The following is a 57,671-nucleotide window of genomic DNA, read 5'->3' on the forward strand; positions in this document are numbered from 1 at the left end:
AAATCCCTGACCAAAACTGAAAAGCGGCATTTCCGGCTGTTTGCCAAGCGGCAGGGCTCCACGGACGGCCTTAAGTTTCTGCAACTGTTTGATGCCATGGACGGCGAGGCGTTCTATGACGATGAGAAAGTGCTGGAGAACGCGCCCGCCGTGAAGAAGACGCAGCTCGCCAACATGAAGGCCAACCTGTACAAGCAACTGCTCTCCAGCCTGCGCCTGTACCACTCCGGGCAGAACCTGGACATCCAGCTGCACGAGCAGCTCGATTATGCCCGCGTGCTCTACAACAAGGGCTTTTACCAGCAGAGCCTGAAGATGCTGGAGAAAGTTAAGGTCAGCGCCCACCAGGGCGAATTGCCGCATATCGCCCTCATGGCCATTGATTTTGAGAAGCTGATCGAGTCGCAGTACATTACGCGCAGCCTCGAGGGAAGGGCAGAATCGCTGGCGACCGAGGCAATAGACACTGCCCGCCACGTCACGCAGATACACGCGCTCTCCAATGCCGCCCTCCGGTTATATGGCTTATATATAAAAGTCGGGCACTCGCGCAACGAGCAGGATTATATCCACACCACCGCCTTCTTTAAGGAAAACCTGCCGCAGGTAGACATGCAGCACGCCGGGTTCTATGAGAAGCTGTACTATTACCAGGCCCATGTCTGGTACCACTACATCAACCAGAACTTTAAGTCTTGTTACCGTTACGCGCAGAAGTGGGTGGACCTGTTTGAGCAGTACCCGGATATGAAGTACAAACAGGACACCTTATATATAAAGGGGCTGCATAACCTGCTGCTGGCGCTCTACAACATGCTCTATTACAGCAAGTTTATGGAGGTGCGGCATAAGCTGGAGCAGTTTGCCGTGGACGAGCACCGGCGCCCCACACCGAATTCAGAGGTGCTGCTGTTCCTGTTTATATATACCAACCGCATTAACAGCTACTTCCTGGAGGGCCGCTTTACAGAGGGGGTGGAGATCATTCCGGAGCTGCTGGAGAACCTGAACCGCTACCGGTCGCAACTAGACCCGCACCGCATGCTCACGTTCTACTACAAAATCGCCAGCCTTTACTTCGGCAGCGGGGACAATTATAAGGCCATCGAGTACCTGAACAAGATCATCCAGTACAAGGACATCAGCCTGCGGGAGGACCTGCAGTGCTTTGCCCGCATCCTGAACCTGATTGCCCACTACGAGGCCGGCGAAGACGAGGTGCTGGAGTACCAGATCCGGTCGGTGTACCGCTTTTTGGGCAAGATGAACGACCAGCAGCAAATGCAGGTAGAGATATTCCGTTTCCTGCGAAGCCTGGGAGATGTAGCGCCGCATGAGCTGAAAGACGCCTTCATCAGCCTGAAAGACAAATTACTGGCCATTTCCAGGGATCCGTACGAGAAGCGGCCTTTCCTGTACCTCGACATTATCTCCTGGCTTGAGAGCAAGATCGAAAACGTGCCGGTGCAGGAGATCGTAAGGCGCAAGCACAAGCACATGAAGTAAACCGGCTTTACAGCTTCCCAAGGTCCCGCTTGTTGAGGTACGCAAGCACCTCTTCCACAGAGGCCAGGTCACCGATGGCGTGGTAGTTCCGGATGCGTTCCATTTCCCCGGAAATGAGCCCGGCCCGCGCGTCCTGCACCTTTCCCTGCGAGTGCACCACCTCCTCTTTCCAAGGCAGAGCTTTCCCGGGGAGGCTGTAGACATACAGTTGGGGGTAGCTTTTCAATACTGCCGTTACGGCTGCCATATAGGCGCGGGGCTGCTGAAAAGGGCTTGCAGACACGATGATGCGCCTGTAATTTTGTTTTTTGGCAAAAGCCACCATGGACGTTGCCTCGATACCGGTGTGCAGGATGTCCGTATCAGCCGGCACGGGTGGCACCGGCTCCAGCATCCCCTCTCCCATTCCCGCGTTCACCAACGCATTCTTCCAGCTTTCGAAGCCGGGGTAGCCGCTGATGGCCCCCGTGCCCAGAAACAGTACCCTGCTGACGCGCTCTTGCTGCCATAACTGCCGGGCGACCGCAAACGCGGATTCCTGGTTATCCTCTGTCTGGCCAAACAGGAAAAGCGCGTCTGCAGGCGCTTCGGGTAAAGTATCGCACAAAGTACGGATGATCAGTTCTTCTATCATAGCCCCTCCTATACGGCGGATGGGTGTGGCGGGTGTATTGTGTTTGAGAAGGTAAGTAAGCTGTTGCTTTATCCTTGCCTGGGGTAAGACTTATATATGCCAACACTCACACGAAGTGTATGTTTCAAAAGTAAAAAAGACTATACAATGTGAAAAAGGCGTGAAGCGGGGTCTTTCTCTGTACTTCATTTACCTATTATACCTAATTCTCATTTTCCTGAATTAATTATAAACGGCCCTTCTATTAAGCTTTTAATATATTATATTAGCGGGATTAATATCAACCTTTACTTTTAGCTATCAGTAACGCCTATCTATTTTATATCAACTCACAAAAGCAAACTTAAATGAACTACAACATCATGAGCAAAATAAAGCTAATAACCATTTTCCTATTAGCGATTTGTTATACAGGGCGAAGTCAAGATACAACTTATTTTGATGTAGATTGGAACATCACACATGGCGGTGAATATTCATTCTACAGGGTCACATCCCCATATAAAACTATGTTTAATGTGACAGATTACTATGCATCTGGGAAAGTTAAAATGAAAGGATACTCCTTATCTAAGGATAGTCTAACAGAACAAGGCATTTTTACATATTATTTCGCTAATGGGCTTATTGAGAATAAAATTACATATAAGGATGATCAGAAGCATGGACCCTATAGTTTATATTATACAAGCGGTGCATTGAAAGAAACGGGAACACACAAAGAAGACAAAATATCAGGCAAAAATGTGCAATATTTTGAAAACGGCAACATAAAGAGGAAGGCGAAATTAAATAATGGGAAGTATAATGGGAAGATGGTCTACTACAACGAAAATGGTGTAATGATTGGCAAAGGTAGATGCAAGGATGACGTTTGGGATGGGAAATGGACTAAGTATGATAACAATGGGGAAAAAGTAACTGGCATTCACTATGGCACCTCCTTTAAACTTAAAGAATGTAGAATAAATATAAATCCTACTACTTATGTGTGGAGCCTTTTTGACAAGGAAGAGTATGTAGGCTATGATAGTTACTTAATAAGGTGCGTATCAAGCATTACAAATAAAAAGAATCCTATAATAAAAGCCCCCGAAATAAGGCTGCTCAGTATTAAAAACAAAGAGCTTTTTAATGATTTTTATAAAAATGAAGCTCTTAAAAAAAGTTATAATATCGAATTCAGCGACAAAGCTTTATCTCTCAAAGAATCTTTTGTTCTATAGGTTGAAAATGATATTATCAAAAAAGATAGTATGTTAATTTTGAAGTTATCAAATGGAGCAAAAAACTTTATTATAGAAACAACCATTGACACTGATAATGCCATTCGTAATGAGCAAATTCTTCAAGATTTAATAGGAAGTATATCAGGTTATTGATAAGGTGTTGTAGCTGATATTCACACAAAGTTTTTAAAGTTTATTGATACTATTTCTTACATATATAAAAGGGGTGTTTCAAATTTACAGAACCGCCCCTTTTATATATAAGTTGCTGCATGTTTTATATCAGTAGTCTTTTATATTATATGCCGGTGGTAAATGAGAAGGCGCTTTTAAAACTTCACAATATCCCTGACGCAGTTCCTAACATGTCTCCTATCAAAAAAGAACATCCAACAGAGAAATCCAACTTGCACCCCCGGAACAAACACCGGGCGCGCTATGATTTCAGACAGTTGACAGCGAGTTGCCCGGAGTTGGGTCCATATGTAAAGGTGAACAACTACCAGGATCAATCCATTGATTTTTTTGATCCGGCGGCGGTTAAAATGCTGAACAAGGCGCTGCTGAAGCATTACTACGGCATCGGTTTTTGGGATATACCTGCTGGCTATCTATGCCCGCCCATTCCGGGAAGAGCCGAATACATCCATCATATAGCCGATTTGCTGGGCAGCCAGTTTGCCGGCGTTCAGGGACAGGGAGTACCGCAGGGTGATAAAATAAAATGCTTGGACATTGGCGTGGGAGCCAATTGCGTGTATCCCATTATCGGGAACAGGGAATACGGCTGGAAATTCGTCGGCTCAGACATCGACCCCGTTTCCATTGAATCTGCCAATAGAATAATTGAAATGAACCCCGCGCTGCAAGGGCAGATAGCGTGCAGAAGGCAGCACACCCCAAAAGATTATTTCAGAGGGATTATCCATAAAGACGAATATTTTGATCTTTCGATCTGCAACCCTCCTTTTCATGCCTCTTCAGCAGAGGCCAGCGCCGGAACGGTCCGAAAACTAAAGAACTTAAAACACAAAAGGATCCCTGAGCCAGTCCTGAACTTTGGGGGCCAGAGCAATGAGTTGTGGTGCGAAGGCGGGGAAGAAAGATTCATTGTAGATATGATTGGCCAAAGCAGGGAGTTCTCAGCCTCCTGTTTCTGGTTTTCCACCCTTGTTTCGAAAGAATCCAGCTTAAAGAACGTCTACAAAGCATTAAAAGCGGCCGGCGCTTTCGACTCCAGGACGATCCCGATGCGTCATGGAAATAAAACAAGCCGAATCGTTGCCTGGACTTTTCTGACAAAGGAACAGCGGAACAACTGGATGCGCACAAGGTGGGTAAACTGAACCTGATGATACCCCCCCTTAGGCATACATTCAATTTCATAGCTACACACAGGTTCTTTTATAACCTACAAACAGTCAGGTTTATATATAGGTAGCCATATCAGGCAGGTATTGATTTCGGTGCCGCACCATCGACAGAGGACCAACCGCCACAGTTGTTGCCGCTTTTGCCTCCTGCTTTAGAACTTCACCAACGCAGTATAATATAGCTCGCCCGGAAAGGTGAATCCGGTGGGATCTTCTCAAAATCCCCCTGCGGCATGCACGGGCGCCCCTCCCACAACCCTGCCCGCCGCAAACGGTATATATATGGCAGTGCTCCAGTAACTCTGACATGTTCTTGAACTCTGACATAGAAGCATTGCGTATATAAACCGGAGTGCGATGCACTTACTTTGTTGTAAGTGATCCATCCCTACTTCTCCGGGTAGGGAAGTAAACTACTCTTGAAGAATATTCCCCTGTTGGATGGGGAAACTTCAGTCATCAAAAATCAAACAAGTAGCTATCACTACTTATTTTATATGTAAAAGATTTCTTGTAACTGGTATTTCCCGCTCTTGCACAGCCGAACGATGAAACTTTTGCTGAAAAATACGCTCTTTTAAATAAATGCTTACTTATATTGCAATAACTTTAATTAAAACTCCTTAAACTATATATCATTGCAAAAAAATACGCGATACATGGATGGTTCCGCCAACAGCACAATTCAGGTTTACAACAAGCAAGTAAGCCTCCGGTTTCAGTTGTACAACAGCCTTTTCACGGCGCTGCCCTTCCACAGGGTGGAGAAAACGGGTGTGCTCCTGACTATTTTCCTGCTGCATTGCGAAGAAGGCTTTGCCAAGAACCAAAGCCCGGTAGAGATAATCGACTCTTTTTTCAAACAGCATACCTCGTATCAGAACGACCAGGAAATGGTGGACCTGCTGTTCCGTTTTGTGCAGTACACGGAGCGCCAGGTAGTGCTGTTCGACGCGCTTGAGGACGCCGCCTACCGCGATATTCATGATATGAACGGCCCGGGCACGCTGAAGCAGCTGCAGACGGAAGTGCTGCAGACAAAGAAAAAAGCGCAGCTGGCCGAGAAGCTGAAAGACTTCTCGGTGCGGCTGGTGCTCACCGCCCACCCCACCCAGTTTTATCCGAGCGAGGTGCTGGGCATCATCAACGACCTGTCGAAGGCGATGATGAACGACAACACCGCCCAGATCAACAGCTACCTGCGGCAGTTGGGGAAAACGCCGTTTTTTAAAAATGAAAAACCCTCGCCTTATGACGAGGCCATGAACCTGATCTGGTACCTGGAGAATGTGTTTTACCATGCGGCCGGCAACATCCTGTCATTCCTTAAGAATAATTTCCCGCACGAGGTAAGCCCAGGCAACCCGATTGTCCGCTTCGGCTTCTGGCCCGGCGGCGACCGCGACGGCAATCCTTTCGTGAACGCGTCCATCACCCTGAAAGTGGCTGAGGCGCTGCGGGGCGGCGCCCTGAAGTCCTACTACCTGGATGTGCGCCGGCTGAAGCGGCGACTCACCTTCAAAGGTGTCTCGAACGTGGTGCTGGCGCTGGAGCAGAAACTTTACAACAACCTGTTTGTGCCGAACCACGAGCTGGACATTTCCAAAGAGGAGATCATCTCGGCGCTGCAGCAGATACACACCATTCTGATAGAAGAGCACAACAGCCTGTTCCTGAGCATGGTGGAGAACCTGCTTCGGAAAGTGGAGTTGTTTGGCCTTTTCTTCGCCTCCCTGGATATACGGCAGGACAGCTCGGTGCATACCGAGCTTTTAGAGGTGCTGGCAGAGACATCGTCTGCAGTGCCCGCGAATTATGCTGCCCTTTCGGACAAGGAAAAGATTGCTGTGATGCTGCAGGTAAAAGAGGCCGTTGACCCATCGGGGCTGGAGAGTGAGTTGCACCGCGACGTGCTGCAAAGCATGGCCGCTATCAAAACCATTCAGCAGACGAACGGGGAGCAAGGCTGCCACCGCTACATTATCAGCCATAGCACCAGCGCCCTTGACGTAATGCAGGTATATGGCCTGTTCCAACTGGCCGGCTGGAAAAAGGATTCCCTCCCCGTGGACATTGTGCCGCTCTTCGAAACGATCGACGACCTGCAGCATGCCGCCGGTGTGATGAAAGACTTATATGAAACGGAGGCGTACCGCCAGCACCTGCAAAAGCGCGGCAACATCCAGACCATCATGCTGGGCTTCTCGGACGGCACCAAAGACGGGGGCTACCTGATGGCCAACTGGGGTATATATAAGGCAAAGGAAGAGCTGAGCGCCATCTCCAAGCAGTATGACGTGGAAGTTGTGTTCTTCGATGGCAGGGGCGGCCCCCCGGCAAGAGGCGGCGGGCAAACGCACCAGTTCTATGCCTCTATGGGGCCGAACATCTCCAATAAGGAAATACAGCTCACCATCCAGGGCCAGACCATCAGCTCTAACTTCGGGATAGTGGACGCTGCCCAGTATAACATAGAGCAGCTGATGCACGCCGGCATCCGGAACACGCTTTTCGCGTCAGAAGACGCCACGCTCACTGATAGTGAGGAAGAGCTACTGCAGTACCTCTCGAGCGAGAGTTTCGAGAAGTACAGCGCACTGAAAAACCATCCGAACTTTTTGGAGTACCTGAACTCCGCCAGTCCGCTGCGCTACTACGCCGAGGCAAACATTGGCAGCCGCCCTTCTAAGCGCAAACCGGGCAAGCTGAACCTGAACGACTTGCGGGCCGTGCCATATGTGGGGTCATGGAGCCAGCTGAAGCAGAACCTGCCGGGTTATTACGGCGTAGGCACCGCCCTGCAACGGCTGGAGGAAGCCGGTAGATGGGAGGAGGTTCAGCAGCTGTATGAACGTTCGCTGTTCTTCAAAACGCTGATGGATAACTGTGAGATGGCGATGACCAAGTGTTTCTTCCCGCTGACAGCCTTCCTGGCTAAGCACCCGAAATATGGGGAGCTGTGGAATATGATCTTTGAGGAGTTCCAGCTCACAAAGAGCTATATCCTGCGGTTGACAGGGGCTTCAGCACTGATGGAGGACAAGCCGGTGAATTTACTGTCGATCCAGATGCGCCAGCGCATAGAGTTGCCGCTCCTGACCATCCAGCAGTACGCCCTCACCAAAATACGGGAGATGGAGGAGCAAGGCGTACAGAGCCCGAGCAAGGCGATCTACGAGAAAATGGTGATGCGCTGCTCCTTCGGGATCATCAATGCGGAGCGGAACTCTGCATAACCTAATCGCTCTATTTTATATGTCCCTGTTGCCACCTGAAGCATGTGGCGGCAGGGACATATCTTTTTATGGCATATCATATTACAGGCAAACTGCTTGCCGCCGTGACACTCTGCAATCAAAGCCTTCATTCTATATAACCCAGATAGTTAGCTGTTCTATCCCTCCGAGGAGGGAAATCTCCTCATAAAAGGGGTATTATTCTCTCTTGGGAGAGTCAGGGGTGGGTTTCTGAATACTATAATTCAGGCAAGTTTATATATCGCAACTTGAGTTATATAAGCGCCCCCCCTTATCGTGCTATTCTCTGTAAATATGTTTAAACAATTGTCATAATATTGTTTGATTTTCTCTTACCTTTCCCTTTTACTACACCCCTGCTTATCCAGCATAAGTTTGTAACCTGGCGCTTGAATCAATCTTTATCTTTATTCCCTTATTTAATGAAAAAACTTTTACTTTCCGCCGCAGCTTGTCTTCTTTTCCTTGGAGAGGCCTACTCCCAGGGATGTGTGGCCATCAGGAGCAACGGGATGATGTCCTGTTCCATGGAGCATCCCGGTGAGGAAGCGGCCGCTTCTGGCTGGCAGCTCAACGTATCGCACCGGTATTTCAAATCCTTCAGGCATTTTAAAGGGGATGAAGAACAGAAGGAGCGCCTGATCGAGAACACCGAAGTCGTTAACTGGCAGCACAGCATGGACATTTCGGTGCTCCGCAACTTCAACAACAGGTGGTCCGTGAGTGTCGGGATCCCGTTGTTGGCCAACAAGCGGTCCTCGCTTTACGAGCACGGAAGGAAAGAGCGGCACAATAGCAACTCTGCTGGTATCGGGGATGCCCGGATTGTGGGGTATAAGTGGCTGCTTGATCCTGAGAAAGCCACCAAAGGCAACCTGCAGCTGGGCCTGGGTGTGAAACTGCCGACCGGCAATTATAACTACAAAGACAATTTTTATAACGTAGGCCCGGACGGCGGGGACGAAGAACGCCCTGTCGACCAATCAATCCAGTTGGGAGACGGAGGTGTCGGCGCCATCACGGAGTTGAACGGGTATTTTTTGCTTGGCAGTCACTTCAGCGCCTACGGCAATGTGTATTACCTCTTCAACCCGCGAGGCACAAACGGCACCCGCACCTACCGCGAGACGCTTTCCCCGCTGCGCGCCAATGAGGCCATCATGAGCGTAGCGGATCAGTATATGGTGAGGCTTGGCGTGAGCCACAGTTTCTCGGGTAAGTTACAGGGGCTGGTTACATCGTTGGGGGCCAGAATGGAAGGCGTGCCCGTGGAAGATGCCTTCGGCAGCAGCGAAGGCTTCCGACGCCCGGGATATGTACAGTCGCTTGAGCCGGGGGTAAGCTACCAGCTCCCGAAAGTCACCTTCTTTGCATCAGTGCCTGTTGCCTTTAAACGTGACCGCCTGCAAAGCGTAACCGACAAGGAAGTCAGCGCACAGACCGGCAACTATGTGCACGGCGACGCAGCTTTCTCTGATTATGCGCTCAACATCGGGGCATCCATCAGGTTGTAACCACGCTTGCCACGTCTGTTAGCGCATGCCGGTATATCGGTGGAATAACCTCCGGCTGCCATTTATACAGTTTCCGGCTGCACTTCTGAGCGTACACGCTCAGAAGTGCAGCCGGAATTTTTGATGCCCCTCCCCTACATCATCCGGGGCACTGCAGGAACCTTCCACAGGACACCTGACAGGCATATAAGCCATTACGCTATATATGCGGAAGTAAGCAACCCCACACCTCTCGTTGGGAAGCAACTACTCCAACTGCGGCGCTGCAACCGAATTGCGGCCTGCCTCTCTAAGGATTCCACCAGGTGCAACTGCGCACATTCAACCAGTTCGGTCGTCTAATTTAACATTCGAAACACCCGGCCAGAGGTAACTATAAGATGTGTTAGCTTTCCGGCTAAACCATCCAGGCAGGAATCCGGAAACGAAACATAAGCCATTTCTATAAATTGAACATTCCCAAGAAAGTGCTTAATGGATGCAACGCCTTATGTGAGCACTCCCCTTCTTTACTGAACTTGGCAGAACCCATCGGATGTTGACCATCAGAACCAATGTATTTTACAGTTTCTAAAAAAACCTTCAATAATCTGTTTTTACCATGCAGGCTTTAGTTTTGCCGCATTCTGCCTGAATTTTTCATATTTGGTTAGATATAGCGCCTCCTTTTTGACGAATTACTATCTAAAAACCCTGTTCTCATACGATATCTATAAATACTGATTTGTTTTTTTATGATTCCTGTAGTAAATTATGAATTCGTTTACACAAATAAGCAAGTGTTTACCTCAGTTTACAATAGATGAATCAAGACAAAACTATAAATGCCGGGTTGTACAGACCCGAGTTTGAGCATGACGCATGCGGGGTGGGATGTGTCGTTAATCTGAACGGGAAAAGAGCACACAGCATTGTGAAGGACGCCCTTACGATGCTCACAAACATGGAGCACCGTGGTGCAACAGGGAGTGATGCAGAGACAGGTGACGGTGCCGGCATTTTAGTGCAGCTCCCGCACGATTTCTTCCGGAAACAATTGAGTGAGTTCGCCATCAAGCTGCCGCAGGAAGGCGGCTATGGCGTCGGGATGATCTTTTTCCCTTCTTTGTATGAAGTGAGGGATAAGTGCCGCCAGATCATGAACCAGTGTATCCGGCAACTGGGTTTCGACCTGTTGGGTTACCGTTTGGTGCCGGTGAACGGCCGCGTACCCGGACACGAGGCCAAGGCGGTTGAACCCTATATAGAGCAGGTGTTTGTGCAGCCGGCCAACCCGGATATGAAGGAAGACGAGCTGGAGCGCAAGCTGTTTGTGCTGCGGAGCCTGATCACGCATGAGATCAAAAAGACGGTGAGCGGCGAGAACGGCACCTTTTTTATTGCCAGCCTCTCCTCGCGCACTATTATATATAAAGGCCAGTTGAAAACGGACCAGGTAGAAAAGTATTACCACGACCTGCGCCACCCCGACTTCAAGTCGGCCCTTGCTGTGGTGCACTCCCGTTTCTCCACCAACACCTTCCCGAACTGGAAGCTGGCACAGCCGTTCCGTTTCATTGCCCACAACGGCGAGATCAACACCATCCGCGGTAACGTCAACAAGATGAAGTCGAAGGAGGCGCTGATGAACTCCCCGCTCTTTACGGAGGAGGAGATGAAGTGGCTGCTGCCGATCACCAACCCGGAGAACTCTGACTCGGCCAACCTTGACGCGATGGTGGAGTTGTTGACCCTGGCTGGCCGGCCGCTCCCGCACGTGATGATGATGCTGGTGCCGGAGGCGTGGCAGGACAACCCCTTCATGGACCCCTATAAGAAAGCGTTCTATAAATACCACGCGGCCCTGATGGAGCCATGGGACGGCCCCGCCGCCCTGTTCTTTACCGACGGTACCCAGATCGGCGCCACATTAGACCGCAATGGCCTGCGTCCGGTGCGCTTCTGCATCACGCAGCAGGGCCGCCTGATCATGGCTTCCGAGGCAGGCGCCCTGCCGGTGAACCCCAAAGACGTGGTGCGCCGCGGCAGACTGCAGCCTGGCAAGATGCTGCTCGCCAACCTGGCGGAGAACAGGATATACGAGGACGAGGAAATTAAGCGCATGGTGTGTGACGATAAGCCGTACTTCGACTGGATACAGCAGAACCGCATTAAACTGCACCAGCGCCCCGAGCCTGACTACTGCCTGAACGCGGTGCAGCCGGAGGAACTCCAGAAAAAGCAGAAAGCCTACGGTTACACCTACGAGGACCTGAAGATGATCATCAAGCCGATGGCTACCTCTGGCAAAGAGCCACTGGGCAGCATGGGCTCGGATGCGCCACTGGCGGTGTTGTCGCTGCAAAGCCAGCATGTGTCCAACTACTTCAAGCAGCACTTCGCGCAGGTGAGTAACCCGCCGATCGACCCGATCCGGGAGCGTTTGGTGATGTCGCTGTTCACGCGCCTCGGCGAATCGCTGAACGTGCTGGACGAGACGGCGGCCCATACGCGCCAGATCCATATATCGCACCCGGTGCTGAGCCACGGCGATTACAACAAGATCATCAACCTGAAGAGCGAAGGCTTTGACCATGTCGTGATCAACGCCACCTTCCCGACCACGGAGAAGGGGTCGCTGCAGAAGGCACTTGACAAGATATGTGCAGAGGCGGAGGCCGCTGTGCGCGGTGGAAAGAAAATCCTGATCATCTCGAACCGGGACATTGGCGCCACCTGCGCCGCCATCCCGTCGCTGCTGGCGGTTGGGGCCATTCACCACCACCTCGTGGACAAGCGCATCCGCACGAAGACCGGTTTGGTGGTAGAGGCCGGGGATGCCTGGGAAACGCACCACTTCGCGACCATTATTGGCTACGGAGCCAGCTGCGTGTACCCTTATATGGTATATGACACCATCCAGAACATGCTGGAGCAGGACAAGCTGGACACTTCGGTGCCGTTCGCACAGTACGCCGACAACTTTATATATGCCGTGGGCAACGGCTTGCTGAAGATCCTTTCTAAGATGGGCATCAGCACGCTCCAGTCTTATCAGAGCGCGCAGATATTTGAGTGCCTCGGCTTCGGCCAGGAGGTGATGCAGAAGTGCTTCAAAGGCACCATCAGCCGACTGGAGGGCCTTAATTTTGAGGACCTTGAGAAAGAGGCCCTGACAAAGCACCAGTCTGCTTTCCTCAACAAGGATGTATTGCTGGAGACGGGCGGCTTCTTCCAGTGGAGAAGACGCGGGGAAGAGCACCTGCTGCGCCCCGAGGTGATCCACCTGCTGCAGAAATCCACGCGCCTGAACGATTTCCGCCTGTACCAGGAGTACTCGGCGCTGGTGCGCAAGCACCAGGAGTCGACGATCACGCTGCGTAACCTGTTCGAGTTCCGGAAGCGGCAATCGGTGCCAGTGGAGGAAGTGGAGCCGGTGGAGACTATCCTGAAGCGATTTGCAACCGGGGCTATGTCCTTCGGCTCACTATCGCACGAGGCGCACAGCACGCTGGCCATTGCCATGAACCGCATCGGCGGCAAGAGCAACAGCGGCGAGGGCGGCGAAGACGAGGCACGCTACATCATCAAACCTAACGGCGACTCTGAGCGGTCGGCCATCAAGCAGGTAGCCTCCGGGCGCTTCGGCGTGACGAGCCATTACCTGGCCAATGCCGATGAGATCCAGATAAAGATCGCCCAGGGGGCCAAGCCCGGTGAGGGCGGCCAGTTGCCGGGCCACAAGGTAGACAAATGGATTGCACGGGTGCGTCACTCTACGCCGGGCGTGGGGCTTATCTCGCCGCCGCCGCACCACGACATCTACTCGATCGAGGACCTGAAGCAGCTGATATATGATTTGAAGAACGCCAACCCGAACGCCCGCATCAATGTGAAGCTGGTTTCGGAGGCAGGCGTGGGCACGATCGCTGCCGGAGTGGCCAAGGCCAAAGCCGATGCCATCATGATCTCCGGTGCCGACGGTGGAACGGGTGCAAGCCCGCTGAGCTCTATCCGCCATGCCGGACTCCCCTGGGAGATCGGGCTGGCAGAGGCGCACCAGACGCTGGTTAAGAACAACCTGCGCAGCCGCGTGGTGCTGCAAACCGACGGCAAGCTGATGACAGGCTATGACCTGGCAGTCGCGACGCTGCTGGGGGCTGAGGAATACGGGGTAGCCACCGCCGCCCTGATTGTGGAAGGCTGTATCATGATGCGCAAGTGCCACCTGAACACCTGCCCTGTCGGTATCGCCACCCAGAACCCAGAGTTGCGCCAGCTGTTCACCGGGGAACCGGAGTACGTAGTGAACCTGTTCCATTTCCTGGCTGAAGAGCTGCGCCACATCATGGCTTCCCTGGGCTTCCGCACCATCAACGAGATGGTGGGCCAGACCCAGGTGCTGAAAGTGCGCAACGACCTGAACCACTGGAAGCTCAAGAACCTGAACTTCGCCCCGATCCTGCACCAGGAGGTGGCCCCCGGCAACGTGGGCATCTATCACCAGGTGCACCAGGACCACGACATAGAGCAGGTGCTGGACAGGAAGCTGATCCGCGACTTCAAGAAAGGGAAAACGGAGGTGGAACACCGCATCATCAATGTGGACCGCTCTGTGGGCGCCATGCTGTCGTATGAGGTGTCAGTGAAACACGGCAAAGAGGGGTTACCGGAAGACAGCTTCAAGGCCACTTTCCAGGGTTCTGCCGGACAGACCTTCGGCGGCTTCCTGGCCCCGGGCCTCACGTTCCGGCTCATCGGGGAGGCCAATGACTACCTGGGCAAAGGCCTCTCGGGCGGAAAGCTGATTTTGCAGCCGTTCGAAGGCACCACCTATGTGGCGCACGAGCACATCATTACAGGCAATGTGGCCATGTATGGCGCCACCTCCGGCACCGCCTATATCAACGGCATGGCCGGTGAGCGCTTCTGCGTGCGCAATTCGGGCGCAGAGGCAGTAGTGGAAGGAATCGGTGACCACGGCTGCGAGTATATGACCGGCGGAAAGGTGCTGGTGTTGGGCAACGTGGGCAAAAACTTCGCGGCAGGCATGAGCGGCGGAACGGCCTTCATATATGACCCGACGAACAGCTTCCCTGAACAGTGTAACCTCTCGATGGTGGACCTGGAGGAGCCGGATGACGCCGACCTGGCCTGGATAGAGCAGAAGTTGCGGGAGCATGTGGCCTATACCGGAAGTGTGCTGGCCCAGCAGATGCTGAAAGCCTGGCACGCCGACCAGAAGTTCTTCCATAAAGTAATGCCGCACGACCTGAAAAAGGCGCTGCAGGTAAAAGAAACAGAAATGATTAAAATAGTAGCCTGATGGGAAAAATAGATGGATTTCTGACTTACGACCGCGAGCTGCCGAAAGCGCGCGACCCGAAGGAGAGAATAAACGATTCGAACGAGATATATACCGCCTTCCCTGAGGAGAAGACGAAGGAACAGGCCATGCGCTGCATGGACTGCGGCGTGCCCTTCTGCCACAGCGGCTGCCCGCTTGGCAACCTGATCCCCGACTTTAACGACGCCGTGACGGAAGGGGAATGGGAACGTGCCGCACAGATTCTGTACAGCACCAACAATTTCCCGGAGTTCACGGGCCGCATCTGCCCTGCCCCGTGTGAGTCTAGTTGTGTGCTGTCCATTAACAAGCCCGCCGTTACCATCGAGCATATCGAGAAGGCGATTGCGGAGAAGTCTTTTGAGCTGGGGCTGGTAAAGCCGCAGCCGCCGAAGCGCCGCACCGGCAAGCAGGTCGCCATCATCGGTTCCGGTCCGGCCGGACTTGCCGCCGCTGCCCAGCTGAACCAGGCCGGGCACGAGGTGCACGTGTATGACAAGGACGACAAGGCTGGTGGCCTGCTGCGCTACGGTATCCCTGACTTCAAGCTGGAGAAATGGACCATCGACCGCCGTTTGGCCGTGATGCAGGAAGAAGGTATACACTTCCATTTGGGAGTGGAAATCGGCAAGGAAACCTCGCTAAGAAAACTACACCGAAAATACGATGCCGTGCTGGTTGCCATCGGCTCCACCAAACCGCGTGTGCTTAACATTCCCGGTAACGACCTGGAAGGCATCCGTTTCGCAATGGACTACCTGACGCTGCAAAACCGCCGCGTGGCCGGTGAAACAATACCTGCGGAAGAAGACCTGCACGCCCGCGACAAGCACGTGCTGGTGATCGGCGGCGGCGACACCGGCTCCGACTGCGTGGGCACGGCCAACCGTCACTTTGCCCGCTCCATCAGCCAGTTGCAGTACCGCACCATGCCTTCCACAACGCGTGCACCGCACAACCCGTGGCCGGAGACGCCGATGACCTATACCTCGTCGAGCTCCCATGAAGAAGGGTGCGAGCGTAGCTGGGGTTGGCTGACAAAGGAATTCATCGGAGACGAGAATGGCCATGTTACGGGCCTGAAGGTGGTGGAACTGGAGTGGAAAAACGGCCGGGAGTATACCGAAAAGCCGGATAGCGCGCGGATTCTGCCCTGCGACCTCGCCCTGATCGCGATTGGGTATGACCGCCCGATGTACGATGCCTTCCAGGCCAGCTATGACTTTGAGTTTGACCAGCGCGGCAACTTTAAGCTAAAGGAATGGCAGACCAACGTGCCGGGAATTTTCGCTGCCGGGGATGCTTTCCGCGGTCAGTCGCTGGTGGTATGGGCCATTTCGGACGGCCGCGAGGCCGCGCGTGCCATTGATATATACCTGATGGGCGCCTCTGATCTGCCCTCAAAAGAGCTCTCCAAACTGATGCTGGGAAGCTAACATTTTGATAAATATATTACTGTTGGTGCGCGTACTGCGCCAACAGTTTAAAAAAAAGCCGCTGTGTCTCCGTACACGGCGGCTTTTCTTATTTCAGCCTGTCGTTACCCCCACTCCGATATCCTCCGCGACTGCATCTGCACTACAAAAAAGCCTGCGGCCAAAGCAGTACTTGCTGTAGCTGCCTTCCAAAACGGGCATTCCCCTTTGATACCCTATAGCGCTGCGTGCACTTATTTTGAGTGCGGAGTCACTTTTCACCCATCTGATTACTCCCAGCCAGGCCCAGTAACGTATAGCTAGTTTTAAGAATGGTGCAATTTCCTCCTTGGCATTCCATGGCATTGTCAACAAGGTTTCAGATGGCTGTTTAAGAAGTACTTCCAAATACATGTATGAAAATAGTAGAGCTTAAAATTATGCGTGGGCCAAACTACTGGTCCATCAAGCACCCCAAGATCATCGTCCTGAAACTAGACCTGGAGGATCTGCAGGATGTGTTGACGAATGAGGTGCCGCAACTGCCCCAGAAACTGCAGAAGCTTTTCCCGGGCATGGTGAAGCACCGCTCCTCCGTCGGCACCGAAGGCGGCTTTTTCCGGCTGGTGCGCGAGGGTACCAGTTTGAGCAAGGTGGTGCAGCACATCGCCCTGGAGTTGCAGACCATGGCGGGCATGGAGAGCGGGTATGGCCGGCGCTACGCGGCCAATGACCCGGGAATGGATTGGGTGGTGTTCTCTTACCAGCAGGAACGCGCCGGGGAGTATGCAGCCGAGGCGGCCGTGCGCATTGCGGAGGCGCTGGCGAAGGGGGAGCGCGTGAGTGTGATACAGGACATCGCGAAGCTACACCAGATCCGGGAGGACGAGTATTTCGGGCCCAGCACCGAGGCAATTATCCAGGAGGCGGTGTCGCGCAACATTCCCTATATCCAGAACAAGAAAAGTGGTTATATCCATTTAGGTTACGGCGTGAACCAGCAGCGCATGCAGGCTGCCATGACAAACAAGACGTCTTTTTTCGGGGTAGAGTGCGCCGGCGACAAGAACACAACCAAGCTCATACTGGATGAGGCTGGCATTCCGGTACCACAGGGCTCCATTGTATACAATGCCGCAGAGCTTGAAAAGGCCGTGGAGGAGCTTGGGTACCCGCTAGTGACGAAACCGCTCGACGGCAACCAGGGCAAGGGGGCCAGTATCTATATACAGCACTGGAAAGACGCGCTCAAAGGGCTTGCTGAAGCGCAGCGATTTTCTGAGGCCGTAATGGTAGAGCAGTTTATCGAAGGTGCCGACTACCGCCTGCTCGTGATAGACGGCAAGTTTATAGCGGGGGCCAAACGTACCCCCGCCATGGTGACGGGCGACGGGCAGTCAACCATCCGGCAACTGGTGAATGCCGTGAACAAAGATCCGCGAAGGGGCGTTGGCCATGAAAAGGCGCTGACCCATATCAAGATAGACAAGATAACAAGGGGCATCCTGCGGGAAAAGGGGCTCACGCTGCAGTCTGTGCTCCCGGAGGGCGAAACGCTGTACCTGAAGAACACCGCGAACCTGAGCACAGGCGGCACCGCCACCGACGTGACGGACATCGTGCACCCTTACAATGTGCTGATGGCGGAGCGGATCGCAGGCATCGTGGGGCTGGATATATGCGGCATCGACGTGATGACTTCCGACATCGCCATCCCGCTCCCGGAAACAAGGGGGGCCGTGATTGAAGTGAACGCAGCCCCCGGCCTGCGCATGCACATCTCCCCCACCGAAGGTTTGCCTCGTAATGTGGCGGACCCGATCATTAACATGATGTTCCCCTATGGCTGCCCTTCCCGTATCCCCATTATTGCGGTAACCGGCACCAACGGCAAAACCACTACCACGCGCCTGATCGCGCATATGCTGAAGTTCAAAGGCCACAAAGTAGGCTACACCACAACAGACGGCATCTATATACAGGACAGGAAAATCATCAAAGGCGACACCACCGGTTCGTTCAGCAGCGAGTTTGTGCTGAAAGACCCCACCGTGAACTATGCCGTACTGGAGTGCGCGCGGGGTGGCCTGCTTCGCTCGGGCCTCGCCTTTACGCAATGCGACATCGGGATCGTGACAAACGTTTCCGATGACCACCTCGGACTTAAAGACATAAACACCGTGGAGGAAATGGCAGAAGTGAAGGCCGTTATCCCCAAAACGGTTTGTGCAAGCGGTTACGCCATTCTCAACGCCGACGACGATCTGGTATATAACATGGCGAACGGGCTTCGCTGCAAAGTGGCATTATTCAGTATGGACGAGAACAATGCCCGCATTAGGGATCATATAGCGAAGGGCGGCCTGGCTGCGGTGTTTGAGGACGGGTATATTTCCATTTTCAAAAATACCTACAAGATACGGGTGGACCGGGTAGCCGATGTGCCGCTGACTTTCGGGGGCAGGGCTATTTTTAACATTCAGAATGTGCTGGCCGCCACACTGGCCGGCTATATATCCCACCTCGAGATCGGCGAGATCAAGACAGCCCTGCGCACCTTCATTCCCTCCGCCGAAATGACACCGGGCCGCATGAACCTGTTCCAGCTGCCAAAATATGATGTCCTGATCGACTATGCCCACAATACCGCCGGCATGCTGGCTATCAGCGACTTTATCAACAAGGTGCAGGCGCATCATAAGATCGGTATTGTGGCAGGCATCGGGGACAGGCGGGACGAGGACACGCGGGAAGTAGGCCGCATCGCCGCCGAAGTGTTTGACGAGATCATCATCCGGCAAGACACGGACCTACGGGGCAGCAGCGGAAAAAAAATAAATTCGCTGCTGAAAGAAGGTATTTTCTTAGTGAAACCAGAGTTAGAGCCGAAGGAGATAAACCAGGAAATGCGGGCACTCGCCTATGCGCTGGAATATGCACCGGAAGGTGCGTTTATCACGCTTTTTGCAGAGAACATTCCGGAGGCCGTAAAGCTGGTGGAGAGTTTCCGGATTATACAGCACCGCAAGCAGGCAACGGATCAGTTAAGTTAAGGGAAGCGGAAGCACAGCGGAAGCAGAGGAATCACACCCCATGCTTCCGCTGAGAGCTGATATGGATTCTGTAGGGCAATATATACCTATGGAGGCGTATATTAGTATATTTCTTTAGGAGTCTCATTAAAGTGCGACCCGAGTCATTTACTCGAATAGCTTAATACTTAATGTTTTTAGTTTTTTGTGTAAATGGACGTAACGGCTTTGCTATAAGATGGCGAAGCTAACTTATAGTTTTTGTTGTACGGAGCCTTCTATTATTATAGGCTCAAAATAAGTAGCTTTAATTTTTTCATCTTCTAAAACTTCCTTCAAGTCTTCACGCACCACTACTGTCAATGGCCTTGCAAACCGAACAACTCTGTTGTCAACTTTAACTTTATTCGATAGACCTACGCATTCCCAAGACTTCATTAAAAGCGAGTTTGATAGTTTGTTTATATCCTTGTATTCATACCTCAATACAACAGGTTCTATTATAGTTGGCGTTCCGGCTAATTTTCCTACTATAACGTCATTGAAGTAGCCATCCCGATGGCAAACAGGACATTGCCCTTCAGTGACATACCCTGTTGATGATTCCTTGAATTTTGGTAAAGTTTCATTTGCATACAAGTGATAAAAGCCCAGAGGATTGTTTTTTGTATCTACTACTTGTAATAATTCAAACTCAGGCAGCTTTTCTTTTACCCTCTTATAAAAATTTTTCGATAGTATTAAATCACCATCTTTAGTTTCAAAAAGGTCTTTTTTGGTTTTGGCTATGCCTCTCGCTTTTAAGTTATGTTTTATTTCTGCACCTGTTCCGCACGCACAACAGGCATGGTGAAAGCTGTATTCTGTCTCACACGGTTCGCCACTTTCTCCATGCTGGCCCCCTCCGTGAGATAAGATGTAATATTTCATTGATAAAGTGAGGTTGCGTACAACGGCCGGGTGCATGCGGAGCCTTTAGCGCTATCGAAGTTTGAGCATGCATTGGGTTGGCACATGTTTTTCTAATCTGGTCACCTTCTGATTTTTATTGGAGCTACTGAACTGTCGCTGCTCAAAATAATAAAGTAATTGTCAGTCATCAATAGTTTATCTGGCCAATTCTCAGGTTTATCAGAATAGGAAAGGAACACAGTATCCTTTTTTATTTCATAAATTCCTTCAGCACTTCCAAGGCCAAGCTCTAAATTAAATTCCCCATTATCATAAAGTACGACTTGCTGGGTTCCTACCATCAAATCATCTAAACCAGAGTATTTTACTTCTCTGTTCTCACAAGAAGTGAGAATAAAGATTAACCCTATTTGAATTAATAATTTCATACTTCCAAATATGTGCCAACGTTTTGTACATAAAACGAGCAAGGCGTAGCCGAAGCATGGTTTATGTGCCGTGTTAGGTGGTTTAATTTTAAGCTTAACAACATGGACAGGTGTTTTACAGTGACGAGATGTATCAGGCTTGTCTTTCACTAACTAAGCCTCTTCACGACTAATGACCTTAATTCTTTTCCACTGGTTTTTTAACACCTCCTTATAGATTTCTGCTGAAAAACCACCACACATTAAGCCACACATATACCCATGTTCAGTCAAAGCAAACCTTCCATCTCTGGAGAATATTGGCGGGTCAATAAAGTAGACCCACCCATCAAAGTGCCTGTTGTACTTTGTCCAACTGATACCGCCCCTTTCTGTAAGTACAAGAGCCAAAGAGTCATATGGTACGGGGATAGGCTTCCCCTTTTCCTTTATGTCAAGTTTGAAGCTATTCGCTGCCTCAATCTGGCCTATTATATACTCACGTTCGCCTTCCCCTACCAAATCTATAAATGCTTCTACCGCATAATTTGAATATCCTGATTCAAGCGGGCGGCTGTTGTGGATTTCAAACAAAAGGAAGTGCTCTGATTGTATACTATAGGTACTGTCAAATACTTCTGAGTTGGCTAAGAATGAAATAAATTCATTACCTTTAGCATATAACTCTTTAAGCTGGGCTTCATTGAAAATCACTTTTTTTGCTTGCTCATCGTGATTATGAACTTCATCAGTATGTTCTTCTTTGTTTATCCCACAGCTTAGTAACATTATAGATATAAAGGAGACAAGGACATTCAAGCACTTCATCGGAAGATTTAAAAATTTATTTTTTTATACCACCTAACGTGCGGATATAAGTGAACATAAGCTTATCTGCACTATGGATGGAGGTTTCTTGGTATGCTGCTGCCTCTGTTTTTCAAAGCCTTTCGGCTGTTGTCTAATGCTCTCATTACAGTATAAGCATACAACAATATAGGAAATTCTATAGAACCTACGGCTTCTTTTGTCCCTATTTAGGGGTATTGTGCTAAAGAATTTCAAATAGTGTAGTATTAGTATTGGCTTCGCTGGCTCGTACCGCTTGTTTGGCAGCCTTTCCGCTATGTTTAGCTAAGATGCCGGTCAGTAAAGGCGGTACGGTTGCAAAGTTTTCTCTTTGATAACCATTCAGCATATTGCTACTATCCGATTATAAACGGATAAAATCGCCTGATGTACTTTGCATACGGGAGCGTGCGGCAAAATTTTATGAGGGCATTTTCTTTAGGGCGCGACACGGGCAATACCGGTCCTGTTTTTATAAGAAATGAAACACATGGCAGGTAAACTTTCCCAGGATAGTGCATTGGAGCCTGAAGAGTTGCCCCGCTTAAATGGCTATGTAAACAGGTTCTCGCTTTTCGTACAGTGGGTGCTGCTGCTACACCACCGCCTTGTGCGATATAGTTTCCTCCACGGGGATATTCTCCTGCTTGTTGCCTACTATAAAACGGTTGCCGGTGTCATAGGTGAAATAGCTCCAGAGCCAGTTCATGGTCACCACCAGCTTGTTGCGGAAGCCGACCACTGAGATGAGGTGGATGAACATCCAGATGAGCCAGGCGGTGAAGCCCTGTGTTTTAATCTCTTTTTTAAACAGCTTCAGGTCCGCCACGGCGCGGTTTCGCCCAATGGTAGCCATCGCGCCTCTGTCGTTGTAATCAAACGCTTTCATAGGTTTACCGGCCAGCATATGGCAGATATTCTCCCCTAAGAGGCGGCCCTGCTGCATGGCCGGTTGCGCCAGCATGGGGTGTCCCTGCGGGTTCGCTTCCGTCACCATGGCGGCAATGTCGCCGATGGCGAAAATATCATCGTAACCAGCCACGCGGTTGTGCACGTCCACCAGGAGCCTGTTCCCTTTCAGGATGCTTTCTGGCTTGATACCGCTGACCGGGGCACCCGACACGCCAGCCGCCCAGATCACGGTGCGGCTGATCATGGTCTCCCCCGAATCAAGGTATACGGTATAGCCGTCATAGGATTTCACGCGGCGGTTGAGCCACACCTTCACCCCAAAGTCCTCTAAAAATTTCAACGCTTCGCGCGACGCCTCCTCCGACATGCCCTTCAGTAAAACAGGGCCGCTCTGCACCAGGTGGATGTCCATTTCGCAGAAGTCGAGTTCTTTATAGTCCTTCGGGAACACATGCTTCCGCAACTCGCTCAGCGCCCCGGCCAGTTCTACTCCTGTCGGGCCGCCCCCCACTATCACATAGTCCATCAGGCTGTTTATCTGCTCTTCGTCCGCTACCTGCAGCGCCTTCTCGAAGTTCTGCAGAATGGTGTTGCGGAGTGTCAGCGCATCTTCCAGGCTCTTCATCGAGATTGCCTTCGCCTCCATCTCCTTATCCCCGAAAAAGTTAGAAGTAGCGCCGGTTGCCAGCACCAGGTAGTCATATTCGATCAGCCCGATAGAGGTTTCCACCATACGTTTTTCCGTGTCTATCTGCTGCACATCCGCCAGGCGGAAGTAGAAGTTCTCCTGGTCGTTGAATATTTTGCGGAAGGGATGAATGATGGAATCCGCCTCTACCCCCGCCGTGGCCACCTGGTAAAGCAGCGGTTGAAAAGTGTGGAAATTCTCCCGGTCCACCAACACCACCTGCACATCGGCCCCGCGCAGGGACTTCGCCAACTCAATTCCCCCAAAGCCTCCCCCGATAATGAGCACGCGCGGCTTCCCGATATGTTCTATCCTCGTATGTTGTGTCATATATAAAATGATGTGCCAGACAGCTCGGCTCTCCTCATTGTCTCGCTGGTATATGCTTTGGAAATACTGCGGCCACTGGCTGCGATTCCCGCATATTACTACGCACGGAGGCTGTTGCTGTTATGATGGAAGAAGTAGTATGCAGGAAGGGAAATCAGAAAAGAGCGATGAAGGTCATGGCAATAGCATGCTGCTTGTGCGCCAGCAGCAGTAACTTGGGCCGAAAAGAAAGGAGGCTGGTTTAACACCAGCCTCCTTTCTTTTCTAAACTCTTGTGTCAAGGTTCTTCCCCAGGTCTGTCACCTGCTGCATGAATGCGTCGATTGTCTCATCCGCATATGGGCCGTAGGCGTCGGCGATAGTTCCTTTAAGGCCAGAGCTGGTTTCCAGCACATACAGGATAGACATATCATCGGGGTTACTCTCCCCTTCGAACCGGTAGAAATTTACGATCTGAACCTGGTCGTGCATAAACTGCTGTTTGTCATCCAAAGTGCTGAGCCTGCCATCATCCGTTACCTTGAAGTCCTGAATATATCCTTCTTTCTGCACCTGCGCCAGCACCGTGACAAGAGGCGTGAGTTCAACCTTATCCTGCATAGTTTTCTTTAATTAGTCTGAGGGAAATATAACCTATACGCAGAAACTGCAGGAACATAGAACTAGGCCACAGGAAAGAACTGAAATGCAGGGTACAATTCATATATAAACAGCCGCCCCAGTCACACAATTTCAGTCCAGCATACTGATTCCTATATAGCTGTAGGTGCTATATATAACGCCATGAAACCATAGCTGCTTAGCAGACAGACGATCAGTCTTTCAACAGTGCGGCCACTATCCTCTCGCAGATTTCATGCGTCAGCAGGGCGTCCTTTGCCGTGATTTTCGGGGCTGCACCGCTGTCCACTGCCGTGATAAAATCAGCCACTATCTGCTCAAAGCCCCGCTTGTGCAGGGTAGGCTCCCAGTCGCTGCTGCCCAGCCTGAGTTCATCTGTTCCTTTACGGACTATTATATCCGAAACCTGGCACGCGATCCGTTTCTCGGCAGAACTCATTACCTCTACCCGTTCCTCAGTAGTGCCGCTGTCGCGGTTCATGATGCCAATGGCCGTGGCACTTTCAGATATAAACTGCACCGTTACGTGGTGCAGCAGGCCATCCTCTACTCTGCCACTCACCCGCAGTTCCTCCACCGGGTAAGGGAAAAGGAAGCGCAGCGTATCCACCACATGAATGAAGTCGTCGAAGATAAAGGTACGCACATCGGCAGGCTGGGCCGCACGGTTTTTCTGCATCAGCACCATATTGGGCGCTTCGAGTTCTTTCAGCTTCCGGTAAGCCGGCGCATATCTCCTGTTGAAGCCAGCCATCAGGATCAGGTTCTTTTCTTCAGCCAGTTCCACGAGGTACTTTGTGGAGGCATACTCGTAGGTGATCGGTTTGTCGACGTACACGTGGATGTGGTGGCGCAGAAGCGTTTCGACCAGGCTGGCATGGGCATCTGTGGCCCCATGCACAAACGCCCCTTTGATACCGCTGTTCAGCAGCGCGTCCAGGCTTTGGTGCAGGTGACTGAACCTGTACTGCTGCCCGGTGCGGGCAAGCTTGTCCTGGTTACGGGTATACAGGTGCAGTTCCACCCCTTCCCGTCTTCCCACTACCGGCAGGTACGCCTTGCTGGCGATGTCCCCTATCCCGATGATCCCTAGTTTTAACATTTTTCTTGCTTCTATAGGCGCTGCCCCTGCTATACCCGCACGACATGGGTTAAATTGTTAGCAGGTTATATAGCCGGATTATAGTATATAGGTTAAACGCTGTGCCAACCAGCGATTCTTTCCCCCTAAGCTATGTGGATCTAAAAGAGGCTTCTCAGGCGCTCGGCACTGGTTTCCGGGGTAATATCGCGTTGCGGGTCGCCCATCATCTCGTAGCCCACCATAAACTTTTTGACGGTGGCGGAGCGGAGCAGCGGCGGGTAAAAGTGCATGTGCAGGTGCCAGCCGGGGTGCTCCTGCCCGTCGGTGGGGCTTTGGTGGATACCGGCAGAATAAGGAAACGACACATTAAACACCCTGTCATAGGCCATCGTCAGTTGTCTGATCGCCTCGGCGAACGCGTTTTTATCGGCATCGTCCATCTGCCCGATGTGCTGGAGATGGCGCCGCGGCAGGATCATTGTCTCAAAAGGCCAAACAGCCCAGAACGGCACCAGCACCACAAACAGGTGGTTCTCATATATAATCCTGGTTTTCTCCTCCAGTTCTATCTCCAGGTAATCCTGCAGCAGGCTGCGCTGGTTTTTTTTATAGTAGGCTGCCTGGTGCTGCGTCTCTTTGGCCGGGCCGGCGGGGATAGAGCTCTGCGCCCATATCTGGCCGTGCGGGTGCGGGTTGCTGGCGCCCATGACCTGCCCCTTGTTCTCAAAAATCTGCACATGGTTAACGAAGTCCAGCATGCCCAGCTCTTCGTACTCCTGCTGCCACAGGTCCACCACTTTCCGGATATCCTCCACGGCCATGTCCGACAGCGTGAGGTCGTGGCGCGGCGAGAAGCAGACCACCTTGCAGATGCCCCGCTCACTTTCAGCCCGCAGCAGGCTACCCCTTGTGAAAGCGCCGGCAGGCGTGCCTGGCTGAAGCGCCGCAAAGTCATTGTCGAAGGCATAGGTGGATTTGTAGTCCGGGTTGTGCTCGCCGTTGGCCCGCTCGTTGGTGGGGCACAGGTAGCAGGTGGGGTCATATTCCGGCCGGTTTTCCTTGGGCATCTCCTCCTCCTGCCCCTGCCAGGGCCGTTTTGCCCTGTGCGGCGAAACCAGTATCCACTCACCTGAGAGTGGGTTGTATCTGCGGTGCGGATGTTCCGCTAAATCAAAAGTTGTCATGGCACATTGTCGTTTTGATGGAAGGCCGCAGCGGGAGCCGTGGCACAGGTTTAAGTTTTACGCGGCGAAGCTGCTTCCGTCCACGATCTCGGCTATATATGTTTTAAGCGTAATGCCGAACCGCTGCCGGTAGGCCTGCTCCATCTGCTGGACAAACGCATCGATGGCATCCACCTGCACCAGGTTAATGGTACAGCCCCCAAAGCCGCCACCCATCATGCGCGCACCCAGCACCGCGTCCGATTCCCTTGTCTGGTCCACCAGGAAATCCAGTTCCGGGCAGCTCACCTCGTAATCATGCTGCAGCCCCTCGTGCGAGGCATACATCTTTTGCCCGAAGGCTTTCATATCGTCGTTCGCCAGATCGGCGCAGGCGGCCTCCACCCGGTTGTTCTCGCTCACCACGTAGGTGCAGCGCCTGTACACCACCGGGTCAAACTCCTGCTGGTGCTGCGCGAGCATGTCGAGCGTGGCGTCGCGCAGGCTTAGCACCTCGGGATGATGCCTGTGCAGGATGGCCACGCCCGCCTCGCACTCCTGGCGGCGCGTGTTGTATGCGGAGGAGGCCAGCGAGTGCTTTACCTGCGTGTCGCAAAGCACGATGCGGTAATGGGCCATGGCGAGGTGGTAGTACTCGTACTCGAGCGAGCGGCAGTCGAGTTTGATGGCGTGATCCTGCTTGCCGAACATACTGGCGAACTGGTCCATGATGCCGCACATCACCAGGGCGTACTCGTGCTCCGCCTTCTGGGCCATCTTCACCAGCGTCAGCTTTTCGATGCCGAAGCGGAAGATCTCGTTCAGGCCAAAGGCCATCCCGCACTCTACGGCAGCCGACGAGGAAAGCCCGGCGCCGATCGGAATGTTGCCGCCGAAAACCAGGTCGAAGCCCTCCACGTGGTGCTTCGCCCGCTGCAGTTGCGCTACCACCCCCAGCAGGTAGTTGGCCCAGGCAATCTCCGAGCGTTGCACATGGCCTAAATCAAACTCGGCGTGTTCCTCCAGGTTATAGGAGTAGGCACGGAGGCTGTTTGTGCCGTTTGGGGCGATGGCGAAAAAAATCTCCTTGTTAATGGCCGCAGGCAGCACAAAGCCTTCGTTGTAATCGGTGTGCTCGCCGATCAGGTTCACCCGGCCCGGTGAGCGCACCACCACCGGCTCCTGCTTATATAACTCCCTGAATTTTGCTGTAATCTCGTTTAACATAGTTATCGGGCTTTCGTGAGGCTGCCGCAGCAACCTGCCTGGTTCTTTTATATATACCGTTAAAGCTACTAAAATTATTCATATATGAGTGGCCGCGCCTATAGCAGCTCATGCAGAGTTAAAACAAGGTTAGAGGCTTGTCATCCCGTGCTGCTATTTTCGCACGTAATTAACTCACAAAACACACCCCTTGTGCCTTGCCAGCAGTTCCTTCACGCACCGCTCTGACTATTTTGAGAGGCCGGTCACCTTGCTTCACCCTTAACTTTTTTATTGCTCCCGGCTGTTTCTGTGTCTTGTTTCCTTGCGCTAAACGGCACAAAAGCAGCGCAAACCTTCCAGAAGTCGTCAAACGCGCGTGGTGAAGGTGGAACGTGGCGCCTTATGCTCCGTATATGTCTGAAGTTTTAAATAAAAACAGACCATGGATATAGAAATCATACATGATGAGGAAGATCTCCGCTTTTACGCCGTAATAGCCGGAGACGAGGCCGAGCTTACATACACTTACCCGGAAAGCGGTGTGATGGACTTCGACCACACCTTTGTGCCGGAGGACGCGCGCGGCAATGGACACGCTGACAAACTCGTTAAAACAGGGTTGGAATACGCCCGTTCCCAAAACTATCTGATCGTGCCTTCCTGCCCGGTGGTGGGGGCTTTCATCAAGCGCCACCCGCACTACGAGGACCTGGTGCAACCGGAGTGATTTTTCGCAAACGTTTTGATTTAACCGAAGCCGGGCCTAAACAGCCCGGCTTTTTAATTTACTCTCATTTCCATAGCCAATCCATCCGAAGAAGCTTTGCCAGGATTGCCATATATACACCTGTTCAACAACCAATGCTTCGGGAGAATTCAGTAATCGACACAGGAGCAACCTACTGCTTTTATTGTCCACGCTTTATATATAGCCTATTGTCCAGGTCTGACTTGTACTCCTGTTTGGCATAACCCTTGCAAAAGCATAATTTCGGGCCTGCATCGCTTCCCGCCACAGGAGCCTGCCTCTATTTAAATTTACCGACAGTGGCTGCACATCAAGCATCATGAAGAAGAAATTTTCTACAACTGCGCTCGTCCGCTTGCTTTTAGGGGCAGTTTTGAGTTTGGTTACAGCGCAGGCACACGCGCAGGCTCCTGCCTTCACCCGACAGGACACGCTGCGGGGCAGCATTACGCCGGAGCGCGCCTGGTGGGATCTCTCCTATTATCACCTTGACATTGCCGTGAATCCGGCTGACAGCACCATACGGGGAGTAAACACTATTCAGTACGAAGTGCTGGAGCCGCAGCAGCGGATGCAAATTGACCTGCAGGCCCCCATGCGGATGGAGAAAGTGGTGCAGAACGGAAAGGAACTGTCGGTGCAGCAGGACGGGAATGCTTATTTCGTACAACTCACGGAGCCGCAGCAGCCGGGCGCAGTGAACAAGGTGCAGGTGTACTATGGCGGCAAGCCGCAGGTGAGCGAGAACCCGCCGTGGAGCGGGGGCATCACCTGGCGCTATGACGCAAACGGGAAGCCGTTCGTGGCGAACTCGAACCAGGGTGACGGCGCCAGCCTGTGGTGGCCCTGCAAAGACCATATGTATGATGAGCCCGACAGCATGCTCATCAGCGTGCAGGTGCCCAAGGGGTTGATGGATGTGTCGAACGGGCGCCTGCGCCGCGTGGACCGGCACCCGGACGGCTCCAGCACCTACCACTGGTTTGTGAGCAACCCCATCAACAATTATGGCGTGAACGTGAGTGTGGCCGATTATACCCACTTCTCCGAAAAATACCCGGGCGAGAAAGGCCCCTTAGACTGCGACTACTATGTACTGCGCGGCAACCTCGACAAGGCAAAAAAGCAGTTTAAGGATGTGGGGCGTATGCTGCAGGCTTTTGAGCATTGGTTTGGCCCCTACCCCTTTTATGAGGATGGCTACAAACTGGTGGAGGTGCCGTACCTGGGTATGGAGCACCAGAGCGCTGTCACCTATGGCAACGGCTACCAGAACGGCTACCGGGGCCACGACCTGAGCGGGTCAGGCTGGGGCAGGAAATTCGACTATATCATCATCCATGAATCGGGGCACGAATGGTTTGCCAACAACATCACCTATAAAGACTATGCGGACATGTGGATACACGAAAGCTTCACCACCTACTCCGAGAACCTTTTCGTGGACTATCATTATGGCAAGGAGGCAGCGGCCGAATATGTGATCGGGCAGCGCGCCCACATCCAAAACGACCGCCCTATTATTGGTCCTTATAACGTGAACCATACCGGTTCCGGCGACATGTACTACAAGGGAGCGAACATGCTGCACACCCTGCGCCAGATCGTGAACGACGATGAGAAGTGGCGCGGCATCCTGCGCGGGCTCAACAAAGATTTCTACCACCAGACCGTCACCACCGCCGAGATAGAGGATTACCTGAGCGAGCACACCGGCCGGGATCTGAAGCCTTTCTTTGACCAGTACCTGCGCGACGTCAGAATTCCCAAACTGGAATACCACGCGGATGGGAAGAAGATCATGTACCGCTGGAGCAACAGCGTCGCCGATTTTGCAATGCCCGTGAAGGTGACGGTAGATGGCAAAGAGAAATGGCTGGAGCCCAGCACTAACTGGCAGGAAATGAAAGTCGCCTCCAGTAAAGCCAGGCTGGAAGTAGATCCCAATTTTTACGTAACCGCCGCAAAAGTAAACTCGATCTGATACCCATATCCGGTGGTTCATGCGCGTTCCGTATAACCTGTCGGCAGACTCCTCTCCCCGGAAGGGTGGGTTCTGTAGAACAATTGTGCGCGCAGGATGCAGGTGCGAGTGGTATGTGTAATTCATAACGCCCGCATGGAATCATGCATGTTTGGTTAAGAAATTGACCTTCAAATATATAATCACCTGTATCTCATTCTATGCCTCTTTAAGGATGTTGGTAATTTAAAGGGTATTGTGAGCCGTTCGTCCAGCTGCTAAGGAGGATGAACGGTTTTTCTTTTCCTTGCGCTCTTACGCCACTCCCACCTCCCTTTCCCCAGGAAGTGCTGTTCCGCAACAGGTGTTGTGAAGGTGTGCTATAGATCCAACCGGCAAGTCTCAACACGGCGGTCACATAGCCTCGCGTATATATACTTATTATCCAGCATTAAATGGTATTTGCGCTGAATAAGTAACCACTTTTGTCTAATATGACAGCAGTCTTCCGTATGGGCCGTACAAGCATATTGTACGTAGCAAGGTACCGTCGGAACGGTTTTTTAGGTTGGTTAAAACCTCTCTTCGGTATCGCTTCATGCACTTTGCAACTTACAAGCTCAGTACGTAGGGTGGGCCGCCGATGATGGGTGCTTGAGGTGGCCTCACCCTATCGTACATCCTTCAGCCCAACCTGCTCTCGCACCTTCTGTCGGCTTAACCATAACTCCAGACGATCAGAAACAACCTACAGACAACCTCTATATTCCTGAATTTTAGCTTTTTACAATATTATTCTTTATTATGGGTCTTTAAGCAGAGGCTAGACGATGGCTGTAACTGTGCAGGAGGTTCAGGATTGTTTTTTTATAACTGCGAACGGCTGTTTTGATGTGGAGGATTGTCGCCAGCTGAAGCAAGCTATTGCAGCAGCAAAGGCAGCCGGCATCAGCAACGTGCTGGTGGACTGCGAACGTTTAACGGCTGTCACAACGGGCGCTTTGCGTGAAGTGCTCTCCCAGACCAGCGCCGCCGAGGTGGCGGGCATCAACCTTCTATTTTACGGGGTACAGCCTAAAATCCAGGAAATTATCGACAAAACAGGTCTGAATAGCGTATTACGTATTGTTCAGGGCTTGCAAGAGGCTTACTTCTACTGCAGGAAACATTCATCATAGTTTATTCAATTTTGAAGCGTATGAATTCTTCCTTGAGACATTTTAGCACAGATATTCTGCCCATCGAGGGTGGCACCATTGTCAGCCTGAAAGGAGAACTGGACGCCCACTCCGCCGTAATGGCAAGCACTGTGCTGGAGAGCACTGTTGAATCCGGGGCTGAAAACCTGTTGATCGATTGCAGCCAGTTATCCTATATCTCCTCTGCCGGCATCGGGGTTCTCCTCTCCGTTTATCATCTCAGCATGCTGAACCAGACCTGTCTCACACTCTTCAGCATGCCCCCTAAAATCAAAAACGTATTCGAGGTTCTGGGCATGGACAAGGTCCTGAACGTGACAGTGACCAAAGAAGAAGCCATGGCCTTTGCGACCGCTTCCCGCCGCGTATAGCAGGCCATCTGTGCATTGAGCATCCTATCTATCATACCCTGAGCTGCATGGGTGCATCAAACCTGTCTTAAAGTAACCTTTTGCTGCATTATCGGCATAATTTGGTGGTTTCGGCAGATCTGACACCACCCTGAATTACATGCACCGCCTCAAACTGCTGTTTCTTCTTTTTAGCCTTTTCTCCAGCCACTTACTTTTCGCGCAAACCCCGGATTCCTACTACCTCCTGAAACCAGACCGTGTCTTTGACGGCGAGGAAATGCACACTGACTGGCAGGTGCTGATCAAAAACAACCGTATAGAGGCTGTAGGGCCCACCACAGATGCACCGCGATCTGCCGAGGTGGTCGAATTGCGCGGCCAGACCCTGCTGCCGGGCCTGATTGAAGGACACAGCCACCTGTTTCTGCACCCCTATAACGAGACGCCTTGGAACGACCAGGTGCTGAAAGAGTCGCGGGTGGAGCGCGTGGCCCGGGCAACGGTGCATGCACGCAACACGCTGCTGGCCGGCTTTACTACGGTGCGTGACCTCGGCACGGAGGGTGCAGGCTACGACGATGTCGGGTTAAGACAGGCTATTGCCAAGGGCGTAGTGCCGGGACCGCGCATGCTCATCGCCACCAGGGCCATTGTGGCCTCTGGAAGCTACGGGCCCAAGGAGTTGAGCTATGAGCTGGAGACGCCGATCGGGGCTGCGGTGGCGGATGGACTAGAAGGATTGACAAGGGAAGTGAGAACGCAGCTTGGCAAAGGAGCCGACCTGATTAAAGTATACGCTGATTACCGCTGGGGAGCAAATGGTGCGGCAGCCCCGACATTTACCATAGAAGAGCTAAGGAAAATTGTGGAAGTGGCAGGCGCCGCAGGTCGCCCGGTGGTCGCGCATGCTTCCACCCCGGAGGGCATGCGTCGTGCCATTGCAGCCGGCGTATCCACGATAGAGCAAGGCGACGGGGCGACTCCAGCTACATACCGTCTGATGAAAAAGCACAACATTGCCCTCTGCCCTACCCTTGCCGCAGGAGATGCTCTGGCGCAATACCGCGGGTGGCGGAAGGGAGTGCTGCCAGAGCCCGAACATCTGCAGGAAAAGCGTAAAAACTTCAAAGCAGCGCTAGATGCCGGCGTCACGATCCTGATGGATGGTGATGTGGGTGTTTTCCCGCACGGCGACAATGCCCGCGAAATGGAAATGATGGCAGCCTATGGGATGAAGCCGCTGCAGGTGCTGCAGGCAGCCACCTCCGTGAACGCAGATGCGTTCAAAATCGGTGATGCCGTGGGCCGCATTAAACCCGGCCTGCTGGCAGACATCATTGCTGTTGAAGGTGACCCCACCCAGGACATCGCCTCCGTAAGGAACGTTACGCTGGTGATGAGAGACGGGGAGATTTACAGGAGGTAGCTATTGTTGTTTCAATTCCATACACCACTATTAAACAACTGATTCCCTATGCTACATATCCCGTATTTCAGTATTCATTCATTTAAACATGACTCTATGTATCCGGAGCGGCAGTGTTGAAATAAGGATGACAGGGAGCTATATACCCACAGTTGTTCAAATATAATCCCCGCTTTAAAGGGGCGTGTTGGTATTTGTAGATTAAAGATTTTATCTTGAAGTCCGAAAAATTTATCTAACAGCCTTATGCGTCTGAGGAAGCTATCCTTTCGCCCCGCTTTCTGCACATACATCGTAGTCACTGCCATGTTTGTCAGCAGTTTAGCCGGCTGCGCCGGCCTTGAGGGTGAGCAGGAAGCGTCTGACCCTACTGCCACGGGTGCTGCCATGCAGCTGGACAAGGCACCCTTCGGCTCTACCCCGGATGGCCAGGAGGCCATGCTGTATACGCTCTCAAATAAAAACGGCGTTTCTGTTACAGTATCCAATTACGGGGCTATTGTCACGTCTATCGTGACGCCGGACAAAGACGGGGAGATGGGCGATGTGGTGCTGGGCTTTGACAGCTTAGGCGGCTATACACAGAAACAGCCCTATATAGGCGCGGCCATCGGGCGCTATGCCAACCGTATAGCCGGTGGCCGCTTTGCGCTGGCAGGCGAGACATATACACTGGCGACCAACGACGGGGCAAACCACCTGCACGGCGGCGACACCGGCTTCGACAAAAAGATATGGCATGTGGAAGAACTCCCCCAGCAAAATGCGCTCAAGCTTACCTATGTCAGCATCGACGGGGAAGAGGGTTACCCTGGCAACCTGACCACCACCATCACTTATACTCTGACTCCGGACAACGGCCTGAAAATAGACTATATGGCCACCACTGACAAGGCCACGCCGGTAAACCTGACCAACCACAGCTACTTTAACCTCTCTGCAGGAAAGGTGAAAGCCATATATGGCCACGTGGTGCAGCTAAACGCCAACAGATACACGCCAGTAAACGAACAGCTGATTCCTACAGGCGAGCTTGCCAGTGTAGAAGGCACTCCCTTTGACCTCACGGAGCCGACGCCGCTCGGTGAATACATCAACCAGATACCCGGAGGCGGCTATGACCACAACTACGTGCTGAATGGCGGAAGTGAGGGTATGACGCTGGCGGCAACCGTATATGAGCCCGGGTCGGGCAGGGTGCTGCAGGTATATACCACGCAGCCTGGCATCCAGCTCTACACCGGCAACTTCCTCGACGGCTCACTGACAGGCAGAAACGGTGAGCAGTATACCCGCCACTATGCACTTTGCCTCGAAACGCAGCACTTCCCCGACTCCCCTAACCAGGAAAGCTTTCCGACCACGGTATTGCAGCCGGGGGAAACGTACAAAGAGTCAACGCTGTATAAATTTTCAGTGCGGCAAAGCAACGAATAATACGCACGGGGTGCCTGGCAACCACCGCATCAAACTGCCTGCCGGGCCATATATGCCATATGCAGCAATAACAACCACATTACTTACGCATTCACATCTATCTTAATTTTTTATGGCCGGAATTTCTCAGCAAGCACAAAAGGAATACACAGCTGCGCCATCGCGCAACTACCGTGGCCCTTTGGTTACCGTGACCCTCCTCTTCTTTATGTGGGGCTTTATCACGTGTATGAACGACATCCTGATCCCAAAGCTACAGCAGGTGTTCACGCTGCAACTCTGGCAGGCGATGCTCATCCAGACCGCTTTTTTCGGGGCCTACTTCATTATCTCGCTCCTGTACTTTGTTTTTTCGATCACCAAAGGCGACCCGATCCAGAAGATCGGTTACAAGAACGGCATTATCGTGGGGTTGGTGGTTGCGGCCGTCGGCTGCGCCATGTTTTACCCGGCGGCCAGCCTGCTGAGCTATGCGTTCTTTTTGCTGGCGCTCTTTATCCTCGCTTCCGGCATCACCATCCTGCAGATCGCGGCGAATCCCTATGTGGCCATTCTCGGCCCGCCTGAGGGAGCCGCCAGCCGTTTGAACATGACACAGGCCCTCAACTCGCTGGGCACCACGGTGGCACCGATCATTGGCGGCTACCTGATTTTCGAGGGGGTTGACGCAGTGCAAACTGGCTCTGCGGACTCCGTGAAGCTGCCTTACCTGGGCCTCGCCGCCACGCTGCTGGCCATTGCCGTTCTCATTAAAGTATCAAATCTCCCGCGCATCCAGAGCGAGGAAGAGCAACTGGCACCGGATGCCGGGGCGCTGAAGTACCGCCACCTGGTGCTGGGCATTGTGTGCATCTTCATGTATGTGGGCGGCGAGGTGTCCATTGGCAGCGCGCTCATCAACTTTTTCAGGCTGCCGGAGATTGCAGGGCTGGAGGAGACAGAGGCGGGCCATTTCCTCGCTTTTTACTGGGGCGGGGCCATGGTGGGCAGGTTCTTCGGTGCGGTGGCATTGGCGCAGTTCCGCCATAACAGCAGAAAGTATGTGATCATCGGGGTGATTGCCGCCGTTGCCTTTGCGCTGCTCTACAGCATCTATGGCCTGGACGAGGCACTGATCGCGCTCGGCCTCATCGCCCTGAACTTCGTGGTGCTGCTGCTGGGCCGTTTCCTGCCAGGCAGGACACTGGGCTTCTTCGCTACTACTGTGCTCGTTCTCCTTCTTTTCACCACATTTGCCGAAGGTTCCGTGGCCATGTGGTCTGTTATCGCCATTGGCCTGTTCAACTCCATCATGTTCCCGACCATCTTCACGCTGGCGATTGAAGGGCTTGGGATCCATACCAGCCAGGCCTCGTCGCTGCTGGTGATGGCCATTGTGGGCGGCGCGATTATCCCTCCGCTGCAGGGCTGGGTGGCTGATGCCTCCGGCAGCCTCCAACTGTCTTTCCTGGTGCCGATGGTGTGCTATGCCTATATCGTCTACTATGGCTTTTTAGGATCACGAATAAAGCAGGTCTCCGCTTAGACTCTTACTCCACACCATAAAAACATATAAAAGAGGCCGCCCGGTTTGCTACGGGGCGGCCTCTTTCAATGAGGGGCAATGTAAAACTATTTGATACCGCTGGCTACTGCATACTGCGCACGAAGCTGCTCTACAGCAGCCACCCCTGCCCCAACCTGGAGGGGAAGATGTAGAGAGGTTATATGTAATACAAGTGAACCAGCTGATATGGAGAGTGATCTGCCGCTTGTACTTTCTTTGCTTCTACAGTTGAGTCGCCTTTAATCGGACTGCATACCAGTGAACGTCGCTTTGCTTTCATGGACTAGCCAAATGATTTATATATACATCCAGTTCGTGTTCTTTTTCTAAGGATCTTTAAAAACAGTATTATCCTTTGATATACAATGCTGTATGTTATAATCATCTGGTGTTATGAAATTATAAAGCAGTACAATTTTTCGGTGCTTTATATATAGAGTGTAGCAGGATTGTAGTGTCAAAAATAGAATGCTTTTTTTTCTACTTCCTTTCTAAAAGCGGTAAATCGTTCAAATTTAACCATCTTAAGAATTAACGTAAAAAAATGAACTTTATGCATGGTGTTTCCCATTTAGGAATCATTAACTTTAATGACGAAAAAAGTACAAGAGATGTTCTGTGCCACGGTTTTGCACTTTACACACTTGCTTCACCGAACTTACACCATATTTCTCATAATTTTCTCAATTAAACTTTCAGTTCGCTATGTTCACAACTTTTACCAAACGTTTTACTTATTCTGTTCTTGCCGCGGCACTGGCCTTTGGCTGTACCCCCGAAACAGAGCAGGCAACGCCTAACGAAAGCCTGCATGCGGGTGCTGCAACGAGCGCTGTCCTCGATGGCTCCGTGAACCCCTCCGTAAGGCTTAAGTCAGGCCATTACATCCTGCTTGCCTCTGGTGCCGCCCTTCCCGCTGACCTGGAAAGTCAGGTAAAAACATTGAAGGGCAACGTGACGGGTCTGCTGGCAGAAGCCGGTATTGCCACGGTTACTTCCTCAGATCCTGATTTTGCAGCCAGGGCCGGAAAGATACAAGGCGTGAGCGCTGTGATCCGAGACCTCGATGTGCAGTGGTTTAACCCCTCAGACGAGAAGATTGTGGCGTTTGATGCCGAGGCGTACGGAAACCCTCCTGCCAGCGGCGACGACGACAAATACTTTGACCTGCAGTGGGGCCATGACGCGGTGAACGCGCCGGAGGCCTGGAACGCGGGTGCCCGCGGCCAGGGAGTGCGCATCGCAGTTCTGGACAGCGGTTTCGACCTAGACCACCAGGACCTTGCCCCGAACATCGATCTTAAGTCGAGCAGAAGCTTTGTCCCTGACGAGGCGCTACAGTACGCCCTCCCTGGCGTGGGCAGCCACGGCACCCACACGGCAGGCACGATCGGCGCAGCTGACAACGGTGCCGGCATTATCGGCGTGGCCCCAGAGGCGGAGCTGATCCTGGTGAAGGTGCTGCGGGATTCCGGTTCCGGTTCTTTCTCCTGGATGCTGCAGGGCATCGTGCACGCTGTAAACGAGGGTGCCGATGTGATCAACATGAGCTTAGGCGCGGCGCTTCCCCGGAACGGCAAGTACCTGGATGACAACGGCACACCGGAGGATACCTCCGATGACTTTATTGTGAGCGACACGAAAGCCACGCAGGAACTGATCAACGCGATCAGCAAAGTAACGACCTATGCCACGCAGCAGGGCGTTACCGTTATCGCGTCGGCAGGTAACGATGCCAACAACGGCAACAAAGACCAGTCTTTGGCGCACATCCCTTCTGGCGCTCCCAATGTGATTTCGATCTCCGCAACCGCACCGCAGGGCTGGGCACTCAACCCAACGACTGCGAACCTCGACTTCATGGCATCTTACTCCAACTACGGTACGTCTGATGTGGATTTTGCCGCCCCAGGCGGTGACTACCAGTATGCAGGTGAAGAAATCGCCAGGATAGGCGGAATCACACAATACGTGTTTGTGTTTGACTATGTATTCAGTGCCGGAAACAACCCGAATCCGGCTAAGTCATCTTACTACTGGTCTGTTGGAACGAGCATGGCAGCACCGCACGCAACGGGTGTGGCGGCGCTGATCATCGGGCAGAATGGTGGCGAAATGGACCCAGCAAAAGTGAAAGCAGCACTGCGTGCCTCGGCTGATGATTTAGGCAAGCCTGGCCGCGACCCTTACTATGGCTACGGCCGCGTGAACGCCTTCAAAGCGATCACAGCAGTACAGTAAGCATTTCATACCCTATTCAAAAGCCCCGGCAGGATATCCTGCCGGGGCTTTTTATATATAGCTCATCCCTTAAAAGCTGATAAATCGGGATGCATCACCAAATCCATATGACTCTTACCAACAGGTTTCCTGCTGCGGCTCTACCTGTACTACCTATATAGGAGGGAAAAATAGCGTACCCCTGCTTTTCTGAATTCCTCCATAAGAGACAGAAAGCGAAGGAATCCGTTGCTTTCAGCTCCTACAAAGCTATATATAAAATCGGGCTTCAGCAGAATCAATGCCCTGTGGCGGCGGCGGCAAAGAGAGTTCAGAAGACCTGAACCAGTTCATTTAGATCGGTTTACATCAGCAGAAGAAACAATAGAGCGTAGAATTTTTTAAAATTTTATCACTCCAATCCTGAAATTAATAACAGTTTTTTAATAAATTTGAGCGATTTATATCATTAACACAACAAACTACGCCTTAAATTCACCATGTTCATATAATTTCTTATTACTGATGACAAGAGGATTATCAAAAATACCATTCTTACTGCTGTTGCTGGTGGTGGCCATCACGTTAGTCATGCCCTCTGTACCCACTGCAGCCAACGCTTCAGAAATTAACGGCGCGGACACGGCGTGGATGCTTACTGCCACGGCGCTGGTCCTGATTATGACGCCCGGCCTGGCCTTTTTCTATGGCGGCATGGTGCGCAGGAAGCATGTGCTCTCCACCATGCTTCAGAGCTTCATCTGCATGGCTTTTGTTACCGTGATCTGGGTTGTCTTTGGGTTCAGCCTGGCTTTCGGTGAGTCTTTTGGCGGCATCATAGGCAACCCTGCCACCTTCTTCATGATGCGGGGCGTGATAGATGGTGCCCCTTGGCCGGCGGCCCCTACCATACCGCTCCTGCTTTTCGCAATGTTCCAGTTAAAGTTTGCCATCATCACGCCGGCACTTATTACCGGGGCCTTTGCGGAGCGCATTCGCTTTACATCCTATACCGTGTTTATCGGGCTGTTTTTCGTCTTCATATATGCCCCGCTGGCGCACATGACCTGGCACCCTGACGGATTGCTTTTCAAATTTGGGGTGCTTGATTTTGCCGGGGGCACGGTGGTGCACATGTCGGCGGGATGGGCGGCGCTTGCTTCCGCCATCTTCTTAAAGCGGCGCCACGACACCAGCAACCATAAGCCCGCGCACATCCCTTACGTGATGCTGGGCACCGGCCTGCTGTGGTTCGGGTGGTTTGGCTTTAATGCCGGTTCGGCGATGGGGGCTAACCCGCTGGCGGTTGTGGCGCTGGCCACCACCATCACCGCCTCTGCCGCCGCGGCAGTTGCCTGGATCTTCTTTGACGCCGTGAAGGGACGAAAGCCATCCGTCATGGGCACCTGCATCGGGGCCGTGGTCGGGTTGGTGGCCGTAACCCCCGCCGCAGGCTTTGTTACAATACCCCATTCGCTGGTCATTGGCGTGATCGCCGCAGTGGTCAGCAACCTGGTCGTGGAATGGCGCACCCGCACCACCTTAGACGACACGCTTGACGTATTCCCTTGCCATGGCGTTGGCGGCATGGTGGGGATGCTGCTGACAGGCGTTTTCGCAAGCCAGGCCATTAATCCGGCAAACGAGACAGGCAACGGCCTGATCTTCGGGGAGACAACCCTGTTCTTCGTGCACCTGGCTGCCCTGGTAGGGGTGTCGGTCTTCGCATTTTGCGGTTCCTGGGTATTACTGAAAATAACAGATATGATCTCGCCGCTGCGCGTAACAAAGCAGGAGGAAATTATGGGTCTGGACTTAAGTCAGCATGACGAAAGCTTGGACGACTCTACAGCAGAAGTGGCCGAGAACCAGGAAACGCATCTGGCAGTATCCTGATTTCCAAACATATAAAGTCTATATATACCTAAAAGCAACCCACATCTGCGGCTTCATTGCCCGCGGGTGTGGGTTGCTTTATGATTGGCAAAAACCGCTTTTAAACTGAACACACCGCCCTCTCACCCTGCAAGCAGTGAAGTGTAATGGAGGATGCATGCTTTATCACCTTCTGCCATTACGCATTCTAAAACCAGACGCGGTCATGCAGCAGATCTCTTTCAACAGGTAGATATGGGGAAGGTTATTCCTGCACCTTATCGATGGTTTTGCGCTTTTCTGTTTTCAATTGCTTGAAGTGGCTTGGCGTGAGCCCGGTTACTTTCTTAAACTGGTTTGACAGGTGCGCCACGCTGCTGTAGCCCAGCATATAGGCAATCTCCTTCAGGCTGAGTTCGTTATATACCAGCAGTTCTTTTACCCGCTCGATGCGCTGCAGAATCAGGTATTTCTCGATGGTGATGCCCTCAAAAGAGGAAAAAAGGGTACTGAGGTAATGATAGTCCACTCCTACTTTTTCTGCTATATAGTCGGAGGTATTTATATGTAGCGCCGCTTCCTCCCCCTGGTGCACGAGTGCAATTATCGCCAGTTTCACCTGCTCTATCAGCTTCGTTTTGCGGTCGTCGAGCAGCTCAAACCCGTTGGCCTGCATTACCTCCCGTATCTGCTCCAGATCCACTTCGCCGCCTGGCGAGGCTATGTCCGCCTCACCGAGCCCAACCTGCAGTACCGTGTAGCCCAGTTTATCCAGTTCCTCTGCCACCACGCGTTTGCAGCGGTCGCAAACCATATTCTTTATATATAACCTCATATCAGACATGGTACAAAATTAAAGAATCCAGTGCAAGCTATACGTTAAATGATATCGCCCATCCCTTGTATACTACCATAAATTAATGGTTCTTACATAATCAATGATACTTACCGGAACAACTTTACACTTTTGTTCTGTTAAACTAACACACGCTGTCGAAAGTCCTGCAGATGAATCACAGCCCTGCGACTGGCGCTGCCTTCTTCCGCACATGGCGCAACAGAGTTATTCTGTTCAGGTGAAGCAAGCATTTATACCTATATTCGCTGCCAAAGATATCTATATTATGTCCTCCGAAACAAAGGAATACCTTTCCATGCACTACCAGGAGGAAGATCTGCTGCTCCAGGCGCAATGGTTACGGCACGTGAGCAGCGAGGAATACCGCACTGGTGTGGCGCTGATAAAAGAAGTGGTCTTAGAAAATAAGGCTTCTTATCTACTGATTGACTCCCGCCGGCTCAGCAACGTACCCTTTGCTGACCAGCAGTGGATAAAGCGGGAAATTGCCCCATACCTTGTTTCCTCGGGCCTGCAGAAACTGGCCGGGGTCCTGACGGAGGACATATTCAATTACATTTCCTTCGAGAACCTGCTGCAAAACATCACCGAGGATCAAAAGGCCCGCGTGGAGGTGGCCCAGTTCACTTCGGTGGAGGCTGCCCTGGCATGGCTTCAGATGGAATAACCGGGCACTCAATCCTCGATCAGCACGCCCATTTTGCCCTGCTGATAATCCCGCATCGCCTGTAGGATCTCGCTCTGCGTGTTCATGACAAACGGCCCATGAGACACAACCGTCTCCTGAAGCGGCTCGCCCGCAAGCAGTAACAGGCGTGACTGCGCTTTCGCTTCTATCGTACAGCCCTCACCGTCCTGTTTCAGCAGCACCAGGTGGTGCCCCTCCACTTCCCCGTAGCCCTCGAGGTGTATGGTGCCATCCAGCAAGTATATGAAAGCATTGTAGTGCTCCGGAATCGGGAAAGAGGAAGCAGCCCCGGCTTCCATCTCGATGCGCAGCGCCAGTATCGGGGTGAGCGTTTTGATTGGCCCCTGCACCTCTCCGAACGCGCCGGCCACCACTCTCACTTTTGTGCGCCCGCCCTCCAGCTCCAGCACAGGCGTGTCTTCAGCCTGTAAAGGTATGTATTCCGGCTGGTTCATTTTGTGCGCCTTTGGCAGGTTCACCCACAGTTGGATGATCTCCTGCACGCCGCCGTGCTCCTGTATATCGGCAGGGGGCCTTTCGCTGTGCACCACGCCCCTACCCGCATTCATCCATTGCGTGCCGCCCGCATATACAACGCTGTTGTTGCCGCGCGAATCACGGTGATGCACCCCGCCTTCGTACACGAACGTGACAGGTGAAAATCCCCGGTGCGGGTGTGGGCCTACGCCTGAGCGGTGCGGTAAGGCGCCCTCGGGTAAATGGCTTTTATGGTGATGCAGCAGCAGGAAGGGATCTATCTGCTCTACCTGTTGCGTCGGGAAAGGCTGCCGCACGGGCACCCCACCCATATCCATTATGTCGGCATATAACAGGCGACTCACGGTTCTGTTTTTCATCGTGTCAAGCGGTCTGGTATATGGATATTTACGCAAATGCCTGCTCTTTAGTAGCACATGAGGCCATTCCTTTGATCCCTTTCCACAAAGCTACTAGCAACAAGTCTGCATCTAAAAGTGATATATGCCGCAGCGGGTAGGGCCGTAAGTTTGAAAGCCTCTATATCACGAATACCGGTATGCCTCGATTCGGGTGAGGATTCGCCTGCCACGCGAAAAGCAGTTTACCTCCCTTATCAGGAAATGATGCCATTCAAAACGGCAAACTTGATCAGGGCGGCGGTGTTTTTTGTTTGCGTCTTCTCCAGCAGGTTCTGCCGATGCGTTTCGATGGTGCGCTTGCTGGTGAACAGCCTCTCGGAAATTTCCGCGTTGGTAAAGCCTTCGGATATCAGATTCAGGACTTCCATCTCGCGCTTGGAAAGTTCTTTGTGCGGCTTTTTGTTATTATCCTGGTCTAAGGTAAAAGCTGGCGCGGGGGCATTCGATTTGCGCAGGAAATCGATCGTCAGGTTTGGGCTGATGTACTGCATGCCCGAAGCCACCATATTGATCGCGGCGCGGAGCTCTTCTTTGCTGATGTTCTTCAGCAGGTACCCTGCAGCGCCAACCTCCAGCATCTGCTGCACATACCATTCATTGTCCAGCATCGACAACACCATTACCTTCACGGAAGGGTGCTGCTGCCGAAGCAGTTTTATCGTCTCCAGGCCATCCATTTCGGGCATGCTGATGTCCAGCAGCACCATGTCGGCAGGTACCGTGGCGAGCAGCGTCAGCAGCTCGTTTCCACTGCCCGCCTCCCCTGCAATCTCTATTGTCTCGTCTTCCGTCAGCAGGGCTTTTATGCCTTCTCTGAAAAGTTTGTGGTCATCTGTAAGAACCAGCTTTATCATATATGCTCAAAATTGATCGATCTCCACCCGAACTACGCAATGAAACCAATACATCTGTTCTATCATCATTGGCCCTTGTGCCTTAACAAACCAGGTTTTATTTGGTTTAGGGTTTGCACTAAACTACTGCGTATTGAGCTTTTAATGATTGCCAATTCGCCTTCTGAAACGGATCATATCAACACTCCATTTCTATATACCTAAAGGTAAAAAGAGATCGTGTTTCAAAGCCAATGCTTGACAGCACATTACGTAAAAACAACAATAATTTTACGTATTTATCTCCAAAGTATATTCACTTTCCGCTCCCTTTTTATTGTGTTGCGTTGCTGGATAAGCACATCCCCGCATTAGCAAAAGGGGAGAATTCAGACAACTCCTACCCTTTCAAATCCCATATATCCTGAAAGCGCCGGCTTCTCAAGAGAAGCCGGCGCTTTCAGGATATATGGGAATAATGCTCCTAATCGAAATCCCGGTTGGGATCGCTGTGTCTGTAACCGCCCCTGTCTGCGTTGGCGGCGTAGCGGCCGTAATTTAAGGTATCCGACGAGCCGTAGCCGCCAGAGCCATATGTGCCACCACCCATGGAACCGTAGCCGCCGTAGTTCCCGGACGAGCTGCCGAAGGTGTTGTTGCCGAACGAACCGCCCCTGTTTCCGCCGGAATAGCCTGTGCCGCCGCCATAGTTTTCGCCGCCATAGGCACTGCCTGTGCCGGCACCATAGTCATCGCCGAAGCTTCGGGTGCTGTAGTTCGGCACGCCTCTGTCTGAGTGCACCCCCGAATCGCGGAAGCCGCCACCATAGCCTGAGGAGGAAACGTAATTTTCCTGGTTGCCCCCGCTGCCGCTCATAGCCCCATAGTCGGCGGAGCCGCCGAAGTCGCCGGTAGCACTGTAATTAGAACCCCCGAAACGGGAACCGCTGTAGCCGCTCATCCTGCCTGTGCCGTACCCCTGCTCAAATTGCGCATTCCGCTCCCGCTGCATATCATTGGCCGTGTTATAGCGGTCGGAGGTTCCCCCAAAGCTTGAGATGCCATACCCCTGGCGTACATCGCTCAGCGTGCCGCGGTCGCCGCGGGTGTTTTCGTAGTAGTTCCGCTCCATGTCGTAATCCCGGCTTCGGTAGTTGCGGAAGCGGCTGTTATCGTCATCCCGCTCGTAACCGGAATCCCTGTAAAAGTTATCGCTGTCCCTGGCCTCCCGGTGGCTGTCCCTGTATTCCCTTTCGAACTGCTGTTTCAGGTCTCCGTACTCTCGGCCGCTGCGGTTGCTTGGATACCGGTTTTCGTGGCCGTAGCCGCCTTCATGATCGTGCTTTCTGTCGTTTCTTTCCATAGTGTTTGATAATTAGATATAAATGATCCACTGCCTTTTTAAACGCGCCAGGTTTTAATCGGTTTTTTATAACAGTTATAAGCATGAAAGGGCCGGCATCATGTGCCGGCCCTTTCATGCTTATAATTTAGTTTGTAAACTACCTGTCGCGGTCTGCGCGGTTCCTGTTGGGAGACCCATCCTGCTCCCGGCTACGGGAGTCGAAGTTGCGATCGCGGAAGGATCGATCGTTCCTGTCTGTATCACCGGAATTGCTGCGGCCATAGGCGCTGCGTTCCCGGTCCTCATCACGGTTGTTGTAGCCGGTGGCGCCATAGCCTGTGTTGCCATATTCCCGGAAACCCCTATCGTGGCCAGTGTCACCGCGGGGTGCATCGCCGTAGCCGGCGGAACTGGGTCCATAGTTGTAATGCATGAAATCGCTGTATTCACTACGGTTGCCGTAGTTGCGGCTGATGTAATCGCCGTAGCCGCGCCTTACCTGGTCCGAATGGTTCCTGTCGCCGGCTGTGTTGCGGGGACCGTACTCCTGATGGGGACCGTAGTTGGAATGCCCGTAGGCCGAGCCGCCGCCATAGGTGCTGCCTCCTTCACCATAGCGGGTGCCACCGCTATAATCGCCATAGGCCCTGGTGTAGTTCGAGCCGCTTTGGTTGCTGCTGTCTCGTCTGTTTTCCGGATTGCGGTCATAGGTGTCGACGCTACTGCCTCTGTCATCGCCCATGCGGTTAGTGCGCCGGTTTCCGTGCTCGTCGAAGTCGCCGTAATGGTTGCGATACGGGCGGCTGCTGTTCTTATTGTCTCTGTTCATAGCTTTTCATATTGATGAATAATCCTTTTTTTAACGCAGGTTCCGGAGGCATGTTCCGCTCAACGTTAATTGGAATGGCCTGCCGGAACCTTCCTGAACTTCCGAAGGCACGAACTCTGGCCCCTGAAAACAGGTATAGTTAACCTGTAAATCAAGCAAAAGCACATGGAGCATCAGATACACATCGGCACCTCAGGCTGGCATTACAAACACTGGATGGGAACCTTCTATCCGCCCGGGATCAAGCAGAAAGGCTTTACAGAATACTACACCCGCTTCTTCCGCACGGTAGAGATCAACAACTCATTTTACAAGCTGCCATCAGCCGAGACCTTCGCCAACTGGCGCGCCTCCGTACCAGATGATTTCCTGTTCGCCGTAAAAGCCAGCCGCTATATCACGCACATGAAGAAGCTGAAGGACCCGCAGGAGAGCATCGGCCGCTTCTTTGGAAACGCCAACGCCCTGCAGGAGAAACTGGGCCCGGTGTTGTTTCAGCTGCCGCCGGGCTGGCAGGTGAATACAGACAGGCTGCGTGAGTTCCTGCAGCTGCTACCCCCCTATTACCGCTACACGTTCGAGTTTAGGCACCACAGCTGGTATGCGCCGGAGGTGCTGGAACTGCTCCGAAACTTTAACGCTGCTTTTTGTATTTATGAATTGGAATGGCATATGTCGCCGATGGAGGTAACGGCCGATTTTGTGTACGTGCGGCTGCACGGTCCGGAGGGTAAATACCAGGGCAGCTACACCGACGACACGCTGCGCTGGTGGGCATCGAACTGTCTGGGATGGCGCAATCAGGGTTTGTCGGTGTATGTATACTTCGATAACGACCAGCAGGGGTATGCCGCTTTCAACGCCAGGCTGCTGCAGGAACTGGTGCAGGAACAGAGTTGAAGCAAACGCCGGAAATTGTATCTTCCCGGTCTGAAAACATAGTACAAATTCACTGGTTTCCTATGTAAGCTGGGCGTTGCGTCGTAAATTTGCCTCCAATATTTGTAGCAACAAAAATTATTAATAATGACCAATATAACAACAGATATATGCATTGTGGGCGCCGGCCCGGTCGGATTGTTTGCCGTGTTCGAGGCAGGCCTGCTGAAGATGCGCTGTCACGTGGTGGACGCGCTGCCGGCCGTAGGCGGGCAGCTTTCTGAGATATACCCCAAAAAACCCATCTATGATATTCCCGGCTACCCTGAGATACTGGCCGGTGACCTGGTGAAGAACCTGGAGCAGCAGATAGCCCCTTTCCACCCCACCTTTACGCTGGGGGAGCGGGTTGAGCATCTCGCGAAGCTGGACGATGGCTCCTTTACCGTAACGACGGTGGACGGCACAGAGATTGCCTGTAAGGTGGTGGTGATCGCCGGTGGGCTGGGCTCTTTCGAGCCGCGCAAGCCCGCCATCGAGAACCTGGAGAAGTTCGAGGGCCGTGGCGTTACCTACATGGTGCGCGAGCCCGAGCTGTTCCGCGACAAGCGCGTGGTGCTGGCTGGCGGAGGCGACTCCGCCCTCGACTGGGCGATCTACCTGGCGAGCCTCTGCAAGGAACTGACGCTGGTGCACCGCGGCACCACGTTCCGGGGTGCACCGGAGTCTGCGGCCAAAGTGACCAGCATGGCGGAAGAGGATCATATTAAGCTTATCCTGAAGTCGAACGTGACGGAGGTACAGGGAGATGACGAGCTGCGTTCTGTGACGGTGATGGTGGACAATACCACGCCCTATGAAATTGAGGCTGATTATTTCATCCCGCTGTTCGGCCTCGTGCCCAAGCTGGGCCCGCTTGAGAACTGGGGACTGGAGCTGGACAAGAACGCCATCGTGGTAAACACCGAGGATTACTCCACCAACATACCCGGCGTGTACGCCATCGGCGACATCAACACCTACCCGGGTAAGCTGAAGCTGATCCTGTGCGGTTTCCATGAGGCGGCCCTGATGGCGCAAAGCGCGTACAACATCCTCAACCCAGGCAAGAAATTCATTTTAAAATACACCACCGTAAACGGTATACAGGAGCTGCAATCGTTATGACAGACGCGATAACCATATATGTAGAGCAGGACGGCGAGCGCATCCCACTGGAGGCCCCCACCGATATGGGCCTTTCGGTGATGGAAGTACTGAAAGCTAACGAGTTTGACGTGCAGGCCCTTTGTGGCGGCATGGCCATCTGCGCCACCTGCCACGTGGAGGTGCTGGAAAGCGGCGGATTGCCTGAGATGAGCGACGACGAAGCCTATATGCTGGAATCGCTGCCGCACGCCACGGAGAGCAGCCGCCTGAGCTGCCAGCTGCGCGTAAAGCCGGAGCTGGACGGGCTGGTGGTACGCATCATGCCGGAGGCTTAATTTTAAAGGATAAAGAGGCTGCCCCTGCAGCACATCATCAGCATTGATATATGAAACAGGCACTGCAGTTGCAGTGCCTGTTTTTTTATTTAAGGCGCTGGTTTAACATATTTAAAGGGGGGAAAAGTAAGTATTATATATAAATCTCATTGTTTTCTTATATTGCATCCAGTATGATCTTCCACCTATTGAAAACAAACATGAAACACGTAGCCTTCACAGCGTTTTTGGCAATACTCGGTGGGGGTGCATTAGCGCAAACTGCCGCGGGCAATTTCACCTTAAACGGCTACCTTGGCGTCACAATCCAGGACACTGATAACCAGGCATCGAAAGGCAATGGTACCAGTTTAGTCTTTGCCCCAAGTGCCGGTTATTTTCTTAAAGATAGGTTGGAGGTAGGGATAGGCACACACCTTGAGTATGCCAAAAACAAGAGCGTTTCTGAAGACGGAACGGATGTAACCAAAAACGTAACGACCGGTATCAGCTCCTATATAAAACGGTATATCCCTATCACTGGAAAACTCCATTTCACTGCCTCAGGTAATGTGGGCATCTACTGGAGCAGAAACAAAATGATGTATGCCCCTGCCACTTCATTTCAGGAAAATTACAGAACCATTGGGTATAGAATAGTTGCAATACCAGGCTTAACGTATTTCGTCACTGAAAAAGTGGGATTTAGTTTGAGCGTTGGCGCCATAGAACTTGAGCGGAGAAAAACAACATACGAGTCCACTCGCGCGCCATCCACTGCTACAAATACGGCCACGAATTTCAATGCCACTATCTCCCCTGCCAATGGCGCGGTTGGCATGCACTATTACTTCGGCTGTAAAGCTGAGAAGCCATGAAGAAGCTCCTATCCCTATTCATTCTCGTAGCGATAGCCCAGGGGGTGCAGGCGCAGACTTCGAAAGGCGCATTTGTCGCCACCGGTTCGGTTGGCTATAGTTTCGGAAAAGACAAGACCCCAGGTACAGATTTGGAAGATATTAGCAGAAGCTACCACATCTCTCCTAAGGTAGGCTACCTGGTATCGGATAAGGTGGAAGTGGGTGTTTTTGCGACCATATCTGAAAATGCCCGCCATATAAGATATTATTATGCAAACAATGAAATCAAACAGCGCTTTAAAGCGAAGTCGACACAGAAAGCTGCTGGTGTTTACCTGAAAAGGTATATTTTTTTCACAGACAAGCTGGCCTTATCAGGAATGGGGGAATTCAGCTATAGCACGGAAGAGACGACACACTTTGAATCCTTACAATATGGTGCTGATCCGGCTTCGTTTTCTACATCACGGTCAGAAAAAGCTGCTTTTGTAGCCGCCGCCCGCCCGGGATTATCTTATTTCCTTTCCGAGAAAATCAGTTTGAACGGGACTTTCGGCGAATTACGTTTCCAGAAGGATATTTGTACTACAGAGGAAAAGGAGCAGAACAGCACTGGTGAAATAACCAGCAGCCTGGATGAGCAGAAGGTCCGAACTTTTGCGTTAGATGTGTCCTCCTCTACCTTTCTGCTGGGCGTGAGCTACTTCTTTTAAAGCTTCTATCTTATAGATGCCGCTACCAAGACCTAAGCAAAACACTGCTCAAGCCTTGGTAGTGGCATCTGTAATCAAGTTTACCACCCACTGGCCAGCACATCGGCAATGTGCATGGTTTTAATAGGCTTTTTCTGCTTCTGTATATAGGCTTCGAGGTGCATCAGGCAGCTGGTGTCTGTCGACACGATAAAATCAGCACCCGTGGCGAGGGCATTTTCAACTTTCTGCTCGGCCATGGCCGTGGAGATCGCCTCGAACTTGACGGCGAAGGTGCCGCCGAAGCCGCAGCAGGTCTCGTTGTCTTCCATTTCCACCAGTTCCAGCCCCTCTACATTACCCAGCAGGGCGCGTGGCCCTTCCTTGATGCCGCACTCGCGCAGGCCGCTGCAGGAGTCGTGGTAGGTGTAGCGGCCGTGCAGGGCGGCCCCGGGGATGTCTGTAACGCCCAGCACATCCGTCAGAAACTCCGTCAGTTCATATACCTTCTTCTGCATCGAGCGGTACTTCACCAGGCTCGACGACTTCACGAAAATATCCTGGTAAGCGTTCCGCACCATGCCCACGCAGGAGGCCGAGGGGGCCACAATATACTGGGAGGTCTCATTCGAAAAATCGTCCAGGAACTTACCGGCCACCTCGCGGGCCTCGTCAAAAAAGCCGGCGTTGAAAGCGGGCTGTCCGCAGCAGGTCTGGTTCGGGTTATAATGCACCTCGCAACCGACTTTCTCCAGCACTTTCACCATGTTCATGCCCGTCTCGGGGTACAGCTGGTCCACAAAACACGGTATAAATATATCAACAATTATTCTTCTTGCCATAATCAGGAAAACACAGCGGAGGACTGCGCCATGGCGGCTGCAAACGCTGCTTTGTTCAGGTTCAAATTTAAGCCAATATTTTCGAAGTAAGCGATCAAATTTTCTGTGGGCATGTTCCCGGTCAGTTCGTCTGTTGCCATCGGGCAGCCCCCGTAGCCCCGCAAGGCTCCGTCGAAGCGGCGGCAGCCTGCCTCATAGGCGGCGGCCACTTTCTCTTCCCAGGCAGCGGGCGTGGTGTGCAGGTGCGCGCCAAACTCAATACTGCCAAACGCCGGAATAAGATGCGTGAACAGGTACGAAATATCCTCCGGGCTCGATATGCCGACCGTGTCTGACAGCGAGATGATTTCTACCTGAAGCTGGTGCAATTCCGCCACAAAACGGAGAACGGTCGCTGCATCCCAGGGGTCGTTATAGGGGTTGCCAAATCCCATGGACAGATACGTGACGAGGGTTTTGCCGTGCTGGTGGCAGATATCCTGTATATGGGCCAGCTGCTGCATGGCCTCCGCGATGCTTTTGTTGGTGTTGCGTTGCTGAAACGTCTCCGACAACGACAGCGGGAAGCCAAGGTACCGGATCTGCTCATGCTGTGCGGCGTCTTCGGCCCCGCGCACGTTGGCCACGATGGCCAGCAGTTTGGATGTCGAGTTCCCGATGTCGAGGTTTGCCAGCACTTCCACGGTGTCGCTCATCTGCGGAACGGCTTTCGGCGAGACAAAGCTGCCGAAATCAATCGTGTCGAAGCCAACCTTCAGCAACTCGTTGATGTAGGCTATTTTTTGTTCGGTAGGGATAAAAGCCTTGATGCCTTGCATGGCATCGCGCGGGCATTCGATTATCTTCATGGTGTCTCATCTCACACTGTACCTGTCGGCATTAACCAAAGATACAAAATAACTCACGCGGACGCGTACATAATCTAAAGGCAGGGTAAACAGACACAGCTTAAAGGGGTTTCAAAACCATTCTATATCGTCGTATATATGGCCGGGGAGAAAACTATCTGCGGCCGTGCAGGTTAAATACAACAGAACTGAACCCGTTCCTGCGCCAGTCCTTTTTCCTTGATTGTAAAACAATCACGATAATTTCGTATCGCTGGTACACGCTTATATATAGCCAAAATTACTTCGCAGGGTACCTGGTTAGCGGAACGGCCATTTAGAACGAAACAAAGATTGATGCCATATACCCACACCACCCCCGCAACGGCACCCGCCCCTGACGACAGCCAGCAACGCATTCAGCAACTGGTGCGGCGGCAACGCGCGTTCTTCGCCACCGGCAAAACCCTGGACACAGGCTTCCGCATCTCCCAGCTTCGTGCGTTGCAGCAGGCCATCCGGAGGCACGAGCAGGCGCTGTTCGATGCCATGTACGCTGATTTCCGAAAGCCCGCGTTCGAGTCGTTTAGTACCGAGATAGGCTTTGTGGAGCTGGAGCTGAAACTAACGCTGAAGAAGCTGCAGGACTGGGTGAAGCCGAGGAAGGTGAAGGAAACGATCATCAATTTTCCGGCACGGAGCCGTATTCACGCTTCCCCCTACGGAATCGCGATGATCATCGGCCCCTGGAATTACCCGTTCAACCTGCTGATGGCGCCGCTCATCGGAGCCATGGCCGCCGGCAACTGCGTGCTTCTGAAGCCCTCTGAGATTGCCCCTCATACCTCTGCCGCCATCGCAAAGCTCATCAGCGAGACGTTTGACGAAGACTATATAGCCGTGGCGGAAGGCGGCGTGGACGTGACCCGGCAGCTGCTGGCGCAACGCTACGACTATATCTTCTTTACAGGCAGCACCCGGGTCGGGCAAATCGTGATGAAAGCTGCCGCAGAGCACCTGACACCGGTCACGCTGGAGTTGGGCGGGAAAAGCCCGGCCATCGTGGCCGAGGACGCTGACCTTGCGTTAGCGGCGCGGCGCATCGTGTGGGGCAAATTCATGAACGCCGGGCAAACCTGCGTAGCCCCGGACTATATACTCGTGCAGGAACAGGTGAAAGAAGAGCTTGTGCAGCAGATGGCAAAGTGCATCCGCCAGTTTTACGGCGATGCCCCGCAGGAAAGCCCCGACTACGCCCGCATCATCAACGACGGGCATTTTGACCGGCTGTCGGCTTACCTCCAACACGGTACCATCCGCACCGGCGGGCAAACCGACAGCGCCAGCCGTTACATCGCCCCCACCCTGCTGGACCAGGTGAACTGGGAGCACCCCGTGATGCAGGAAGAGATATTCGGCCCGATCCTGCCCATCCTGCCCATTACAACACTGCAGGAGGCCATCGGGGTGGTGAACGCGCACGAAAAGCCACTGGCCCTTTACTTCTTCTCCTCCAGCCATGAGAAGCAGGAAGCTGTGCTGCGCAGCACGCAGTTTGGCGGCGGCTGCATCAACGACACGATCTCGCACCTGGCCAACCCCAACCTGCCTTTCGGGGGTGTGGGCGCCAGCGGCATGGGCAGCTACCACGGCAAAAGCAGCTTCGATCTGTTCTCCCACCAAAAGAGCATCCTGCAGCGCGGCACCTGGCTCGACCTGCCCCTCCGCTACCCGCCTTACCGCAACCGGCTCCAGATGCTCCGCCGGTTCTTCCACTGGCTATGATCCGCTTCCCCTTTCGCTATATCCAAACCTGGGGGCGATAATCTGCGTTTTTAGAATTGATGCGTATATAGTTTACCGACAGCGTCTACCTCGCTGCAGCTATAACCCTTAATAGAGCACTATGGAAAATCTTGTTGAGTACCTGGACGAATCGCTGGTTCCGCTGGAGGAGAAGATCAGGGATTACCTCGACGTGGAGCGGACAATTCGCCTGCTGGAGGTGGAGGTGCTCTCCTTGCAGAGCATCAGGCCCGACTTCGACCCCGATAGCCACGACTTTGAACAAACCGGGGCGGCTGAGAGGCGCAGCGATCGCCTGAACGAAAAAGAACAGCGGCTCGCCTCGCTGCTGGATCGTTACAGAAACTTAAAGCAGGAGGTGGTGAACATGCTCCCGGAGCAGAATAAGTTCTTCGAGCTCAATTTAGGGTACGGCCCGAGCATGGTTGGCTATTTTACGATAGACCATGAAACACGGCAACCCCTTTCAGAACCGGTTCTTCGGGTGGTGCATTAACACTGCGCGCAAACGGATCGTGAGCGAAGTGTGTCACCTCCAGATCATATAGTACCTACACCTGGTAACCATCTACATGGGTTTACTCTTACTGTACTTAGTAATTGCCTTGTTCTTCTCGTTCATGTGCTCTGTGCTGGAGGCCGTCTTGCTGAGTATCACCCCCTCCTATATCAGTATTGCCACGCAACAGGACCCGAAGCTTGGGAGAGACCTCCAGAAATTTAAAGATAACATAGACCGGCCCCTCGCTGCTATCCTCACCCTCAACACCTTTGCGCATACCATCGGGGCTGCTGGCGTGGGTGCGCAGGCCCAACTTCTTTGGGGCGAGGCCTACCTTTCCCTTGCCTCCGGCATCCTTACACTTATTATTCTTATTTTCTCTGAGATCATCCCCAAAACACTTGGCGCCAATTATTGGAAGCAGCTGGCCCCTTTTACCATCCGTACCCTGAAGGTCCTGATTTACTCCCCGCTGTACCCCATAATTCTCCTATCGCAGTTCATCACGAGGCGTCTAAAGAAGGAAAAAGGGAGAAGTATCCTGAGCCGGGCCGATTTCACGGCCATGACGGAGATAGGCATCAAAGACGGGATATTCAAAAAAGGCGAATCGCAGATCATCCGCAACATCCTGCGTTTCAATAACATCATGGTGCGCCACATCATGACCCCCCGAACGGTGGTGGTGAGCGCGCAGGAGGATATGACCATCGTGGATTTTTTCAGGAGCTTCCCAGACCTGCGCTTTTCCCGCATCCCCATCTATAAAGAAAACCTGGATGATGTGACAGGATACGTGCTGAAGGACGAGGTGATGTATGAGATGATCCAAAACCAGGGAGACAAGCCTTTGAAGGCCATTGCCAGAAGAATACAGGTGGTGCCGGAGCATATGCCCATCCCGACGCTGTTTAACCGCCTGCTCGAGCGGAAAGACCAGGTAGCGCTTGTGGTGGATGAGTACGGCGGCACGGCCGGCCTCATCAGCATGGAGGACATCATTGAAACGCTGCTCGGCATGGAGATCATCGACGAACTGGACCAGGTGGCCGATCTTCAGAACTGGGCCCGCAGCAATTGGGAAAAACGCGCCAGGAGGCTGGGTTTTAAAATGGAGGACTAAAGATGGCAGCTCAGGCGCTGGATTGCAGACGCGTCACACCAACTGGAATACCCGAAGTAGCGGCCCTGCAGCAGCTATATGAGGAGGCTTTTCCGGTATATGAGCGACGGGATTATGCACAGCTGCTGCAACTCCTCGACCAGCCTGCCATGTTCTTTTACGCGGCAATGCAGGATAAACTTTTCGTGGGGTTTTATATATACTGGCAATTGCAGGGCTTCTGTTTCCTGGAGCATATCGCCATCCTGCCAGCGCTTCAGGGGCAGGGATATGGCCGGCAGCTTATGCAGCGCATAATGCTGGAAACCGGAGCAAAGCTCGTACTGGAAGTGGAGCGCCCCACCAACGAGTTAAGCAGAAGGCGCATCAGCTTTTACCAGAACCTGGGCTTTGCGCTGCACGCTGAACATGATTATTACCAGCCGCCTTACCAGCCGGGCCGGCAGCCTGTGCCGCTCTATCTCATGGCTGCACCGCCACTTGCAGACCCGGCAGAAATAGCACATGTTTCCAGCCATATCAGACAAGCGGTATATGAGCGTTTCTACGAATAGAAGCCACTGACACTCAATTTATATATACCTGCCTTTATATACCGGGAAGAAAAAAGCAGCCGCCCGCCTCTTTGCGCTCCGCGCACAAAAGCTTATCTTGTGGGGCACAATCAGTTGCTTTAACCCGCCTGGTTCACTGCACACACCCTACCAGCTACCATTGCCCATGGCACAGATTTTCATTCGGCAGACTTTTCATGCAGAGCTGCAGACGCCCCTTTCGCTTCACCAGCTGCACCAGCAGATCCGGGAAGAGCTGGAAGTGGCGTTTCCGGAAAGCTACTGGGTGGTGGCGGAGGTCGCGCAGGTGACGGCTGACCGACGCAAAGGCCACTGCTACCTGACACTGGTAGACAAAGGCGATGATGCGCGGCAGATTGTGGCACAGGCCCGCGCCACGATCTGGAGCTCGCGCTTCCAGATGCTGGGCCGTTACTTCGAGGAGAAAACCGGGCAGCCGCTAAAGGCCGGGCTTAAAATCCTGTTCCAGGCCTCATTACGCTTCCACGAGCTATATGGCCTCAGCCTCGACATCGTCAACATCGACCCGAACTACACCATCGGTGACCTGGCCCGGCAACGGCAGGAAACTTTGAAACGGCTGGAGGCGGAAGGGCTGATAGACGCGAATAAACTGCTGGAGCTGCCCCTGGTCCCACAGCGGCTGGCGATTATCTCCTCTGCCACGGCGGCAGGCTACCAGGACTTTGTACACCAGTTGCATCGCAACAGCTTCGGGTACACGTTCCAAACCACGCTTTTCCCGGCTACCGTGCAGGGGAACGACGCCCCGGCCTCCGTGAAGCGTGCCATGGCACTTGCAGCAAAGCACCGGGAAAGGTTTGACGCCATTGTGCTGATCCGGGGCGGCGGCTCGCAAACGGATCTCAGCTGTTTTGACGATTATGCCATTGCGGCTGCCATTGGCCACTCCCCTTTGCCCGTACTCACGGGCATTGGCCACGAGCGGGACGAGAGTATTGCAGATTTGGTGGCGCACACGCGCCTGAAAACCCCCACGGCAGTGGCCAATTTCCTCATCGATCGTTTCCGGTCCGCTGAGGAAGCGGCAGAGAGCCTGTACGACAGCATCCGCATGCTCTCGGCGCAGCAACTAAAGCTGACAAATGATCGGCTGGAGCGCCTAAGCCTGCGGTTTGCCAACCAGACCAAGGCGCAGCTGCAAACCGCACGGGATAAAATGGAACTGCTGTCACGGGGGCTGCTGCTAAAGCCCAAGTCGTATCTCGAGGCGCAGAGGCACCTGGTCAGCGACTTCGACAAAGACATCCATGCAACGACGAAATACCTGCTGCACGAGCGGCAGCGCTACCTGCAGGAGCTGTCAGTTTGCGTGGAGGGCAGGAGCCAGCGCTACCTGCACATGAAAGGGCATGAACTCAACACACTGGTACATTGCATCGAAACAGAAGCCAGAGACGGGTTGAAGCGAAAGCAACTCCTGTTTACCAAGTGCAGCGACAAAGTAGGATTCGAGACGCATAAGAAAATGCAGCACGAACGCCACCGGCTGAAGTTGCTGGAAATGAGCATCGAGGCAAACAACCCGGAGCGCCTGCTGCTGCGCGGCTATACCTTAACACTGGTGAACGGGAAGATCACGAAAAGCATAAAAGACATAAATAATGGAGACGTTATCGAAACGAAAATGCAGGACGGCACGCTCCACAGTATGGTTGTAAATATTGACAAAGATGACGAATAAGGATTTAAAAAGTTTGACGTACCGCGAGGCGACACAGGAGCTGGAGGAGATTTTGCGGGCAATCGAGAATGACTCGGTGGATGTGGATGAACTAACGCAGAAGGTACAGCGCTCATCGCAGCTCATTAAGCTGTGCAAGGAGAAGCTGCGCAATGCCGAGAAAGCGATAGACCAGGTATTTAACGAGGAAAACTGCGAGGCCCCGGAAAACCGGGCAGCAGGCTCTGCGAACGGCTCGCTGTTTTAGACTACTTATATATAACAAGTATGGCAGCCATAATATGGTCAAAGGTTGATTTATAGCATAGAGCCTTTTAAGAGTGTAGCTTATATATAAGGGGCCTGACTGAGAAGGCTATAAACAAAAGGGCCACTTGTTTTTACGACAGGTGGCCCTTTTGTTTATGATCATGTTCTTATCAACCGGTCATCAGGGCGCCGGGAGACTGTTCCTGCCTTCTTGTCTGCACCAGCCGGGAAAGTGTCTGGCGTGCCTCCTCGCAGGTATCGACGTGGTATTTGGCAACCGAATACGAATTGCCCACTTTGATGGTATAGGCTTCGCGCGGCATGGCTTTGAAAATATCCTCATCTCCCCAGTCATCACCGATAGCCATTACAAACTTATGCGGGAACTTGCTCAGCCAGTAGCTGGATGCTTTTCCTTTGTTAATTTCCTGGGCCTTGATCTCCACAGCCATCTGCCCATCCAGCAC

The 57,671-nt window shown here is 52.6% G+C and carries 46 protein-coding genes (2 of these 46 only partly in view); 29 read left to right on the plus strand and 17 right to left on the minus strand.

Annotation, left to right across the window (positions count from 1 at the left end; translation table 11 throughout):
• Positions 1-1,506, plus strand: the 3' portion of a protein-coding gene (locus ABD920_RS02780; protein ID WP_345156623.1) for a hypothetical protein. 39 nt of this gene lie to the left of the window's left edge; 1,506 of the gene's 1,545 nt are visible here — the last part of the coding sequence; the start codon falls outside the window, past its left edge; the stop codon is at positions 1,504-1,506.
• 7 nt (positions 1,507-1,513) lie between these two features.
• Here the strand turns inward: ABD920_RS02780 and ABD920_RS02785 are convergent, their stop codons facing one another.
• Positions 1,514-2,140, minus strand: coding sequence for a YdcF family protein (locus ABD920_RS02785; RefSeq protein WP_345156624.1), 627 nt, complete (start codon positions 2,138-2,140; stop codon positions 1,514-1,516).
• A 347-nt stretch (positions 2,141-2,487) separates the two neighbouring features.
• Here ABD920_RS02785 and ABD920_RS02790 point away from each other — a divergent pair, with 347 nt between their 5' ends.
• The 7 genes from ABD920_RS02790 to cphA all read left to right on the plus strand — a co-directional run bounded on the left by ABD920_RS02790 (position 2,488) and on the right by cphA (position 19,307).
• Entirely contained in the window at positions 2,488-3,366 is an 879-nt protein-coding gene (locus ABD920_RS02790) for a toxin-antitoxin system YwqK family antitoxin (RefSeq protein ID WP_345156625.1), read from the plus strand.
• A gap of 368 nt (positions 3,367-3,734) precedes the next feature.
• Positions 3,735-4,715 carry a 23S rRNA (adenine(1618)-N(6))-methyltransferase RlmF gene (gene rlmF, locus ABD920_RS02795; protein WP_345156626.1) on the plus strand — a complete coding sequence of 327 codons (981 nt, stop codon included), beginning with the start codon at positions 3,735-3,737 and terminating at the stop codon, positions 4,713-4,715.
• A gap of 686 nt (positions 4,716-5,401) precedes the next feature.
• The gene (locus tag ABD920_RS02800; protein WP_345156627.1) at positions 5,402-7,978 is read left to right on the plus strand and encodes a phosphoenolpyruvate carboxylase; all 2,577 of its coding nucleotides are present in this window, start codon (positions 5,402-5,404) and stop codon (positions 7,976-7,978) included.
• A 443-nt stretch (positions 7,979-8,421) separates the two neighbouring features.
• A complete protein-coding gene (locus tag ABD920_RS02805; protein WP_345156628.1) occupies positions 8,422-9,513 on the plus strand; it encodes a hypothetical protein in 1,092 nt (363 codons plus the stop codon).
• Between the two features lie 802 nt (positions 9,514-10,315).
• Positions 10,316-14,818, plus strand: a complete 4,503-nt coding sequence (gltB, locus tag ABD920_RS02810) for a glutamate synthase large subunit (RefSeq protein WP_345156629.1) — start codon at positions 10,316-10,318, stop codon at positions 14,816-14,818.
• Positions 14,818-16,275, plus strand: a complete 1,458-nt coding sequence (locus ABD920_RS02815; protein ID WP_345156630.1) for a glutamate synthase subunit beta — start codon at positions 14,818-14,820, stop codon at positions 16,273-16,275. The genes gltB and ABD920_RS02815 overlap by 1 nt, the downstream gene beginning before the upstream one ends.
• A gap of 395 nt (positions 16,276-16,670) precedes the next feature.
• Entirely contained in the window at positions 16,671-19,307 is a 2,637-nt protein-coding gene (cphA, locus tag ABD920_RS02820) for a cyanophycin synthetase (protein ID WP_345156631.1), read from the plus strand.
• 231 nt (positions 19,308-19,538) lie between these two features.
• Here cphA and ABD920_RS02825 read toward each other — a convergent pair whose 3' ends face one another.
• From ABD920_RS02825 to ABD920_RS02860, 8 genes are all read right to left on the minus strand, one after another.
• On the minus strand, positions 19,539-20,216 hold the full coding sequence (locus tag ABD920_RS02825) for a hypothetical protein (protein WP_345156632.1): 678 nt from the start codon (positions 20,214-20,216) through the stop codon (positions 19,539-19,541).
• Between the two features lie 101 nt (positions 20,217-20,317).
• On the minus strand, positions 20,318-20,776 hold the full coding sequence (locus ABD920_RS02830) for a hypothetical protein (protein WP_345156633.1): 459 nt from the start codon (positions 20,774-20,776) through the stop codon (positions 20,318-20,320).
• A gap of 3 nt (positions 20,777-20,779) precedes the next feature.
• Positions 20,780-21,424 carry a hypothetical protein gene (locus ABD920_RS02835; RefSeq protein ID WP_345156634.1) on the minus strand — a complete coding sequence of 215 codons (645 nt, stop codon included), beginning with the start codon at positions 21,422-21,424 and terminating at the stop codon, positions 20,780-20,782.
• A gap of 625 nt (positions 21,425-22,049) precedes the next feature.
• A complete protein-coding gene (locus ABD920_RS02840) occupies positions 22,050-23,384 on the minus strand; it encodes an NAD(P)/FAD-dependent oxidoreductase (RefSeq protein ID WP_345156635.1) in 1,335 nt (444 codons plus the stop codon).
• A gap of 264 nt (positions 23,385-23,648) precedes the next feature.
• A complete protein-coding gene (locus ABD920_RS02845; protein WP_345156636.1) occupies positions 23,649-23,984 on the minus strand; it encodes a hypothetical protein in 336 nt (111 codons plus the stop codon).
• Between the two features lie 214 nt (positions 23,985-24,198).
• On the minus strand, positions 24,199-25,107 hold the full coding sequence (locus ABD920_RS02850) for a Gfo/Idh/MocA family protein (protein WP_345156637.1): 909 nt from the start codon (positions 25,105-25,107) through the stop codon (positions 24,199-24,201).
• Between the two features lie 140 nt (positions 25,108-25,247).
• Entirely contained in the window at positions 25,248-26,273 is a 1,026-nt protein-coding gene (locus ABD920_RS02855) for a UDP-glucose--hexose-1-phosphate uridylyltransferase (protein ID WP_345156638.1), read from the minus strand.
• A gap of 57 nt (positions 26,274-26,330) precedes the next feature.
• A complete protein-coding gene (locus tag ABD920_RS02860; protein WP_345156639.1) occupies positions 26,331-27,479 on the minus strand; it encodes a galactokinase in 1,149 nt (382 codons plus the stop codon).
• Positions 27,480-27,903: 424 nt separating this feature from the next.
• Here ABD920_RS02860 and ABD920_RS02865 point away from each other — a divergent pair, with 424 nt between their 5' ends.
• From ABD920_RS02865 to ABD920_RS02905, 9 genes are all read left to right on the plus strand, one after another.
• The gene (locus ABD920_RS02865; RefSeq protein ID WP_345156640.1) at positions 27,904-28,188 is read left to right on the plus strand and encodes a GNAT family N-acetyltransferase; all 285 of its coding nucleotides are present in this window, start codon (positions 27,904-27,906) and stop codon (positions 28,186-28,188) included.
• 340 nt (positions 28,189-28,528) lie between these two features.
• Positions 28,529-30,193 (plus strand): M1 family metallopeptidase, encoded by a 1,665-nt coding sequence (locus tag ABD920_RS02870; RefSeq protein ID WP_345156641.1) that lies wholly within the window; start codon positions 28,529-28,531, stop codon positions 30,191-30,193.
• 809 nt (positions 30,194-31,002) lie between these two features.
• Positions 31,003-31,350 (plus strand): STAS domain-containing protein, encoded by a 348-nt coding sequence (locus ABD920_RS02875; protein WP_345156642.1) that lies wholly within the window; start codon positions 31,003-31,005, stop codon positions 31,348-31,350.
• Between the two features lie 32 nt (positions 31,351-31,382).
• Complete coding sequence (locus ABD920_RS02880) at positions 31,383-31,742, plus strand: STAS domain-containing protein (protein WP_345156643.1); 360 nt, start codon at positions 31,383-31,385, stop codon at positions 31,740-31,742.
• Between the two features lie 139 nt (positions 31,743-31,881).
• Complete coding sequence (locus ABD920_RS02885) at positions 31,882-33,150, plus strand: metal-dependent hydrolase family protein (RefSeq protein ID WP_345156644.1); 1,269 nt, start codon at positions 31,882-31,884, stop codon at positions 33,148-33,150.
• Positions 33,151-33,456: 306 nt separating this feature from the next.
• Positions 33,457-34,587 carry an aldose epimerase family protein gene (locus ABD920_RS02890; RefSeq protein WP_345156645.1) on the plus strand — a complete coding sequence of 377 codons (1,131 nt, stop codon included), beginning with the start codon at positions 33,457-33,459 and terminating at the stop codon, positions 34,585-34,587.
• Positions 34,588-34,699: 112 nt separating this feature from the next.
• Positions 34,700-36,112, plus strand: a complete 1,413-nt coding sequence (locus tag ABD920_RS02895; protein ID WP_345156646.1) for a sugar MFS transporter — start codon at positions 34,700-34,702, stop codon at positions 36,110-36,112.
• 726 nt (positions 36,113-36,838) lie between these two features.
• On the plus strand, positions 36,839-38,374 hold the full coding sequence (locus ABD920_RS02900; protein ID WP_345156647.1) for a S8 family peptidase: 1,536 nt from the start codon (positions 36,839-36,841) through the stop codon (positions 38,372-38,374).
• Positions 38,375-38,878: 504 nt separating this feature from the next.
• Positions 38,879-40,249, plus strand: coding sequence for an ammonium transporter (locus ABD920_RS02905; RefSeq protein ID WP_345156648.1), 1,371 nt, complete (start codon positions 38,879-38,881; stop codon positions 40,247-40,249).
• A gap of 244 nt (positions 40,250-40,493) precedes the next feature.
• Here ABD920_RS02905 and ABD920_RS02910 read toward each other — a convergent pair whose 3' ends face one another.
• Positions 40,494-41,063 (minus strand): helix-turn-helix domain-containing protein, encoded by a 570-nt coding sequence (locus tag ABD920_RS02910; RefSeq protein WP_345156649.1) that lies wholly within the window; start codon positions 41,061-41,063, stop codon positions 40,494-40,496.
• A gap of 289 nt (positions 41,064-41,352) precedes the next feature.
• Here ABD920_RS02910 and ABD920_RS02915 point away from each other — a divergent pair, with 289 nt between their 5' ends.
• Positions 41,353-41,754: a hypothetical protein gene (locus ABD920_RS02915; protein ID WP_345156650.1), complete on the plus strand. Its 402-nt coding sequence runs from the start codon at positions 41,353-41,355 to the stop codon at positions 41,752-41,754.
• An 8-nt stretch (positions 41,755-41,762) separates the two neighbouring features.
• Here ABD920_RS02915 and ABD920_RS02920 read toward each other — a convergent pair whose 3' ends face one another.
• The 4 genes from ABD920_RS02920 to ABD920_RS02935 form a co-directional block, all read right to left on the minus strand.
• Complete coding sequence (locus tag ABD920_RS02920; RefSeq protein WP_345156651.1) at positions 41,763-42,632, minus strand: pirin family protein; 870 nt, start codon at positions 42,630-42,632, stop codon at positions 41,763-41,765.
• Between the two features lie 236 nt (positions 42,633-42,868).
• On the minus strand, positions 42,869-43,528 hold the full coding sequence (locus tag ABD920_RS02925) for a response regulator transcription factor (protein WP_345156652.1): 660 nt from the start codon (positions 43,526-43,528) through the stop codon (positions 42,869-42,871).
• A gap of 463 nt (positions 43,529-43,991) precedes the next feature.
• A complete protein-coding gene (locus tag ABD920_RS02930) occupies positions 43,992-44,870 on the minus strand; it encodes a hypothetical protein (RefSeq protein WP_345156653.1) in 879 nt (292 codons plus the stop codon).
• A 139-nt stretch (positions 44,871-45,009) separates the two neighbouring features.
• Positions 45,010-45,681: a hypothetical protein gene (locus ABD920_RS02935; RefSeq protein ID WP_345156654.1), complete on the minus strand. Its 672-nt coding sequence runs from the start codon at positions 45,679-45,681 to the stop codon at positions 45,010-45,012.
• Positions 45,682-45,846: 165 nt separating this feature from the next.
• On the opposite strand from ABD920_RS02935, the gene ABD920_RS02940 reads away from it, so the two are divergent.
• From ABD920_RS02940 to ABD920_RS02960, 5 genes are all read left to right on the plus strand, one after another.
• Positions 45,847-46,581 (plus strand): DUF72 domain-containing protein, encoded by a 735-nt coding sequence (locus tag ABD920_RS02940; protein ID WP_345156656.1) that lies wholly within the window; start codon positions 45,847-45,849, stop codon positions 46,579-46,581.
• Positions 46,582-46,707: 126 nt separating this feature from the next.
• Positions 46,708-47,727 (plus strand): NAD(P)/FAD-dependent oxidoreductase, encoded by a 1,020-nt coding sequence (locus tag ABD920_RS02945; RefSeq protein ID WP_345156657.1) that lies wholly within the window; start codon positions 46,708-46,710, stop codon positions 47,725-47,727.
• Entirely contained in the window at positions 47,724-48,044 is a 321-nt protein-coding gene (locus ABD920_RS02950) for a 2Fe-2S iron-sulfur cluster-binding protein (protein WP_345156658.1), read from the plus strand. Before ABD920_RS02945 ends, ABD920_RS02950 begins: the two co-directional genes overlap by 4 nt.
• 200 nt (positions 48,045-48,244) lie before the next feature.
• A complete protein-coding gene (locus tag ABD920_RS02955) occupies positions 48,245-48,901 on the plus strand; it encodes a hypothetical protein (RefSeq protein ID WP_345156659.1) in 657 nt (218 codons plus the stop codon).
• On the plus strand, positions 48,898-49,596 hold the full coding sequence (locus ABD920_RS02960; RefSeq protein ID WP_345156660.1) for an outer membrane beta-barrel protein: 699 nt from the start codon (positions 48,898-48,900) through the stop codon (positions 49,594-49,596). The genes ABD920_RS02955 and ABD920_RS02960 overlap by 4 nt, the downstream gene beginning before the upstream one ends.
• A gap of 80 nt (positions 49,597-49,676) precedes the next feature.
• Here ABD920_RS02960 and ABD920_RS02965 read toward each other — a convergent pair whose 3' ends face one another.
• Together ABD920_RS02965 and ABD920_RS02970 are read right to left on the minus strand one after the other, a co-directional pair.
• Positions 49,677-50,375, minus strand: coding sequence for a (Fe-S)-binding protein (locus tag ABD920_RS02965; RefSeq protein ID WP_425568539.1), 699 nt, complete (start codon positions 50,373-50,375; stop codon positions 49,677-49,679).
• A 44-nt stretch (positions 50,376-50,419) separates the two neighbouring features.
• Positions 50,420-51,265 carry a hydroxymethylglutaryl-CoA lyase gene (locus ABD920_RS02970; protein WP_345156662.1) on the minus strand — a complete coding sequence of 282 codons (846 nt, stop codon included), beginning with the start codon at positions 51,263-51,265 and terminating at the stop codon, positions 50,420-50,422.
• Positions 51,266-51,544: 279 nt separating this feature from the next.
• On the opposite strand from ABD920_RS02970, the gene ABD920_RS02975 reads away from it, so the two are divergent.
• From ABD920_RS02975 to xseB, 6 genes are all read left to right on the plus strand, one after another.
• Positions 51,545-53,029 (plus strand): aldehyde dehydrogenase, encoded by a 1,485-nt coding sequence (locus ABD920_RS02975; RefSeq protein ID WP_345156871.1) that lies wholly within the window; start codon positions 51,545-51,547, stop codon positions 53,027-53,029.
• A gap of 121 nt (positions 53,030-53,150) precedes the next feature.
• On the plus strand, positions 53,151-53,546 hold the full coding sequence (locus ABD920_RS02980; RefSeq protein ID WP_345156663.1) for a hypothetical protein: 396 nt from the start codon (positions 53,151-53,153) through the stop codon (positions 53,544-53,546).
• A gap of 76 nt (positions 53,547-53,622) precedes the next feature.
• Entirely contained in the window at positions 53,623-54,675 is a 1,053-nt protein-coding gene (locus ABD920_RS02985; RefSeq protein WP_345156664.1) for a CNNM domain-containing protein, read from the plus strand.
• 2 nt (positions 54,676-54,677) lie between these two features.
• Positions 54,678-55,229: a GNAT family N-acetyltransferase gene (locus tag ABD920_RS02990; protein WP_345156665.1), complete on the plus strand. Its 552-nt coding sequence runs from the start codon at positions 54,678-54,680 to the stop codon at positions 55,227-55,229.
• Between the two features lie 166 nt (positions 55,230-55,395).
• Positions 55,396-56,955 (plus strand): exodeoxyribonuclease VII large subunit, encoded by a 1,560-nt coding sequence (gene xseA / locus ABD920_RS02995; RefSeq protein ID WP_345156666.1) that lies wholly within the window; start codon positions 55,396-55,398, stop codon positions 56,953-56,955.
• Entirely contained in the window at positions 56,945-57,202 is a 258-nt protein-coding gene (gene xseB, locus ABD920_RS03000) for an exodeoxyribonuclease VII small subunit (protein ID WP_345156667.1), read from the plus strand. The genes xseA and xseB overlap by 11 nt, the downstream gene beginning before the upstream one ends.
• 172 nt (positions 57,203-57,374) lie before the next feature.
• Here xseB and ABD920_RS03005 read toward each other — a convergent pair whose 3' ends face one another.
• Positions 57,375-57,671 carry the end of a bifunctional alpha,alpha-trehalose-phosphate synthase (UDP-forming)/trehalose-phosphatase gene (locus tag ABD920_RS03005; RefSeq protein WP_345156668.1) on the minus strand. Its footprint extends 1,920 nt past the window's final position, so only the last 297 of its 2,217 coding nucleotides appear in the window; the start codon falls outside the window, past its right edge; the stop codon is at positions 57,375-57,377.

Source organism: Pontibacter saemangeumensis, assembly GCF_039541895.1.
GTDB lineage: Bacteria > Bacteroidota > Bacteroidia > Cytophagales > Hymenobacteraceae > Pontibacter > Pontibacter saemangeumensis.

What these genes read in the sequence shown, in the direction of transcription:
- ABD920_RS02900 (WP_345156647.1), top strand. Translation starts at nt 36,839, where the DNA reads ATGTTCACAACTTTTACCAAACGTTTTACTTATTCTGTTCTTGCCGCG.
- ABD920_RS02890 (WP_345156645.1), top strand. Translation starts at nt 33,457, where the DNA reads ATGTTTGTCAGCAGTTTAGCCGGCTGCGCCGGCCTTGAGGGTGAGCAG.
- ABD920_RS02935 (WP_345156654.1), bottom strand. Translation starts at nt 45,681, where the DNA reads ATGAACAGAGACAATAAGAACAGCAGCCGCCCGTATCGCAACCATTAC.
- ABD920_RS02895 (WP_345156646.1), top strand. Translation starts at nt 34,700, where the DNA reads ATGGCCGGAATTTCTCAGCAAGCACAAAAGGAATACACAGCTGCGCCA.
- ABD920_RS02855 (WP_345156638.1), bottom strand. Translation starts at nt 26,273, where the DNA reads ATGACAACTTTTGATTTAGCGGAACATCCGCACCGCAGATACAACCCA.
- ABD920_RS02915 (WP_345156650.1), top strand. Translation starts at nt 41,353, where the DNA reads ATGTCCTCCGAAACAAAGGAATACCTTTCCATGCACTACCAGGAGGAA.
- ABD920_RS02850 (WP_345156637.1), bottom strand. Translation starts at nt 25,107, where the DNA reads ATGTTAAAACTAGGGATCATCGGGATAGGGGACATCGCCAGCAAGGCG.
- ABD920_RS02980 (WP_345156663.1), top strand. Translation starts at nt 53,151, where the DNA reads ATGGAAAATCTTGTTGAGTACCTGGACGAATCGCTGGTTCCGCTGGAG.
- ABD920_RS02845 (WP_345156636.1), bottom strand. Translation starts at nt 23,984, where the DNA reads ATGCAGGATAAGGTTGAACTCACGCCTCTTGTCACGGTGCTGGCGCAG.
- ABD920_RS02790 (WP_345156625.1), top strand. Translation starts at nt 2,488, where the DNA reads ATGAACTACAACATCATGAGCAAAATAAAGCTAATAACCATTTTCCTA.
- ABD920_RS02920 (WP_345156651.1), bottom strand. Translation starts at nt 42,632, where the DNA reads ATGAAAAACAGAACCGTGAGTCGCCTGTTATATGCCGACATAATGGAT.
- ABD920_RS02985 (WP_345156664.1), top strand. Translation starts at nt 53,623, where the DNA reads ATGGGTTTACTCTTACTGTACTTAGTAATTGCCTTGTTCTTCTCGTTC.
- ABD920_RS02940 (WP_345156656.1), top strand. Translation starts at nt 45,847, where the DNA reads ATGGAGCATCAGATACACATCGGCACCTCAGGCTGGCATTACAAACAC.
- ABD920_RS02870 (WP_345156641.1), top strand. Translation starts at nt 28,529, where the DNA reads ATGAAGAAGAAATTTTCTACAACTGCGCTCGTCCGCTTGCTTTTAGGG.
- ABD920_RS02885 (WP_345156644.1), top strand. Translation starts at nt 31,882, where the DNA reads ATGCACCGCCTCAAACTGCTGTTTCTTCTTTTTAGCCTTTTCTCCAGC.
- xseB (WP_345156667.1), top strand. Translation starts at nt 56,945, where the DNA reads ATGACGAATAAGGATTTAAAAAGTTTGACGTACCGCGAGGCGACACAG.
- ABD920_RS02990 (WP_345156665.1), top strand. Translation starts at nt 54,678, where the DNA reads ATGGCAGCTCAGGCGCTGGATTGCAGACGCGTCACACCAACTGGAATA.
- ABD920_RS02785 (WP_345156624.1), bottom strand. Translation starts at nt 2,140, where the DNA reads ATGATAGAAGAACTGATCATCCGTACTTTGTGCGATACTTTACCCGAA.
- ABD920_RS02950 (WP_345156658.1), top strand. Translation starts at nt 47,724, where the DNA reads ATGACAGACGCGATAACCATATATGTAGAGCAGGACGGCGAGCGCATC.
- xseA (WP_345156666.1), top strand. Translation starts at nt 55,396, where the DNA reads ATGGCACAGATTTTCATTCGGCAGACTTTTCATGCAGAGCTGCAGACG.
- ABD920_RS02905 (WP_345156648.1), top strand. Translation starts at nt 38,879, where the DNA reads ATGACAAGAGGATTATCAAAAATACCATTCTTACTGCTGTTGCTGGTG.
- gltB (WP_345156629.1), top strand. Translation starts at nt 10,316, where the DNA reads ATGAATCAAGACAAAACTATAAATGCCGGGTTGTACAGACCCGAGTTT.
- ABD920_RS02945 (WP_345156657.1), top strand. Translation starts at nt 46,708, where the DNA reads ATGACCAATATAACAACAGATATATGCATTGTGGGCGCCGGCCCGGTC.
- ABD920_RS02960 (WP_345156660.1), top strand. Translation starts at nt 48,898, where the DNA reads ATGAAGAAGCTCCTATCCCTATTCATTCTCGTAGCGATAGCCCAGGGG.
- ABD920_RS02800 (WP_345156627.1), top strand. Translation starts at nt 5,402, where the DNA reads ATGGATGGTTCCGCCAACAGCACAATTCAGGTTTACAACAAGCAAGTA.
- ABD920_RS02825 (WP_345156632.1), bottom strand. Translation starts at nt 20,216, where the DNA reads ATGAAATATTACATCTTATCTCACGGAGGGGGCCAGCATGGAGAAAGT.
- ABD920_RS02925 (WP_345156652.1), bottom strand. Translation starts at nt 43,528, where the DNA reads ATGATAAAGCTGGTTCTTACAGATGACCACAAACTTTTCAGAGAAGGC.
- ABD920_RS02910 (WP_345156649.1), bottom strand. Translation starts at nt 41,063, where the DNA reads ATGAGGTTATATATAAAGAATATGGTTTGCGACCGCTGCAAACGCGTG.
- rlmF (WP_345156626.1), top strand. Translation starts at nt 3,735, where the DNA reads ATGTCTCCTATCAAAAAAGAACATCCAACAGAGAAATCCAACTTGCAC.
- ABD920_RS02865 (WP_345156640.1), top strand. Translation starts at nt 27,904, where the DNA reads ATGGATATAGAAATCATACATGATGAGGAAGATCTCCGCTTTTACGCC.
- ABD920_RS02840 (WP_345156635.1), bottom strand. Translation starts at nt 23,384, where the DNA reads ATGACACAACATACGAGGATAGAACATATCGGGAAGCCGCGCGTGCTC.
- ABD920_RS02875 (WP_345156642.1), top strand. Translation starts at nt 31,003, where the DNA reads ATGGCTGTAACTGTGCAGGAGGTTCAGGATTGTTTTTTTATAACTGCG.
- ABD920_RS02930 (WP_345156653.1), bottom strand. Translation starts at nt 44,870, where the DNA reads ATGGAAAGAAACGACAGAAAGCACGATCATGAAGGCGGCTACGGCCAC.
- ABD920_RS02970 (WP_345156662.1), bottom strand. Translation starts at nt 51,265, where the DNA reads ATGAAGATAATCGAATGCCCGCGCGATGCCATGCAAGGCATCAAGGCT.
- cphA (WP_345156631.1), top strand. Translation starts at nt 16,671, where the DNA reads ATGAAAATAGTAGAGCTTAAAATTATGCGTGGGCCAAACTACTGGTCC.
- ABD920_RS02805 (WP_345156628.1), top strand. Translation starts at nt 8,422, where the DNA reads ATGAAAAAACTTTTACTTTCCGCCGCAGCTTGTCTTCTTTTCCTTGGA.
- ABD920_RS02815 (WP_345156630.1), top strand. Translation starts at nt 14,818, where the DNA reads ATGGGAAAAATAGATGGATTTCTGACTTACGACCGCGAGCTGCCGAAA.
- ABD920_RS02860 (WP_345156639.1), bottom strand. Translation starts at nt 27,479, where the DNA reads ATGTTAAACGAGATTACAGCAAAATTCAGGGAGTTATATAAGCAGGAG.
- ABD920_RS02955 (WP_345156659.1), top strand. Translation starts at nt 48,245, where the DNA reads ATGAAACACGTAGCCTTCACAGCGTTTTTGGCAATACTCGGTGGGGGT.